The organism is Streptomyces sp. HPF1205 (genome assembly GCF_020400825.1).
Taxonomy (GTDB): domain Bacteria; phylum Actinomycetota; class Actinomycetes; order Streptomycetales; family Streptomycetaceae; genus Actinacidiphila.
On the sequence record NZ_JAINVH010000001.1, the window covers coordinates 115,344 to 173,014 of the forward strand.

At 73.8% G+C, this 57,671-nt stretch carries 45 protein-coding genes, 4 tRNA genes and 2 pseudogenes (2 of these 51 cut by a window edge); 26 read left to right on the plus strand and 25 right to left on the minus strand.

Translation table 11 applies throughout. From position 1 onward, the window contains the following. Nucleotides 1-2,308, plus strand: the 3' portion of a protein-coding gene (locus tag K7G61_RS00485; RefSeq protein WP_225844460.1) for a transglycosylase domain-containing protein. Its footprint begins 68 nt before the window's first position; the window shows 2,308 of its 2,376 coding nt (coding positions 69-2,376); its start codon lies off the left edge, out of view; its stop codon occupies nt 2,306-2,308. Between the two features lie 131 nt (nt 2,309-2,439). Here K7G61_RS00485 and K7G61_RS00490 read toward each other — a convergent pair whose 3' ends face one another. Both K7G61_RS00490 and K7G61_RS00495 read right to left on the minus strand, forming a co-directional pair. Beyond that, entirely contained in the window at nt 2,440-2,742 is a 303-nt protein-coding gene (locus K7G61_RS00490) for a co-chaperone GroES (protein WP_225844805.1), read from the minus strand. A 49-nt stretch (nt 2,743-2,791) separates the two neighbouring features. Continuing rightward, nucleotides 2,792-3,115 (minus strand): DUF3618 domain-containing protein, encoded by a 324-nt coding sequence (locus tag K7G61_RS00495; protein WP_225844461.1) that lies wholly within the window; start codon nt 3,113-3,115, stop codon nt 2,792-2,794. A gap of 97 nt (nt 3,116-3,212) precedes the next feature. On the opposite strand from K7G61_RS00495, the gene bcp reads away from it, so the two are divergent. The 3 genes from bcp to K7G61_RS00510 all read left to right on the plus strand — a co-directional run bounded on the left by bcp (nt 3,213) and on the right by K7G61_RS00510 (nt 4,929). Beyond that, nucleotides 3,213-3,680, plus strand: coding sequence for a thioredoxin-dependent thiol peroxidase (gene bcp / locus K7G61_RS00500; protein WP_225844462.1), 468 nt, complete (start codon nt 3,213-3,215; stop codon nt 3,678-3,680). A 116-nt stretch (nt 3,681-3,796) separates the two neighbouring features. Then, nucleotides 3,797-4,831, plus strand: coding sequence for an HNH endonuclease signature motif containing protein (locus tag K7G61_RS00505; RefSeq protein ID WP_225844463.1), 1,035 nt, complete (start codon nt 3,797-3,799; stop codon nt 4,829-4,831). A 14-nt stretch (nt 4,832-4,845) separates the two neighbouring features. After that, nucleotides 4,846-4,929, plus strand: a tRNA-Leu gene (locus tag K7G61_RS00510). A 74-nt stretch (nt 4,930-5,003) separates the two neighbouring features. Here the strand turns inward: K7G61_RS00510 and K7G61_RS00515 are convergent. After that, nucleotides 5,004-6,137, minus strand: a complete 1,134-nt coding sequence (locus K7G61_RS00515; RefSeq protein WP_225844464.1) for an aminotransferase class V-fold PLP-dependent enzyme — start codon at nt 6,135-6,137, stop codon at nt 5,004-5,006. Between the two features lie 117 nt (nt 6,138-6,254). Between K7G61_RS00515 and K7G61_RS00520 the strand changes: the two genes are divergently transcribed. Together K7G61_RS00520 and K7G61_RS00525 are read left to right on the plus strand one after the other, a co-directional pair. Continuing rightward, nucleotides 6,255-7,748 (plus strand): DUF445 domain-containing protein, encoded by a 1,494-nt coding sequence (locus K7G61_RS00520; RefSeq protein ID WP_374204023.1) that lies wholly within the window; start codon nt 6,255-6,257, stop codon nt 7,746-7,748. A 286-nt stretch (nt 7,749-8,034) separates the two neighbouring features. Continuing rightward, entirely contained in the window at nt 8,035-8,889 is an 855-nt protein-coding gene (locus K7G61_RS00525) for a fumarylacetoacetate hydrolase family protein (RefSeq protein WP_225844465.1), read from the plus strand. Between the two features lie 84 nt (nt 8,890-8,973). Here the strand turns inward: K7G61_RS00525 and K7G61_RS00530 are convergent, their stop codons facing one another. Continuing rightward, nucleotides 8,974-10,077, minus strand: a complete 1,104-nt coding sequence (locus tag K7G61_RS00530) for a Gfo/Idh/MocA family oxidoreductase (RefSeq protein WP_225844466.1) — start codon at nt 10,075-10,077, stop codon at nt 8,974-8,976. Between the two features lie 56 nt (nt 10,078-10,133). On the opposite strand from K7G61_RS00530, the gene K7G61_RS00535 reads away from it, so the two are divergent. The 4 genes from K7G61_RS00535 to K7G61_RS00550 all read left to right on the plus strand — a co-directional run bounded on the left by K7G61_RS00535 (nt 10,134) and on the right by K7G61_RS00550 (nt 13,863). Further along, complete coding sequence (locus tag K7G61_RS00535) at nt 10,134-11,258, plus strand: ROK family transcriptional regulator (protein ID WP_225844467.1); 1,125 nt, start codon at nt 10,134-10,136, stop codon at nt 11,256-11,258. A 108-nt stretch (nt 11,259-11,366) separates the two neighbouring features. After that, the gene (locus K7G61_RS00540; RefSeq protein ID WP_225844468.1) at nt 11,367-12,146 is read left to right on the plus strand and encodes an HAD-IIA family hydrolase; all 780 of its coding nucleotides are present in this window, start codon (nt 11,367-11,369) and stop codon (nt 12,144-12,146) included. Between the two features lie 133 nt (nt 12,147-12,279). Next, nucleotides 12,280-13,185 carry a hypothetical protein gene (locus tag K7G61_RS00545; protein WP_225844469.1) on the plus strand — a complete coding sequence of 302 codons (906 nt, stop codon included), beginning with the start codon at nt 12,280-12,282 and terminating at the stop codon, nt 13,183-13,185. A gap of 3 nt (nt 13,186-13,188) precedes the next feature. Beyond that, complete coding sequence (locus tag K7G61_RS00550) at nt 13,189-13,863, plus strand: class F sortase (protein ID WP_225844470.1); 675 nt, start codon at nt 13,189-13,191, stop codon at nt 13,861-13,863. Between the two features lie 57 nt (nt 13,864-13,920). On the opposite strand, the gene K7G61_RS00555 is transcribed toward K7G61_RS00550, so the two are convergent. Beyond that, nucleotides 13,921-14,649, minus strand: coding sequence for a GAF and ANTAR domain-containing protein (locus tag K7G61_RS00555; RefSeq protein ID WP_225844471.1), 729 nt, complete (start codon nt 14,647-14,649; stop codon nt 13,921-13,923). Nucleotides 14,650-14,955: 306 nt separating this feature from the next. Here K7G61_RS00555 and K7G61_RS00560 point away from each other — a divergent pair, with 306 nt between their 5' ends. Continuing rightward, on the plus strand, nt 14,956-17,988 hold the full coding sequence (locus tag K7G61_RS00560) for an FAD-binding and (Fe-S)-binding domain-containing protein (protein WP_225844472.1): 3,033 nt from the start codon (nt 14,956-14,958) through the stop codon (nt 17,986-17,988). Nucleotides 17,989-17,998: 10 nt separating this feature from the next. Here K7G61_RS00560 and K7G61_RS00565 read toward each other — a convergent pair whose 3' ends face one another. Beyond that, entirely contained in the window at nt 17,999-19,102 is a 1,104-nt protein-coding gene (locus K7G61_RS00565) for a PP2C family protein-serine/threonine phosphatase (RefSeq protein ID WP_225844473.1), read from the minus strand. Nucleotides 19,103-19,398: 296 nt separating this feature from the next. Between K7G61_RS00565 and K7G61_RS00570 the strand changes: the two genes are divergently transcribed. The 3 genes from K7G61_RS00570 (at nt 19,399) to K7G61_RS00580 (ending at nt 21,889) form a co-directional block, all read left to right on the plus strand. Next, nucleotides 19,399-20,820 carry a M1 family metallopeptidase gene (locus K7G61_RS00570; protein ID WP_225844474.1) on the plus strand — a complete coding sequence of 474 codons (1,422 nt, stop codon included), beginning with the start codon at nt 19,399-19,401 and terminating at the stop codon, nt 20,818-20,820. A 102-nt stretch (nt 20,821-20,922) separates the two neighbouring features. Continuing rightward, the gene (locus tag K7G61_RS00575; RefSeq protein ID WP_225844475.1) at nt 20,923-21,732 is read left to right on the plus strand and encodes a pentapeptide repeat-containing protein; all 810 of its coding nucleotides are present in this window, start codon (nt 20,923-20,925) and stop codon (nt 21,730-21,732) included. A gap of 83 nt (nt 21,733-21,815) precedes the next feature. Then, nucleotides 21,816-21,889: transfer RNA gene (locus K7G61_RS00580), tRNA-Lys, on the plus strand. A 444-nt stretch (nt 21,890-22,333) separates the two neighbouring features. Here K7G61_RS00580 and K7G61_RS00585 read toward each other — a convergent pair. Next, nucleotides 22,334-23,089: an IclR family transcriptional regulator gene (locus K7G61_RS00585; protein ID WP_225844476.1), complete on the minus strand. Its 756-nt coding sequence runs from the start codon at nt 23,087-23,089 to the stop codon at nt 22,334-22,336. A gap of 247 nt (nt 23,090-23,336) precedes the next feature. On the opposite strand from K7G61_RS00585, the gene K7G61_RS00590 reads away from it, so the two are divergent. After that, nucleotides 23,337-24,473, plus strand: coding sequence for an LLM class flavin-dependent oxidoreductase (locus K7G61_RS00590; RefSeq protein WP_225844477.1), 1,137 nt, complete (start codon nt 23,337-23,339; stop codon nt 24,471-24,473). 150 nt (nt 24,474-24,623) lie between these two features. Here K7G61_RS00590 and K7G61_RS00595 read toward each other — a convergent pair whose 3' ends face one another. Beyond that, on the minus strand, nt 24,624-26,399 hold the full coding sequence (locus tag K7G61_RS00595) for a bifunctional diguanylate cyclase/phosphodiesterase (RefSeq protein ID WP_225844478.1): 1,776 nt from the start codon (nt 26,397-26,399) through the stop codon (nt 24,624-24,626). A 303-nt stretch (nt 26,400-26,702) separates the two neighbouring features. On the opposite strand from K7G61_RS00595, the gene K7G61_RS00600 reads away from it, so the two are divergent. Both K7G61_RS00600 and K7G61_RS00605 read left to right on the plus strand, forming a co-directional pair. After that, entirely contained in the window at nt 26,703-27,983 is a 1,281-nt protein-coding gene (locus K7G61_RS00600) for a M6 family metalloprotease domain-containing protein (RefSeq protein ID WP_374204013.1), read from the plus strand. A 3-nt stretch (nt 27,984-27,986) separates the two neighbouring features. Then, nucleotides 27,987-29,240 (plus strand): M6 family metalloprotease domain-containing protein, encoded by a 1,254-nt coding sequence (locus K7G61_RS00605; RefSeq protein WP_308190560.1) that lies wholly within the window; start codon nt 27,987-27,989, stop codon nt 29,238-29,240. A gap of 48 nt (nt 29,241-29,288) precedes the next feature. Here K7G61_RS00605 and K7G61_RS00610 read toward each other — a convergent pair whose 3' ends face one another. Beyond that, on the minus strand, nt 29,289-29,717 hold the full coding sequence (locus K7G61_RS00610) for an OsmC family peroxiredoxin (protein ID WP_225844479.1): 429 nt from the start codon (nt 29,715-29,717) through the stop codon (nt 29,289-29,291). A gap of 188 nt (nt 29,718-29,905) precedes the next feature. Here K7G61_RS00610 and K7G61_RS00615 point away from each other — a divergent pair, with 188 nt between their 5' ends. After that, entirely contained in the window at nt 29,906-31,417 is a 1,512-nt protein-coding gene (locus K7G61_RS00615) for an alpha/beta hydrolase (RefSeq protein ID WP_225844480.1), read from the plus strand. A 185-nt stretch (nt 31,418-31,602) separates the two neighbouring features. After that, complete coding sequence (locus K7G61_RS00620) at nt 31,603-32,628, plus strand: helix-turn-helix domain-containing protein (RefSeq protein WP_225844481.1); 1,026 nt, start codon at nt 31,603-31,605, stop codon at nt 32,626-32,628. A 722-nt stretch (nt 32,629-33,350) separates the two neighbouring features. On the opposite strand, the gene K7G61_RS00625 is transcribed toward K7G61_RS00620, so the two are convergent. The 7 genes and pseudogenes from K7G61_RS00625 to K7G61_RS00655 form a co-directional block, all read right to left on the minus strand. After that, nucleotides 33,351-33,424, minus strand: a tRNA-Lys gene (locus K7G61_RS00625). Beyond that, a pseudogene (locus K7G61_RS00630) lies at nt 33,415-34,182 on the minus strand (bifunctional DNA primase/polymerase). Before K7G61_RS00630 ends, K7G61_RS00625 begins: the two are co-directional and overlap by 10 nt. 96 nt (nt 34,183-34,278) lie before the next feature. Then, nucleotides 34,279-34,713, minus strand: a complete 435-nt coding sequence (locus tag K7G61_RS00635) for a hypothetical protein (protein ID WP_308190562.1) — start codon at nt 34,711-34,713, stop codon at nt 34,279-34,281. A 106-nt stretch (nt 34,714-34,819) separates the two neighbouring features. Then, nucleotides 34,820-36,187, minus strand: a complete 1,368-nt coding sequence (locus tag K7G61_RS00640; RefSeq protein WP_225844482.1) for an AAA family ATPase — start codon at nt 36,185-36,187, stop codon at nt 34,820-34,822. Further along, nucleotides 36,184-37,755 carry a hypothetical protein gene (locus K7G61_RS00645; RefSeq protein ID WP_225844483.1) on the minus strand — a complete coding sequence of 524 codons (1,572 nt, stop codon included), beginning with the start codon at nt 37,753-37,755 and terminating at the stop codon, nt 36,184-36,186. Before K7G61_RS00645 ends, K7G61_RS00640 begins: the two co-directional genes overlap by 4 nt. A 55-nt stretch (nt 37,756-37,810) precedes the next feature. Then, on the minus strand, nt 37,811-38,920 hold the full coding sequence (locus K7G61_RS00650; protein WP_225844484.1) for a hypothetical protein: 1,110 nt from the start codon (nt 38,918-38,920) through the stop codon (nt 37,811-37,813). A gap of 21 nt (nt 38,921-38,941) precedes the next feature. After that, nucleotides 38,942-40,006: a phosphatase PAP2 family protein gene (locus K7G61_RS00655; RefSeq protein WP_225844485.1), complete on the minus strand. Its 1,065-nt coding sequence runs from the start codon at nt 40,004-40,006 to the stop codon at nt 38,942-38,944. Between the two features lie 240 nt (nt 40,007-40,246). On the opposite strand from K7G61_RS00655, the gene K7G61_RS00660 reads away from it, so the two are divergent. The 4 genes from K7G61_RS00660 (at nt 40,247) to K7G61_RS00675 (ending at nt 43,234) form a co-directional block, all read left to right on the plus strand. Then, nucleotides 40,247-40,942 carry a TetR/AcrR family transcriptional regulator gene (locus K7G61_RS00660; RefSeq protein WP_225844486.1) on the plus strand — a complete coding sequence of 232 codons (696 nt, stop codon included), beginning with the start codon at nt 40,247-40,249 and terminating at the stop codon, nt 40,940-40,942. 36 nt (nt 40,943-40,978) lie between these two features. Beyond that, nucleotides 40,979-41,569: a histidine phosphatase family protein gene (locus K7G61_RS00665; protein ID WP_225844487.1), complete on the plus strand. Its 591-nt coding sequence runs from the start codon at nt 40,979-40,981 to the stop codon at nt 41,567-41,569. 198 nt (nt 41,570-41,767) lie between these two features. After that, complete coding sequence (locus K7G61_RS37235; protein ID WP_374204014.1) at nt 41,768-42,367, plus strand: hypothetical protein; 600 nt, start codon at nt 41,768-41,770, stop codon at nt 42,365-42,367. A gap of 15 nt (nt 42,368-42,382) precedes the next feature. Then, nucleotides 42,383-43,234: a spermidine synthase gene (locus tag K7G61_RS00675; protein ID WP_225844488.1), complete on the plus strand. Its 852-nt coding sequence runs from the start codon at nt 42,383-42,385 to the stop codon at nt 43,232-43,234. A 120-nt stretch (nt 43,235-43,354) separates the two neighbouring features. Here K7G61_RS00675 and K7G61_RS00680 read toward each other — a convergent pair whose 3' ends face one another. From K7G61_RS00680 to K7G61_RS00695, 4 genes are all read right to left on the minus strand, one after another. After that, nucleotides 43,355-44,827, minus strand: coding sequence for a GH1 family beta-glucosidase (locus K7G61_RS00680; protein ID WP_225844489.1), 1,473 nt, complete (start codon nt 44,825-44,827; stop codon nt 43,355-43,357). Between the two features lie 67 nt (nt 44,828-44,894). Continuing rightward, nucleotides 44,895-45,818, minus strand: a complete 924-nt coding sequence (locus tag K7G61_RS00685; RefSeq protein WP_225844490.1) for a carbohydrate ABC transporter permease — start codon at nt 45,816-45,818, stop codon at nt 44,895-44,897. 4 nt (nt 45,819-45,822) lie between these two features. Then, nucleotides 45,823-46,821 (minus strand): carbohydrate ABC transporter permease, encoded by a 999-nt coding sequence (locus K7G61_RS00690; protein ID WP_225844491.1) that lies wholly within the window; start codon nt 46,819-46,821, stop codon nt 45,823-45,825. A gap of 81 nt (nt 46,822-46,902) precedes the next feature. Beyond that, nucleotides 46,903-48,249 carry an ABC transporter substrate-binding protein gene (locus K7G61_RS00695; protein ID WP_225844492.1) on the minus strand — a complete coding sequence of 449 codons (1,347 nt, stop codon included), beginning with the start codon at nt 48,247-48,249 and terminating at the stop codon, nt 46,903-46,905. A gap of 301 nt (nt 48,250-48,550) precedes the next feature. On the opposite strand from K7G61_RS00695, the gene K7G61_RS00700 reads away from it, so the two are divergent. Then, a complete protein-coding gene (locus K7G61_RS00700) occupies nt 48,551-49,573 on the plus strand; it encodes a LacI family DNA-binding transcriptional regulator (RefSeq protein ID WP_225844811.1) in 1,023 nt (340 codons plus the stop codon). Between the two features lie 85 nt (nt 49,574-49,658). Here the strand turns inward: K7G61_RS00700 and K7G61_RS00705 are convergent, their stop codons facing one another. Next, the gene (locus tag K7G61_RS00705) at nt 49,659-50,798 is read right to left on the minus strand and encodes a glutathione-independent formaldehyde dehydrogenase (protein ID WP_225844493.1); all 1,140 of its coding nucleotides are present in this window, start codon (nt 50,796-50,798) and stop codon (nt 49,659-49,661) included. 162 nt (nt 50,799-50,960) lie between these two features. Between K7G61_RS00705 and K7G61_RS36810 the strand changes: the two genes are divergently transcribed. Continuing rightward, on the plus strand, nt 50,961-51,149 hold the full coding sequence (locus K7G61_RS36810) for a hypothetical protein (protein WP_225844494.1): 189 nt from the start codon (nt 50,961-50,963) through the stop codon (nt 51,147-51,149). A gap of 82 nt (nt 51,150-51,231) precedes the next feature. Here the strand turns inward: K7G61_RS36810 and K7G61_RS00715 are convergent. Both K7G61_RS00715 and K7G61_RS00720 read right to left on the minus strand, forming a co-directional pair. Further along, nucleotides 51,232-52,026: pseudogene (locus K7G61_RS00715) on the minus strand (Fpg/Nei family DNA glycosylase); the annotation flags it as partial. 175 nt (nt 52,027-52,201) lie between these two features. After that, nucleotides 52,202-53,719 (minus strand): cellulose binding domain-containing protein, encoded by a 1,518-nt coding sequence (locus tag K7G61_RS00720; protein WP_225844495.1) that lies wholly within the window; start codon nt 53,717-53,719, stop codon nt 52,202-52,204. 268 nt (nt 53,720-53,987) lie between these two features. On the opposite strand from K7G61_RS00720, the gene K7G61_RS00725 reads away from it, so the two are divergent. Then, complete coding sequence (locus tag K7G61_RS00725) at nt 53,988-56,912, plus strand: glycoside hydrolase family 48 protein (RefSeq protein WP_225844496.1); 2,925 nt, start codon at nt 53,988-53,990, stop codon at nt 56,910-56,912. A 227-nt stretch (nt 56,913-57,139) separates the two neighbouring features. Here the strand turns inward: K7G61_RS00725 and K7G61_RS00730 are convergent. Together K7G61_RS00730 and orn are read right to left on the minus strand one after the other, a co-directional pair. Beyond that, nucleotides 57,140-57,215: transfer RNA gene (locus K7G61_RS00730), tRNA-His, on the minus strand. A gap of 212 nt (nt 57,216-57,427) precedes the next feature. Then, nucleotides 57,428-57,671, minus strand: the end of a protein-coding gene (gene orn, locus K7G61_RS00735) for an oligoribonuclease (RefSeq protein ID WP_225844497.1). It continues 359 nt past the right edge of the window; the window shows 244 of its 603 coding nt (coding positions 360-603); the start codon falls outside the window, past its right edge — the gene reads right to left on this strand; the stop codon is at nt 57,428-57,430.

Sequence of the window (57,671 nt, forward strand, 5' to 3'; positions counted from 1 at the left end):
GAGGGTCGTCACCGGAGCCGTCCTCGGGGTGCTGCTGGTCCTCATCGGAGGCTTCTTCCTCGGCTACGCCCTCGTGTCGATCCCGGACCCGAACGCCGCCGCCGTCGCCCAGAACAACGTCTACCTCTACGCCGACGGCAAGACCGAGATCTCCGTCGACGGAGCCGTCAACCGGCAGAACGTCCCGCTCAGCGCCGTCGCCAAGACCGCCCAGTACGCGGTGCTGTCCGCCGAGGACCGCAACTTCTACCACGAGTCCGCCGTCAGCCCGAAGTCCATGGTGCGCGCCGCCTGGAACACCGCCACCGGCAAGGGCCGGCAGTCCGGCTCGACCATCACCCAGCAGTACGTGAAGAACTACTACCTCAACCAGGCGCAGACCGCCTCGCGCAAGCTGAAGGAGTTCTTCATCGCCATAAAGCTGGACCGCAACGAGACCAAGGACCAGATCCTGGAGGGCTACCTCAACACCAGCTACTACGGCCGCAACGCCTACGGCATAGAAGCGGCCTCCCGGGCCTACTTCGACAAGGACGCCGCCGACCTCACCACCGCCGAGGGCGCGTACCTCGCCACCCTGCTCAACGCCCCCAGCGAGTACGACCTGTCCGCCCACCCGGAGAACGCCCACGCCGCCAAGGCCCGCTGGAACTACGTCCTGGACGGCATGGTCAAGGAAGGCTGGCTCACGCAGTCCCAGCGCGACGCCACCGCCTTCCCGGCCATCGGCCGGCCCAAGCCGGTCGCCAGCAAGGCCGGCCAGCGCGGCTACATCATCGAGGCCGTCAACAAGTACCTCACCGACAACCACATCGTGGACCCCGACGCCCTCAGGAGCGGCGGCTACCGCATCGTCACCACCCTGCGCAAACCCGCCGAGGACGCCTTCGTCAAAGCCGCCCAGGACAACGTCTGGGACAAACTCGGCCGGACCAGGGCCGACGCCTACGTCCGCACCGGTGGCGTCTCCATCGACCCGGCCACCGGCGACGTGATCGCCCTCTACGGCGGCCTGGACTACACCAAGCAGTACGTCAGCAGCGCCACCAACGCCACCTACCAGCCCGGCTCCACGTTCAAGCCGGTGCTGCTCGCCTCCGCGGTGGAACTCGGCTCCCTCACCCAGGACGGCCGGATCATCACCCCCGACACCGTCTACAACGGCGACAACAAACGCCCGGTGCAGGGCCCCGACGGCCCGGTCGGCTACGCCCCGGAGAACGAGGACCAGCACTCCTACGGCGACATCACCGTCACCCGCGCGATGGACAAGTCCGTCAACGCCGTCTTCGCCCAGATGGCGCAGGACATCGGCACCGGCAAGGTGATCGACACCGCCCACGCGCTCGGCATGCCCGACGACGTGGACATCCCCAAGACCCCCGCCATGGCGCTCGGCGCCTTCGGCGCCAGCCCGCTCGACATGGCGCAGGTCTACGCCACCCTCGCCGACCACGGCAGGCGCGTCCCGTACTCCCTGGTCAGCAAGATCACAAAGGACGGCGACAACCTGGAGCTGCCCTCCCGCCACCCGGTCCAGGCGATCCCCCGCCAAGCCGCCGACACCACCACCGCCGTCCTGCGCAGCGTGGTCGACAGCCCCGGCGCCACCGCCACCGCCGCGCAGGCCTCCGGCTGGCCCTCCGCCGCCAAGACCGGCACCGCCGAGAACGACAAGGCCGCCTGGTTCGCCGGCTACACCCCCAAGCTGGCCACCGTGGTCGCCGTCCTCGGCCTCAACCCCGACAACGGCGCCCAGGAATCCCTCAACGGCGCACTCGGCCAGTCCCGGGTCAACGGCGGCGGCCCACCCGGCGAGGTCTGGGCCCAGTACACCGCCGACGCCCTGCGCGGGCAGACCCCGCAGGACTTCGACCTCCAGGCGATGAGCGGCGACCCCTCCCAGACCGGCGACACCGCCACCCCGACCGACACCGGTACGACCCCCGCCACCACCGGCAGCCGGCCCCCGACCACGGCCTCCACGCCGCCCACTTCCCCCGCCACGACCCCGCCGACCACCAGCACCCCGCCCCCCACGACGCCGCCCGCCACCACGCCCCCACCGACCGGCCCCCCGACGATGAACCCCGTGGGCGGCACGACCGGTGCGGCGACCGGCGGGAACGATACGGGTGGCACCACCGGCGGGACGAGCGGCGGCACCACCACCGGGGGCACGGGCGCCGACGGACCGGGCGCGGGCTCGGCCGGCACCGGTTCCGGCACCGCGTCCGGCGGATCCGGGGGGACAACGACGGGCACGGGCTCCGGCGCCCGGCAGGCACGGACGGCGGGCACGCGCTGACCCGGCGCGGGACCGAGAGGTTCGGACGCTCAGGGGCTCAGAGGTTCAGGGGCAGGGGCTCAGGGGCTCAGAGGTCCACAGGCCACAGGTGCAGAGGTTCGCAGGTCCACAGGGTTTACAGGTCCAGAGGATTACAGGTACAGCCCGGTGGAGTCGTCCGTCCCCTGCAGGCGCTCGGCGGCCACCGCGTGCAGGTCGCGCTCGCGCATCAGGACGTACGCCACCCCGCGCACCTCGACCTCGGCCCGGTCCTCCGGGTCGAACAGCACCCGGTCGCCGACCTCGACCGTCCGGACGTTCTGACCCACCGCGACGACCTCGGCCCACGCCAGGCGCTTGCCGACGGCCGCCGTCGCCGGGATCAGGATGCCGCCACCGCTGCGGCGCTCGCCCTCCCCGGACTCCTGCCGCACGAGAACGCGGTCGTGCAGCATCCGGATGGGCAGCTTGTCGTGCTCACTGTTGGGACTCACGGCCACGACGTTACCTGTGCCGCCGCCGCGCCGAGGCTGCGGCCGCCGCACCGACCAGCACCACCGCGGCCACCGCGACCGGCACGATCCGGCCGGCCCGCGGCCTGCCCCCGTCCGTGACGAACTGGGCCCGGACCTGGGTCACCGCGCGGTTCGCCGCCACGTACGCCTGCCCCACCGTACGGTCCAGCGCCGAGACCGCCTTGGCCTTGGTGTCCCGCGCGATCGTCGCCGGGTGCACACGAACCGCCAGCTCGTCGAGCGTCGCCGCGAGCTCCTGCCGCCTGCGGGTGATGTCCGCCTCGATCTGTGCGGGCGTCCTGGCCTCCGCCACCGCATGCCTCCATCGCCTGATTCGGTACCGTTCGGACAGTCTGTCAGTACGACGCGGCCCCCGCCCCGTCGGCACCCCGATTGCCCAGGAGCCACCCATGGCCGAGCGCCTCGCCCCCGGCGACACCGCCCCCGACTTCACCCTGCCCGACGCCGACGGCAAGCCCGTCTCGCTGTCCGACCACCGCGGCCGCAAGGTCATCGTCTACTTCTACCCCTCCGCCATGACCCCCGGCTGCACCAAGCAGGCCTGCGACTTCACCGACAACCTCGATGTCCTGGCCGCCGCCGGCTACGACGTCATCGGCGTCTCCCCGGACAAGCCCGAGAAGCTCGCCAAGTTCCGCGAGAAGGAATCCCTCAAGGTCACCCTGGTCTCCGACCCCGACAGGACCACCCTCACCGCCTACGGCGCCTTCGGCGAGAAGACCAACTACGGCAAGACCTACACCGGCGTCATCCGCTCCACGGTGGTCGTCGACGAAAACGGCACGATCGCCCACGCTTTCTACAACGTCCGCGCCACGGGCCACGTCGCGAAGCTCCTGCGGGATCTGGGGGTGTGACCTTCCCGGCCTCCGTTCGGCGCGTCCGGGCGGCGGTTCGGACCGGTGTGACCTTTTCATCGCCTCGTCGTTGATCCGGGCGGAGGTCGAACGCCAGTCCGACGCGGGGGGATCGCATGCCACGTACGTACGAGCCCGCGCAGGTGGCCCGGGCGGTCGCTGAAGCGACCAGCTGGGCCGAAGCCATGCGCGCCTTGGGGATGATCAACAGCGGCGGGGGCCGCAGGGCGCTCCAGCGCCGCGTCGCCGAGCTGGGCCTGGACACGGGCCATTTCCGGCGCGGACCGTTGCGGGCGTACTCGGACGAGGCACTGGCCGAAGCGGTCAGGGGCGCCAGGACCCTCGTGGACGTCGCCCGGGCGCTCGGCGCGGTTCCGGCCCCGGGCACGCTGTCGCACCTGCGCCGTCGCATATCCGCGGCGGGCATCGACGTCAGCCGTTTCCCCGGACTGAACCGGGCCGTCGCGGACCTGCCGTTCACCCCGGAGGAACTCGCGAGTGCCGCCGCTTCGTCGGACAGCCTCCGGGCGGTGGCGCGTGCCTTGGGCGTGCCCGATGACGGACGCAGGCGAGCGGCACTCGGCCGCAGGCTACGGGAGTGCGGCGTGAGCACCGCCCACTTCCGGCATGCGCGAAAGCCGATCCCCGAGCCGGCGCTGCGGTCCGTGCTGCCCACCGCCGGCAGCTACGCGGACGTCATGCGAGCCCTCGGCCTCCCCGTGAACGATGCCAACCACCGCCGACTGCAGCGGGAGGTCACCCGGCTGGGACTGGACACCACCCACTTCAGGAGGCAAGCCCGCAGGACAGTGCCGCAACCCCGCCCGAGGAGCATTGCCGCGGACGTCCTCGTCGTGCGACCGGCCGGCTCGGCTCGTGTCAACCGGGACCGCCTTCAGCGGGCACTGGCGGAACTGGGCGTCCCCTACCGGTGCGAGGCCTGCGGGAATCCCGGCGAATGGCTGGGCAGGCCGATCACCCTCCAGATCGACCACATCAGCGGGGACTGGCTGGACAACCGGCGGGAGAACCTGCGCTACCTGTGCCCCAACTGCCACGCGCTGACCGCGACCTGGTGCCGTGGCGCCGGGCGGGCACAGCGGGATGCGGCAGCGGGATACCGCCCCCTGCGGGAGGCACCGAGCCGATAGCATGGTCGTGCCCGGCGGCCGTTGCTGAATTGGCATAAGCGCGAGATTTAGGTTCTCGTGGGAGCAATCCCATGTGGGTTCGAGTCCCACCGGCCGCACCTGCCGAAGGCCCGCTCTCCCGGCGAGAGCGGGCCTTCGCATCTCGGGCGGGCCCGGCCGCCCCGGGCGCCCGTCATCGCAGGGACTTCAGCGCCGCGTCGACGCGTTCCACGGCTGAGTGGGGGGTGGAGGCGTGGGCCGAGAGGCGGACCGTGGGGGCGCGGACCGAGGGGGTCACGTCGTGGGCGTGGAGGGCCTTGGCGACGTCGGCGGGGTCGGTGCCGGGGAGGTGGAAGGAGACGATGCCGGCCCGGCGGTCGGGGTCCGTGGGGGAGAGGATCTCGCCGCCGCGGGCGCGGACGGTGTCGATGAGCTGGTCCACCCGCAGGGCGATGTGCGCCTCGATGGCGGGGACGGTCGCGGCCTCGACCAGTTCGAGGGCCGCCGCGAAGGCGGCGGCGGCGACCGGGCTGAGGTTGGTGATGCTCCAGCGCCCGGCTCCGGGCGCGACAGGATGCTCGGTGTCGTCGAAGACGGCCACGTCCGTGACGCCGGTCCAGCCGGTGAGGGTGGGTTCCAGGCGTTCCAGGGCCCGGTCGGACAGGGCGGCGAAGCCGGTGGACCAGCTCGCCCGCAGCCATTTCTGCCCGCCGGTGACGAGCACGTCGGCCGCCGGCCAGGGCAGATCGGCCGCGCCGAAGCCCTGGATGCCGTCCACGACGAGCAGCCGGTCCTCCCCGATCACCTCGCGCAGCCCGGCCAGGTCGGCGCGTGCTCCGGTGCGGAAGTCGACGGCGCTGACGGCGAGGGCGACCACGTCGTCGGTGAGCGCGGCCCGTACCGCGTCGGGGGTGATCAGGCCGCGCGCGTCGGCCCGCAGCCAGCGCGGCACCGCCCGGCCGAGCGCGGCGCTGCGGCGCCAGGGGTAGTGGTTGGCCGGGAAGTCCGCCGCGGGCACCAGGACCGTGCCGGAGGGGATGCCGAAGGCGGCGTGGAACAGCCCGGTGGAGGCGTTGGGGAGCAGCACGGTGTGCGCGGCGTCCGTTCCGGCCAGCCGGGCGGCGGCCGCGCGGGCCCTTTCGTCGGCGCGCATCAGCTCGTCGACCGTGTCCCGGCCGGCCCGCGCCGAGCGGCCCAGCGCCTCGGCGGTCGCGGCCAGCACGTCGCGCGAGGGGGGCCCGTACCGGGCGAAGTCCAGGTAGCCGGCGGGTTCCTCGAAGTGCTCGGCGTATCCGGGCAGTCCCCCGCTCGGGTCGGGCTGGGCCATGCTGTTCCTCCGGCCGGGGGCGGCGCGCCGGCGGCTCCGGGCGACACCGGGAGCCGCCGGGAACCCCTCGTTCGTTCCAAGACTGGCAGTGGCGGTGAGAATACGCGGGTGGAGCGCATGGACGCGGGTGGCGCGGGGCGAACGAACGGTGTGGCAGGTCCGGCGCCGGGACCTGCCGTGACGGGTGCCGACCAGGGGCCGACGGGACGGGTGGGGCGGGTGGAGCGGACGGGGTCGGTGGGGCCCGAGCCTGCCGAGCGCGGCCCGGGGGGCGGTCCCGGCGGCCCGGGGGGTGGTCGCCGCGGGGCCGGCCCGGCCGCCTCCGGCCCCTCCGGACCCCTCGGTACGCGCCCGGGGAGCGCCGAGCTCGACGCCGCCCGGCGCCGCGGCGTGCGGCGGATGAAGCTGATCGCCACCGGTTTCCTGCTCGCCGCGACTGCGGTGTACGTGATCGCCAAGGTGGCGGGCGCGCACGGCGCCGGGCCGTGGGCGGGTTACCTGGCCGCCGCGGCGGAGGCCGGGATGGTGGGCGCGCTGGCCGACTGGTTCGCGGTGACCGCGCTGTTCCGCCGCCCGCTCGGCCTGCCCATCCCGCACACCGCGATCATCCCGACGAAGAAGGACGCGCTCGGTGCGAGCCTGGGCGAGTTCGTCGGCGAGAACTTCCTGTCCGCGGACGTGGTGCGGGCCCGGCTGCGCGCGGTCGGCATCGGCGCGCGGCTCGGCGGCTGGCTGGCCGAGCCGGGCAACACGGACAAGGTCACCGAGCAGGCCGCGGCGGCGCTGCGCGGCGTGCTGACGGTGCTGCGCGACTCCGACGTCCAGGCCGTGGTCGGCGAGGCCATCACCAGGCGGGCCGACGCCCAGGAGATCGCGCCGGGGCTGGGCAAGATGCTGGAGCGGATCGTCGCGGACGGCGGCCACCGGCGGATGGTGGACCTGGTGTGCGTACGGGCGCACGACTGGCTGGTGCTGCACGGCGACTCGGTGATGGAGGCCGTGCAGGGCGGGGCGCCGGGCTGGACGCCGCGGTTCGTGGACCGCAAGGTCGGCGAGCGGGTCTACAAGGAGCTGCTGCGGTTCGTCACGGAGATGCGGGACTCGCCGGGTCATCCGGCGCGCGGCGCGGTGGACCGTTTCCTGCGCGACTTCGCGGTGGAGCTGCAGTCGGACCCCGACACCCGCGCCCGGGTCGAGCGGCTGAAGAAGGACCTGCTGGCGCGGGGCGAGGTGCAGGACCTGATCGCGTCGGCCTGGGGTTCGGTACGGGCCATGGTGGTGGCCGCCGCCGAGGACGAGCGCAGCGAACTGCGCCTGCGGGCCCGCGCCTCGCTGCTGTCGCTGGGCGGCCGGCTGGCCACGGACGCGCGGCTCCAGGGGAAGGTGGACACCTGGCTGGAGGACGCGGCCACGTATCTGGTGACCACGTACCAGGCCGAGATCACCTCGCTGATCAGCGAGACGGTGGCCGGCTGGGACGCCGACCAGACCTCGCGGAAGATCGAGGCGCACGTCGGGCGCGATCTGCAGTTCATCCGGATCAACGGCACGGTGGTGGGCGCGCTCGCGGGCCTGCTCATCTACACGGTGGCCCGCGCGGCGGGCGGCTGAGGCGGCCGGGGACGGCTCGGACGGCTCGGATGGCTGGGACGACTGGGGACGGCTCGGATGGCTGGGACGGCTGAGGCACCTCCCCGTGTGTCCGCGGCCCACGGCCCCGGTGTCCACCTGGCGGGAGGGGGTTGCGCGGGCGGCCCGCGCCCTTGAAAGATCGCACGAGACATCCGATGACCGTCCCTCGGGCCCCGGGCGGCGGCCCCATGCGATGCGCAGGGATACACGAGACCCGCAGGACCCGCAGGACCCGCAAGACGCACAAGACAACGGAGTTGTGACGGTGAAGCTGCTGCGTGTCGGACCCGCCGGGGCGGAGCGCCCGGCCGTGCTGGACCGGGAGGGCGTGGCGCGCGACCTGAGCGGTCTCGTGCCGGACATCGACGGGTCGCTGCTCGCCGACACGTCCCGGCTGGCCGCGGTGGAGGCGGCCCTGACGGCCGGGTCGCTGCCCGCGCTGGACCCGGGGCTGCGGGTCGGACCGCCGCTGGGCCGGATCGGCAAGATCGTCTGCATCGGCCTCAACTACCACGACCACGCCGCCGAGACCGGCGCCACCCCGCCCGCCGAGCCGGTGGTCTTCATGAAGGCCCCCGACACGGTCGTCGGACCCGAGGACACCGTGCTGGTGCCGCGCGGGTCGGCCAAGACCGACTGGGAGATCGAACTCGCCGTGGTGATCGGGCGGGAGCTGCGGTACGCGGCCTCGCACGAGGAGGCGCTGGCCGCCGTGGCGGGCTACGCGATCGCGCACGACGTGTCCGAGCGCGCGTTCCAGATCGAGCGCGGCGGGCAGTGGGACAAGGGCAAGAACTGCGAGACGTTCAACCCGCTGGGGCCCTGGCTGGTCACCGCCGACGAGGTCGCCGACCCGCAGGCGCTGCCGCTGCGGCTGTGGGTCAACGGCGAGCTGAAGCAGGACGGCAGTACGGCCGACCAGATCTTCCCGGTGGCCGAGGTGGTCCGCTACCTCAGCCACTTCATGACGCTCTACCCGGGCGACGTCATCAACACGGGTACGCCCGCCGGGGTGGCGCTGGGCCGGCCCGACCCCAAGCCGTATCTGCGGCCGGGCGACGTGGTGGAGCTGGAGATCGAGGGCCTGGGCCGCCAGCGGCAGGAGTTCGGGTCCGCCTGACGGGGCCGGCCGCAAGGACGCGACCGGCGGGGGCCGCGCCCCTGGGCCCTCCCGGCCGGCGGTCCCCTCCCGGCGGACCGTCGCTCACATCTCGACCGCGCGCCCCGTGGCCGCCGACGTACGGGCGGCTTCCAGGACCTCCAGGCAGGCGACCGCCTCCAGGGCGGTGACGGGCGCAGGTGTGCCGTCGCGCAGGGCGGTGGCCACGCCGGCGTAGAAGGCGGGGTAGTCGCCGGGCAGGGACGGGACGGGCCGGGGTCCGTCGTCGTCGGTGCCGAGGGTGCCCCAGGCGGACTCCGGTACGGCGCCCCAGGAAGAGCCCTCGGCGCCCGCCGTGCCCGGCCGTGAGCCCGCCCGCAGGGCCGCTTCCTGCGGGTCGAGGCCGTGGGTCACGTAGCCGCCGCAGGTGCCCAGGGCGCGCAGGCGCGGGCCGAGGCGGGAGGCGGTGGCGCTCATCCACAGGTGCGAGCGGACCCCGCCGGCGTGGGTGAGGGCGAGGAAGCAGTCGTCGTCAGCGGCTGCCCCGGGGCGGCGGACGTCGGCCTCGGCGTAGACCCGCACGGCCGGGCCGAACAGCGTCAGGGCCTGGTCGACCAGGTGGCTTCCGAGGTCGTAGAGCAGTCCGCCGATCTCCGCCGGGTCGCCCGACTCGCGCCAGCCGCCCTTCAGCCGCGGCCGCCAGCGTTCGAACCGCGACTCGAAGCGGAGCACGTCGCCGAGCCGCCCCTCGGCGAGCAGTGCCCGGAGGGTGCGGAAGTCGCTGTCCCAGCGGCGGTTGTGGAAGACGGTGAGCAGCAGTCCGCGCGCCTCGGCGAGCGCCGCCAGGGCGCGGCCCTCCCGCGCGGTCCCGGCCAGCGGCTTGTCCACGACGACGGGCAGCCCGGCCTCCAGGGCGGCGGTGGCCAGGGGGACGTGGGTGCGGTTGGGGGAGGCGAGCACGACCAGGTCCAGCTCGTCCGCGCGCGCCCACACCTCGTCGGCGCCGGCGGCGAACCGTACCCCCGGGTGCTCGGCCAGCGCCGCCGCGCGGCGCCCGGCGTCCCCGGTGACGACCGTGTCCAGGACCAGGCCGGGCGTCGCGGCGATCAGCGGGGCGTGGAAGAAGGACCCGGCCGGGCCGTATCCGACCAGGGCGACGCGCAGGGGGCCGGGGCCGGGGGTACCGGAGGGGGTGCCGGGAGCGCTCATGCGCGCCACTTTGGCAACAGTGTTGCGAAAGTGCAAGCGCGGGCGACAATGGGCGGGTGAACCCGTCCACCGCAGGCGCCAACCTTCCCGCCCTGCGCAGCCACAACACGGCCCTGGTCCTGACGCTGCTGCGCGAGGCGGCCGGCGCACCGGGCGGCGGCGGGCTCAGCCGGCCGGAGCTGGCCGAGCGCACCGGCCTCACCCCGCAGGCGGTCAGCAAGATCGCCGCCCGGCTGCGGGCCGAGGGACTGGTGGAGGAGGCGGGCAGGCGCGCCTCGACCGGCGGCAAGCCGCGCACCGACCTGCGGCTGGCGGCCGGCTCGCGGTATGCGGCCGGCGCCCACCTCGACGGCGAACGCCTGACCGCCGTCCTCACCGACCTCGCAGGACGTGCCGTCGCCGACCGCACCCTGCCGCTCGACCTGGGCCGCCCGGTGGAGGAGGGGCTGGCCGCGATCGCCGCGGGCCTGCGTACGGTCCTGGCGGCGGCCCCCGCGCCCGTCCTGGGGGTCGGCGTCGGCATGCGCGGCCCCCTCGACCACACCACAGGTGTCCTGCACCGCGTCACAGGGCACCCGCACTGGGCGGGGTGCCCGCTGCGCGCGGAACTGGCCGCCCGGCTCGGCCTGCCGGTGGTGGTCGACAAGAACACGAACGCGGCGGCGCTGGCCGTCCTCGCCCACGGCTCGGCCGGGCCGGCCGGCTCGTCCTTCGCGTACCTGCACCTCGGCACGGGCCTGGGCGCCGGACTCGTGCTCGGCGGCGTCCTCCACCGCGGCGGGCGCACCGGGGCGGGGGAGTTCGGGCACCAGGTGGTGCGGCTCGACGGGCCCGAGTGCCGGTGCGGCAACCGCGGCTGCCTGGAGGCGCTGTGCCTGGCCGCCGCCGGGGCGGGGGACCTGCGGGGCGCGGCCCGGCTGCTCGGCGTGGGTGCCGCGAACCTGGCCGCGCTGCTGGACATCGACCAGGTCGTCCTGGGCGGCGGCACGGTCGCCGCCGACCCCGCCCTGTTCCGCGACGAGGTCGCCGCGGTGCTCTCGCGGTACGGCAGGCCGCTGCCGGTGGCCGTCGGCGGCCCCCGTGCCGTCGCCGAGGGGGCCGCGCTGCTCGCCCTCGCACCGCTGTTCGGCGGATCCGCCGCGCCCGGCGGAACGACGCCCGCCGCGACGCCCGGGCCGTGACGCGCGCCACCGCCCCGACCAGCAGACGAGACGCCCGGGGCGGCGCCGGACGGCCCCGGCTACGCTGGGGCTCCGCACGCGCGTGCCGAGGACAGGAGAAACGATTCCGTGTCGACCCGCAAGCCCATCGAGTCGTGGCTCACCGACATGGACGGAGTGCTCATCCACGAGGGCACTCCCGTCCCGGGGGCCGACGCCTTCCTCAAGGGACTCAAGGAGTCCGGCAAACCGTTCCTCGTACTGACCAACAACTCCATCTACACCCCGCGCGACCTGCACGCGCGCCTGTCCCGCATGGGCCTGGACGTGCCGGTGGCCAACATCTGGACCTCCGCCCTGGCCACCGCGAAGTTCCTGGACGACCAGCGCCCCGGCGGCACCGCCTACGTCATCGGCGAGGCCGGCCTGACCACCGCGCTGCACGACGTCGGTTACGTGCTGACCGACCACGAGCCGGACTACGTCGTCCTCGGCGAGACCCGCACCTACAGCTTCGAGGCGCTCACCAAGGCGATCCGCCTGATCAACGGCGGTGCCCGCTTCCTGTGCACGAACCCGGACGAGACCGGTCCGTCCCCGGAGGGCGTGCTGCCCGCGGCCGGCTCGGTGGCCGCGCTGATCACCAAGGCCACCGGCAAGGCGCCGTACTTCGTCGGCAAGCCCAACCCGCTGATGATGCGTGCCGGGCTCAACGCGATCGGCGCTCACTCCGAGTCCAGCGCCATGATCGGCGACCGGATGGACACCGACGTGCTGGCCGGCCTGGAGTCCGGGATGACGACCTTCCTCGTCCTGACCGGGCTGACGCAGGCCGGGGACATAGACCGCTACCCGTTCCGGCCCTCCCGGGTGGTCGACTCGATCGCCGACCTGGTCGCCGAGATCTGACGGCGTTCACGGTAAGTGTCCGAGCCGTCACCCGGGCGGCGCAGCACCGCGTGCGCCGCGCCGCCGGCCCGGGGATCTTCGTAGACACCGGGCGCGAGTCCGCGCGCCCGGCCGACGCGGAGGTCCTGATCCCATGTTCGGTCCCACACCGCCCGCCCTCGCCGCCGCCGGCGCGGCCGTGGTGCTCGCCGTCGGAGGGCTGACCGCCCTCCCGGTGCCGGCCGCCGCCGCGATCGGCGCCCCGGGGGTGAGCAGGTCCACGACCACCGACAGCCCCGGCGGCGCGTCGGTGTCCTCCGGCGAGGCTCCCACGGCCCCGGCGGCCGGAACCGGCAGCGATACCGGGACCGGCACCGGCACCGGCACCGACGCGGGCACGGACAGCGGCGCCGGTACGGACGCGGCGGGCGATCCGGGCGCCGCCGACCCCGGCTCGGCCGACCCGGGCTCCATCGGGCCCGACGCGGCCGCCGGCTCCTCCACCGGCCAGGGGGCCGGTACGGGCGGCTCCGCGGGATCGGGCACGTCGGGATCCGGTACGTCGGGATCCGGTACGTCGGGCTCGGGATGGCACGGCATGGACGTCACCCCGCGGACGGCCGCGCCCGGCGCGGAGGTCACCGTACGCCTGACCGCCTCCTGCTCGGGCGCCCATGAGGCCAAGGCGAGCGCGGACGTGTTCGTCAGCCCCGTCACCCTGGCCCCGGCGCGGGACGGCAACGGCCTGGAGGGCCAGGCGTTCGTCAAGTCCGACGCGACCCCCGGTTCGTACACCGTCTCCGTCGAGTGCGACGGCGTGGCCGCCTCGGCGACGGCGACCCTCACGATCGGGACGGGCGGCGGCACCACCGGCACGCCCGCCGGCCCGGGGGGCCCGCAGCGCCCGGAACCGGCCGGCGGCGGCGGTACGGCGCAGCTTGCGGCCGGTCCCGCGGTGGCCGGTACGAGTACGGGCGCGCTGCTGGCCACCGGCGGGTTCGCGGCGGCCGGGCTGACCGGGCTGGTCCTGCACCGGCGGCGCGGCGCGAACCGCGGCTGACGGATGTTCGGCCCGGACGACGAGGCCGAGCCGCGGCCGGACAGCAGGACGTGGACGGCCGTCGCGGTGGGCATGCTGCTGCTGGCCGCGTGGCTGACCGGGCACGGGGCGGTCGGGGGCGGCGCGAGGGCGCTGCCGGCCGCGGCCGCCGCCGCGAGGCCGGCCGGCGCGGGCCCCGCCGCCCTGCCCCACCCGGCCCACGCGCCCCTGCCCCCCGCGCGTCCGGTCCGCCTCGACATCCCCTCCATCGGCCTGCACGCCGACCTGGTGGGCCGGGGCCTGCGCGACGGGGCGGTCGACCCGCCGCCGTACGACACCCCCGACGTCGCCGGCTGGTACCGCGACGGCCCCGCGCCCGGGGCGCCGGGCGCCGCCCTCATCGTCGGCCACGTCGACACCGAGACGCGCGCGGCGGTGTTCTACCTGCTGCCCACCGTCCGTACCGGCGCGCGCATCGACGTCACCCGGGCGGATCACACGGTCGCGCGGTTCACCGCGTACGCGGTCACCACCGTCCCCAAGGCCCGCTTCGACCCGGCCCTGGTCTACGGCCACGGCCCCACCGGCCGCCCCGAGCTGCGCCTCATCACCTGCGGCGGGCCCTTCGACCGCGCCACCCGGACCTACTCCGCCAACGTCGTGGTCGCCGCCGCCCTCACCGGCTCCCGCCCCGCCTGACCCGGCCCCGCGAACCGGCCGGCCCGGCCCCGCGAAGCGGCCGGCCCGCCGCGAACGTCACGCCGCCGGGTCGGGGGTCAGGTCGACCGAACGCGACAGCACCTCCCGCGCCAGGTCCGCCAGCCGCATCCGCCGTGCCCGCGCGTGCCGCCGCAGGATGAGGAACGCCTCGTCGACGCCCATGTCCCAGCGCTCGGCGAGCAGCCCCTTGGCCTGCTCGACCAGGACGCGGCTGTCGAGGGCGGACTGGAGCTGCGCGGACAGCAGCTCGTAGCGGTGCCGGGCGCGCCGCTGGAGCACGCCGACCGTGGCGGCGTCGGCGAGGGCTCTGGCCAGGGCGGCGGCGTCCGGCGTGAGCGGCCCCGGCGAGGCCCGGAAGAGGCAGACCGCCCCGATGACCTCCTCCTGGCGCCTCATGGGCACCGCGAAGACCGCCGCGTAGCCGCACTCCAGCGCCTTCCCGGCGAACGCGGCCCACCGCCCGCCGTCCGCCGCCAGGTCCGGCGCCTCCACCGGCTCGCCGCCGCGCAGGCAGTCCAGGCCCGGGCCGGCCCCGAACTCCTGCTCGGCCAGGCCCAGCAGCCGCGCCCGTTCGCAGGAAGCCGCGGCCACCCGCGGCTGCCCACTGCCGTCGGCGAGCAGCAGACCGGCCGCCTCCACTCCCACCAGCTCCACGCACCGGTCGGCCAGCAGCGCCGGCACCCCGGTGGCTTCGCTGTCCTCCTCAAGGGTGTCCGCAAGGGCTACACACGCGGCCAGCAGCCGTGCCCCCGATTCACCGCCCACGGCACCGTCCCCCTCGCTCCGCGCACCCCGCCGTCGGTTCACCCCGAGTATCGCCGCCCCGTGCGGCCGCCGCGGCACCGGCTCGCTCGCCACTTGCCGCAATCCATGTCCGGATCAGTGCCCCGGAACCACGCCCGCAACCCGCCTCCCACGAGCACCGGCAGGCACCAGGAAGGCGCACCGCGAACACACCGCGAAGGCACCACCCGGCTCCCGAGCGGGCGGTGCCGGGCATACGACCGGCCGGGCGGACGCGGCCGGTCCGGCATATCTTGGCAAACGGTGCGATCCCCTCAGGAGGTCCCGATGCCCGTGCGTGAGCCGAAGGCCGGGTCACTGCGGCCGCCGCCCCCGGAGCGGCCCGCCCCGGACCGGGTCGGGGACGAAAGGGCCGGGGGCACCCCGGCAGGACTGCGGGACGGCCTGGCCGCGCTGCTCGGCCCGGACAAGGTGCTCGGCGGCGTCTCCGACCTGGTGAGGTACGCGTCGGACGCGAGCCCGTACCGCTTCGTGCCCCAGGTGGTGGTGGTCCCGCAGAGCGTGCAGGACGTGGTCAGGCTGATGGAGTACGCCAGGCGGGAGCGCCGCAGCCTCGTCTTCCGGGCGGCCGGCACGAGCCTGGCCGGGCAGGCCCAGGGCGAGGACATCCTGGTGGACGTGCGCCGCCACTTCAGCGGGGTCGACGTGGAGGCGGCCGGCACACGCGCCCGCATACTGCCCGGCACCGTGCTGGCCAGGGCGAACGCCGCGCTGGCCCGGTACGGCAGGGTGCTCGGGCCCGACCCCGCGAGCGCCGCGGCGGCCACCGTGGGCGGCGTCCTGGCCACCAACGCCTCGGGGCCGGCGGGCGGACCCGCCCACGACTCGTACCGCACGGTCGTGTCGCTGACGGCCGTGCTGCCGTCCGGGACCGTGCTGGACACCGCCGACCCCGACGCGGACGCGGCGCTGGCGGCCGCCGAGCCCGAACTGTTCCAGGGGCTGCTCGACCTGCGCGACGAGATCGAGGCAGACCCCGCGCTGACCGCCCGTATCCGCGCCAAGCACGCGATCCCGAACGCCGGCGGCTACCGGCTGGACGCCTTCCTCGACGCCGAGACCCCGGCGCAGATCCTGCGCGGGCTGCTGATCGGCTCCCAGGGCACCCTCGGTTTCGTCGCCGAGGCGGTCTACGCGACGCTGCCGCTGCGGCCCGCGGTCACCACGGCCGCGCTGTTCTTCCCCACGCTGCCGGCCGCCGCGGCGGCCGTACCGCTGTTCGCGCAAGGGGGCGCGGCGGCGGTGGAGCTGCTGGACGGCCGCACCCTGCGGGCCTGCGCGAGTGTCGAGGGCGTGCCGCCGCAGTGGGCCGCGCTGCCCGCCGAGTGCGCGGCGCTGCTGGTGGAGTTCCGCGCCGCCGACGAGGTCGAACTGGCCGCGTACGAGCGGGTCGCCCGGCGTCTGTGCGACGACCTGGGCCTGGTGCGGCCGGTGCCCTCGGCGGTCAACGCGTTCACCCGCGACCGCGAGGCGACGGCCGCGCTGTGGCGGGCGGCCCGGCAGGCGTTCGTGGCCGCGCCGGGCGCCGCCCGCCCGCCGGGCACCACGCTGGTCGGCGCGGACTTCGCGGTGCCGCCCGACCGGCTCGCGCACGTCTGCGCGGAACTGGTCGCACTGCAGCGGCGGTACGGTTTCGCCGCCGCGGTCGCCGGCCACGCGGCCCAGGGCGCGCTGCGCTTCCCGCTGGCGTTCGACCCCGCCGACCCGGCGGACACCGAGCGGTACGCCGCCTTCCTGGACGACTTCTGCCGGACCGTCGTCGAGCGCTTCGACGGCTCCCTGACGGCCCGGCACGGCACGGGCCGGGCACTGGCGCCGTACCTGGAGGCGGAGTGGGGCCCGCGGGCGAGCGCCCTGATGTGGCGGGTCAAACGCCTGCTGGACCCAGACGCCGTCCTGGCCCCCCGGGTGGTGCTCGACCAGGACCCGCGCGGCCACCTGCGCGGCCTGAAGACGTTCCCGGCGATCGAGGCGGTCGCCGACTCCTGCGTCGAGTGCGGCCTGTGCGAGCCGGTGTGCCCCAGCCGCGACCTGACCACCTCGCCCCGGCAGCGGATCGTGCTGCGCCGCGAGATGTTCCGCCAGCCGCCCGGCTCCCCGGTCCTGGACCGGCTCCTGGACGCCTACGGGTACGACGCCGTCGACACCTGCGCCGGCGAGTCGCTGTGCCGTACCTCCTGCCCGGCCGGCATCGACACCGGCGCGCTGATGCGGGACTTCCGGGCCGGCCGCCACACCCGCGCGCGCGAACGCGCCGCCACCGCCCTGGCCGGCCACTGGCGCGCCGCCGAGCGCGCCGCCCGGACCGCGGCAGCCGGCGCCGCCGCGGCCGCTCCCGTACGGCGCCGGTCCCCGGCCCGCCTGCTCACCGGGCCGCTACGGGGAGCCGGACGCGGCCGCGGGACGGCGGCCGGAGACGGAGGCACGGGCGGAGCCGCGAGCACGGCCGGGGCCGGGAGCACGGGCGGAAGCGGGGGCGCGAGCGCAACAGGGAGCGGCGGGCCCGCGGACGCCCGGCCGCCGGGCCTTCCCGGGCCCGCGCCCCGGCTGCCGCGCACCGGGCAGCAGGGCGCGGCAGCCGTCTACTTCCCCTCCTGCGCCTGCCGGATCCTCGGGCCGCCCGCGGGCTCCGCCGGGCCGTGGCTGCCCGAGGCGCTGGTCGCCGTCTCCGCGCGCGCCGGACTGCCGGTGTGGATCCCGCCCGACGTCGCCGGCACCTGCTGCGCCGCCCCCTGGTACGAGCAGGGCCTTGACGAGGCCACCGTGGTGATGGCCAACAGGGTCGTGGAGCAGGCGTGGACGTGGACCACCGGGGGACGGCTGCCGGTCGTGGTCGACGCCGCGTCCTGCACGCTGGGCCTGACCCAGCAGGTCGTGCCCTACCTCACCGACGCCAACCGCGAACTGCACGGCGAGCTGACCGTGCTCGACTCCGTGGTGTGGGCCGCGGAGCACCTGCTGCCCCGGCTCACCGTCCGCGACCGCGTGGACTCCGCCGTCCTCCACCCGGCCTGCGCGGCCCGCCACCTGGACGCCGACGGCGCCTTCCTCGCCGTCGCCCGCGCCTGCGCCCGCGAGGTCGTCCTCCCCGACGACGCCGGCTGCTGCGCCCTCACCCCTCGCGCCGTGCGCCACCCCGCCCTGAGCGCCGCGGCCACCCGCCGCGAGGCCGAGGAGGTCGCCGCGCGGGCCTACGACGCCTACCTGTCGGCCGGGCGCCTGTGCGAATGGGGGATGGAACGGGCGACGGGGGAGCCGTACGAGTCGGTGATCGTCGCACTGGAGCGGGCCACCCGCTGAGGCGCGCGGCTCACGGCGCCAGGAAAAGGAGGACCACGTCGTCGGACAGGGAGCCGCCGGCGTGCGCGAGCAGGTCCTCGTAGACGCGGTCGACCGCGGCGTCGAGGTCGTCGGCGCAGCCCGCGACGAGGGGGCCGATGCGGGCGGCCAGCGGGTAGAACCCGCCGTCCGGACCGCCGCGCGCCTCGACGACGCCGTCGGTGCACAGCACCAGGACGTCGCCGGGCAGCAGCGGCACCCGCCAGGGCTTCGGCTTGCCGGGCACCAGCTCCGCCAGGCCGAGCGGCACCCACGGCTCGGCCGGTTCGAGGGTGTCGACCTCGCCGTCGCGGGAGACCCGCAGCGGCGCCACGTGGCCGTAATGGAGCAGCTCGACACCGGCGGGCTCGCCGAACTGGGCGAACAGCGCGGTGACGAAGTCGCCGTCGCCGATCTGCCGGCCGAGGCTGGTGTCGACGCGGGCGGCCACGTCGTCCAGGGCCGCCTCGTCGAACGCGGCCTCGCGGAACGCGCCGAGCACCACCGCCGCCGTCTGCACCGCCCCCAGCCCCTTGCCGCGGACGTCGCCGACGAGGACCCGCACCCCGAAAGGCGTGTCGAGCACCGCGTACAGGTCGCCCCCGATCTGCGCGTCGGTGGCGGCCGACACGTACCGTACGGCCAGCCGTACCGGGCCGACCCGGGAGGCCGGCGGGCGCATCAGCGCGTGCTGGGCCGCCTCGGCGACCGAGGTGATCGCCGTGAACGCCTTCGCACCGGTCTCGCGGCGCCACGCGATGTAGACGCTGAAGATGCTGACGAAGCAGTACGCGAAGACCTGCCCGATCACGACGCTCTGGCCCGCCGGCCCGATGTCGACGACCCCGTCGTACGGCGCCAGCGCCCCCTGCGCCGCGGCGCCCAGGACGCAGACCAGCACGGTCCGCTGCCACGAGACGGTGACGGACGCCAGCGCGGGCGCGGCCACCATGCCGGGCGCGATGAAGTGGTCGCGGCCACCCACCAGATCCGCCGCGACGACGACCGCGATCGCCGCAAGCGGCAGTGACAGGCCCATACGGGCGAGGTAGCTGTTCTCCACCCGCTGGATCGCTCGGAGCCAGAGATTCTTCACACGGTGAACCCATCTGGCCGGGACCGGCCGGTGCGGATCCGCCGGCCGCCGCGGCAGGCCGACCGTCACCAGCGTTCCCGCGATCCCGGGCGATCGCAAGCGCGGGCCCGCCCACCCGGCGTACGCGGGGCGGCCGGGCAAGGGTCGCATTCCGGCCGCCTGTGTTGCGCCGGGTGAATGTTCTGCGACAGCAGGGGGCCACGGGGTGGCTGTGGCGTCCGGCCCTTTCTAGGGTCGGCGTGTACCTGCCACCGATCACCGACGCGGGTCACCGCGTCCCGCACTGGAGGACCCCTGTGCGCAAAAGACTGATCGCGTCCGCCGCCGCCACCACAGCGCTCGGCCTGCTGCTGGCGATCCCGGCGGCCTCGGCCGGCGCGGCCGGAGCGGGCCCGGGCGCCCCTGGCATCGGCGACCCGTACTACCCCACCTACGGCAACGGCGGCTACGACGTCTCCCACTACGACCTCGGCCTCGACTACCAGCCGGCGACCGACACCCTGACGGGCACCGCCGTCCTCACCGCCACCGCCACCCAGGGCCTGACCGGCTTCGACCTGGACTTCGCGCTCACCGTCTCCAAGGTCACCGTCGACGGCCGCCCGGCGCACTTCGCCACCAGCGGCGAGCAGGAACTGGTCGTCACCCCGGCCCGCGTGCTCCCGCGCGGCCACCGCTTCACCGTCGCCGTCACCTACTCCGGCGTGCCCTCCACCGTGAAGCGCTACGGCTTCACCTCCTGGCAGCGCACCCCCGACGGCGCGGTCGCGGCCAACGAGCCCGAGTCGGCCTGGTGGTGGTTCCCCAGCAACGACCACCCGCTGGACAAGGCGACCTACGACGTACGCGTCCGGGTGCCCAGCGGCGAGCAGGCGATCAGCAACGGCCTGCTGGTGGGCCGCCACACAACCGGCGGCCGCACCACATACCACTGGCGGGAGAGCGAGCCGCAGGCCACGTACCTCGCCACACTCGCCGTCGGCCACTTCGACATCACCCACGGCCGCACCCGCACCGGCATCCCGGTCATCAACGCCTACAGCACCGCCCTGGGCGCCAACGCCGCGAACGCCAGGGCCAGCGTCGAGCGCACCGCCGAGATCGTGGACTTCCTCAGCGGGTACTTCGGCCCCTACCCCTTCGAGTCGGCCGGCGGCTACGTGCCCGACGTGCCCACCCACTTCTCGCTGGAGGAGCAGACCCGCGTCTTCTACAGCCCCGCCACCTTCGCCAAGGGCGTCAACACCTCGGTCGTCGCGCACGAACTCGCCCACCAGTGGTACGGGGACGACGTGTCGCTGGCCCGCTGGTCCGACATCTGGCTGAACGAGGGCTTCGCCAGCTACGCCCAGTACCTGTGGGCCGAGCACGAGGGCACGGGCACCCCGCAGGAACTGGCGCGGCAGACGTACGACGCCCACCCGGCCGACGACCCGTTCTGGACGGTGAAGCCGGGCGACCCGGGGCCCGACAAGCAGTTCGACGACGCCGTCTACGACCGGGGCGCCGTCGCCATCCAGGCCCTGCGCGACACCATCGGCGACCACGCCTTCCTCACCCTGCTCAAGGCGTGGCCGGCGCTGCACCGCTACGGCAACGGCACCATCGCCGACTTCCAGCGCCTGGCCGAGCGGCTGTCCGGCAAGGACCTGACGTCGTTCTTCCAGGTCTGGCTCTACACCCCCGCCAAGCCCGCGAGCTTCCCCGCCGGCACCTGACGCCGCGGCCCTGCGGCACCATGGACCGCGGGCGGGCGTCCTCCGGGCGGCCCGCCCGCGGCACCGGCCGCACCCAGCGGTAGTCGAGGAGAGCGACGCACTGTGGACACGACCGGCCTGCGGGCCGACTGCGCGAACTGCTTCGGGCTGTGCTGCGTGGCACTGGCCTTCACCAGGTCGGCGGACTTCGCCGAGGACAAGAAGGCGGGCGACCCCTGCCGCCACCTGTCCGCCGCGCACACCTGCGGCATCCACGCGCGGCTGCGCGAGAGCGGCTACCGGGGCTGCACGGTCTACGACTGCTTCGGCGCCGGCCAGAAGGTGTCAAGGATCACCTTCGGCGGCGCCGACTGGCGGGACGCCCCCGCCGGGCACGGGGCGGCGATGTTCGCCGCCCTGCCGGTGATGCGGCAGCTCCACGAACTGCTGTGGTACCTCACCGAGGCGCTCGCCCTGCGGTCGGCCGCCCCGCTGCACGGCGAGATCGTGCGCCTCAAGACCCGGGTCGAGGCCCTGACCGAGGGCACCCCGGACGACCTGGCCGCCCTCGACGTGGCCGCCGAACGAGCCGTGACCGGCGACCTGCTGGCCCGCGTCAGCGCCACGGTACGCGGGCGCCTCCCCGGCAGACGGCGCGACCGCCGCGGCGCCGACCTGGTCGGCGCCAGGCTGCGGGGCGCGGACCTGCGCGGCGCCGACCTGCGCGGCTCCCTCCTGATCGGCGCCGACCTGCGCGGGGCGGACCTGCGCGAGGCCGATCTGCTGGGCGCGGACCTGCGGGACACCGATCTGCGCGGCGCCGACCTCACCGGGGCGCTCTTCCTCACCCACCCCCAGGTGAACGCCGCCCGCGGCGACGCGGCCACCCGCGTACCCGCCCACCTGACCCGCCCCCCGCACTGGCCCCGCTAGCCCCCGGCGGCCCCTGCCCCCCGCTCCCGCACACCTGGTTTGGGCCACCCCTTTCCATCAGGTACGATCATCCTTGTCAGCAGGCGCCGCTAGCTCAGTTGGTTAGAGCAGCTGACTCTTAATCAGCGGGTCCGGGGTTCGAGTCCCTGGCGGCGCACGAGGGCGATGGGCGAGGTGTGTTCGCGGAAAGCGCGAACCGCTTCGCCCTCGTCGTTTCTGCTCGGCTTCGCCTCGCGCGGCGGGGGCTTCGCCACCCGCACCCCCCCGGCGCACCGCCACCCGCACAGTTCGGCCCACCGCCCCCCGGCGCACCGCACCACCGCACCGTCACCGACCACGCACAGTCACCCCAGCCGGCGTGCGCACCACCGCACCGTCACCCCACCCGGCGCACCGCACCACCGCACCGTCACCGACCACGCACCGTCCGGCTGACCGGGGGAGCACAGGAGGGACGGGGCCACGGGAGGGGCCGCAGGGGTGGGGGTCTGAAATGCTGATGTGTATTTGTGGGCCGCCAGGCCCGTAAATAGACGATTTCAGACCCCCACCCCGGAGGACCCGACCCACCGCACCCCCCGCACCCCCGGCAGGGACACGCTCAAAGGCTCATCGTGAGCAGGACGGGCGCTGCCCGTTCGTTCAGCGTGTCCACGGCCGGGCGCAAGCGGTGCGCCCGGGCGACGGGCATGGACAGCGCGAGGCACGCCACCGTCTTCCCTATCGTCACCGGAATGGCCGCGCAGACCGTACCGACCGCGTACTCCTGCAGGTCGAGGGTGGGGACGCTGGCCGGCTGGCGTTCGAGCTTGGTGAGCAGGACCCGGTCGTCGACCTCGGTGCGCGAGGTGAACCGGGCCGGGCGGTGCCGGGACAGGTGCTCGCGGCGGCCGTCGTGGTCGAGCTGAGCCAGCAGGCACTTGCCGACCGCGCTGGCATGGGCCGCCGAGCGGAAGTCCACCCACTCGTTGACCTTGGGCGCGTCGGGCCCGTCGGCGAAGTCGATGATCCGCACCTCGCCGTCGTCGTACCGGCTGAAGTACACGGCCGCGCCCACCTCGTCGCGCAGATCGGCCAGGATCGCCTTGAGCTTCTCGGCCAGCACGCCGTCCCGGGCGGCCGAACCCAGCAGCACCGTGGATTCGCCTATGACATATCCGCCGCCCGGCACCATTCCCAGATAGCGTTCGCGCCGCAGCATCGCCAGGACCTGGGTGAGATATCCCAGGGGCACGCCGATTTCCCTGGCAAGCTGTTCCGCGGTGACACCGTTCCGGTGCGTGTCCACGGATTCCAGCACGCGCAGCGCGTACTGGACCGCGTACACCGGCCCCAACTGTCGGTGCTCTAGCGCCACGGTAGCCCCCTGCGGGTGTGAGCCGGACCGGTCTCCACGATAGCCCCAATACGCTTTCCGGAAGAGTCGGTTGGCGAGTATTCGACGGCCCCTCAGGCGTATACGCAGGAAGGCGCCACGCTGGCATATGCCAGAGGTATTGCCCCTTCCTTTCCGGGCGGGCATATACGGCGGGGAATAACCGGAAGCGGGCTCCGGTTGCCGCTGCCGGGGAAGAACGCGATCGACGATCAAGGAGGCGCCCGCCGTGGGTGAGCGACGACAGGGCGGCGACAGCGCCGCCGCGCACGGGATCCACGGCAGGGCCCGCGGCAGCGCGCCCGTGCCGCTGTCCGTGCTCGACCTGGCCACGGTCGGCAGCGGGTACACCGCCACCGACGCGCTGCGCACCAGCGTGGAGATCGCCAGGACCGCCGAGACCCGCGGGTACCACCGGATGTGGGTGGCCGAGCACCACTCGATGCCCGGCGTCGCCAGCTCCGCGCCCGCGGTGATCCTGGCCCACCTCGCCGCCCACACCCGCACGCTGCGGCTGGGGTCGGGCGGGGTGATGCTGCCCAACCACGCCCCGCTGGTGATCGCCGAGCAGTTCGGCACCCTGGAGGCGCTCGCGCCGGGCCGGATCGACCTGGGGCTGGGCCGCGCGCCGGGCACCGACGGCGCCACCGCGGCGGCCCTGCGCCGCACCGACTCGCTGCGCGAGGGCGCGGACGACTTCCCGCAGCAGCTCGCCGAGCTGATCCGGTTCCTGGACGACGACTTCCCGGACGCGCACCCGTACTCCCGCATACACGCCGTCCCCGGGCCCGTGCAGGCCGGCGCCCCCGGGGGAGTGCAGTCGCCGGACCGGCCGAGCATCTGGCTGCTGGGCTCGTCCGGGTTCAGCGCGCAGCTCGCCGGGCGGCTGGGGCTGCCGTTCTCCTTCGCGCACCACTTCGCGTCCGCCAACACCGTTCCGGCGCTCGCCCTGTACCGGGACTCCTTCCGCCCCTCGCCGGTGCTCGACGAACCGTACGCCTCGATCGGCGTGTCCGCGCTGGCCGCGGACGACCCGGCCGAGGCCCGCCGCCAGGTGCTGGCCGGCGCCCTGGCGATGCTGCGGCTGCGCACCGGGCGGCCCGGTCTCGTACCCACACCGGAGGAGGCGCAGCGCCACGCGTTCAGCCCGGCGGAGCGCGACTTCGTCGACTCCTGGCTGGCGAACATCGTCCACGGCGACCCGGAGACGGTCCGCGCCGGCTTGGACGCCCTCGTGGCCCGTACCGGCGCCGACGAACTGGTGATCACGGCCAACGCCCACACCCCCGCGGTCCGGCTGCGCTCGTACGAGCTCATCGCCGACGCCTACGGCTTCCCCAAGGACGCGGCGGCGGCCGGGGACTGACACCACCGCCGACCACCGCCAATCACCGCCGACCACCGGCAGCACCGCCGACCACCGGCAGCACCGGCAGCGGGGCGGCCGGAGCCGCTCGCGTCACCCCCGCGAGCGGCTCCGACCGTCGCCGGAAGGGCGCGGGCTCCTCCCGCGGCGTCACGCCAGCAGGCGTGAGATCGCGTCCGCGCCCACCGGGCGGGACCAGTGCCAGCCCTGACCGGTGTCGCACCCGATCCGGCGCAGCCGCTCGGCCTGCTCCGCGCTCTCCACGCACTCCGCGGTCACCGTCAGGCCCAGCCGGTGGGCGAGCTGGACCAGCGCCTCGACGATCGTCTCGTCGGCGGGATTGGGATGCTCGGCCGAGCGGAAGCCCTGGACGAAGGAGCCGTCCAGCTTCAGCGCCGACACCGGCAGCCGGCTCATGTACGCGAGGTTGGAGTAGCCGGTGCCGAAGTCGTCGATGGCGATCCGCACCCCCATCTCGTGCAGGGCGTGCAGCGCCTGCAGCGGGCGGCCCGCCGAGCCCATCAGGGCCGACTCGGTGAGTTCGAGCTGCAGCAGACGCGGCGGCAGGCCCGTCTCGGCGAGGATCGCGGCCACGTCGGCCACCAGGTCGGAGTCCCACACCTGGCGCACTGCCACGTTGACGCTGACCACCAGGGCCGTGCCGGGGTGCGCCCGCTGCCAGGCACGGGCCTGACGGCACGATTCGGCGAGCACCCAGCGGCCGAGCTGGACGATGGAGCCGTCCTCCTCGGCCAGCCCGATGAAACGTCCCGGCGGGAGCCGGCCGAAGTGCGGGTGCTCCCAGCGGACCAGGGCCTCCACCCCGCGCAGCTCGCCGGTGTCGAGGGCGACCAGCGGCTGGTAGTCCAGCACGAACTCGCCGCGCTCGATCGCCTGGCGGAGGGTGCGGGACAGCGCCTGACGGGTCATCCGGTGCTCGTTGCGCTCGGGGTCGAACAGCGTCCAGCGGGCCTTCCCGTCGGCCTTGGCCCAGTACAACGTGGTGTCGGCGGCCTGCATCAGCCCGGTCGGCGAGGTGCCGGCCGCCTCGCGCTCGACCACCCCGATGCTGGCGGAGACCGCGAGCCGGTGCCCGGCCACGTCGAACGGCTGCTGGAACGCCGTCAGCACGGACTCGGCGAGCGCGGTGGCCTGCCCGGTGCCCGTCGACTCGCGCAGCAGCAGGGCGTACTCGTCGCCGCCGAGCCGGGCGACCAGGTGCCCGCCGGGTTGCGCGCAGGCCAGCAGCCGGCCGGCCACGGCGGCCAGCAGCGCGTCCCCGATCCGGTGGCCGAGGGTGTCGTTGACCGCCTTGAAGCCGTCCAGGTCCAGGTAGCACAGGCCGACCCGCCCGCTGCCGGCTCCGGCGCCCGCGGCGGCCTCGCAGGCGGCGGCCAGCCGCTCGAAGAACAGCGCCCGGTTGGGCAGCCGGGTGACCGGGTCGTGCATCGCCAAGTGCCGCAGCTGCTCGCGCAGCGCGTCGCGTTCGCCGACGTCCTCGACGGTGAGCAGCAGCGGGCGGGCGCCGCCGGTACGGGACAAGGTGAGCTCGGCGCGCAGGCTGCTGCCGTCCGGCCGGGTCAGCAGCCGGGTGCAGCGCAGCCGGTCCCGCTTCCCGGCCGCCACCTCGCGGAAGACGGCGCGGGCGTGCGGGTCGCCGGTCAGCCCGAGCAGGGTGTCGGCGTCGAGCGAGCTCATCCGTTCGGGTGAAGTCCCGAGCAGGGTGCCCAGCGCCCCGTTCCCCGCCAGCACCACGCCGTCCGGGGCGATCAGGGCCATGGCGGAGCGCGCGACGGCGAAGGCCGCCCGGTAGTCCCGCAGCTCAGCCTCGCGATCGCGTGACCGCGGGGCACTGCTATGACTCTGCGTGACGACGTGTGCCGTGCTGCCGGGTTCGACGCCGGGGCCGCCCGAGGGTCCGCCCATTGCCCGCTCCCTGTTCGCGCTCGTCTCACTCGCGATCATATGGGCTGGCGGAGTTGGGGATCCAGCGTCGCCGAGGTGATTCGCGGCATGAATGACCGGCGGTGGCCGAATCCGCCGTCCGGGTTCGAGCACCTGCTCGCCGGCCGTACATCGTTACGTACGGTAGTCGGACATGGCCGGTTCCCCCCGTTGCCGCGGGAGACCCCCGCATGGCGCACGCGAACACCGCATCAGGCAGTAAGTCATAGCAATGTAGGGGAAGTGTTGCGAAAGGGTCATTCCGAACCCTCCCCGGAGGTCCAGGTGCGGAGGTCAGGCAACCCGAGCGGCGTCCCGTCGGGTGCGGCGGACTCGATACGCGGCAGGCGCCGGACACTGCGGTCCGCCGCGGCGGCGGTGGCCGGGTTCGCCGGTCTGGTGGCCTGGACGCTGATGACCGGGCCCGCCGCGCACGCCTCGGCCGTCGGCGCCTGCCTGCTGCCGCGCACGTCCGTGCACCACTCGGAGGGCGTGGACGGCTGGGAGAGCGGATACGCCAGGCCGCTGGGCGACGTGAACGCCCTGATGGTCTTCCTGTCCTTCCCCGACGCCCGGCCCGAGCTGACCCCGCAGGAGGTGCTGGCCGATCACTTCCCGGCGACCACCCGGTTCTTCGACCGGGCGTCGTACGGGAGGTTCCGGCTGCACGTCCACGCCGTACAGCGCTGGCTGCGGATGCCCCGCCCGTCCACCGAGTACGTCATCAACCGCGACTGGGACGCCACCGACCGCACCGACTACCTGCGCGACGCGCTGCGCGTGGCCGACCCCGCGGTGGACTTCCGCGGCTACGACGTGGTCTACCTGGTCGCCGACCCCGACGCGCCCGGCGTGGACTCCGACGCCACCAAGGTCGTCAACCTCGCCACGCCGCTGACCGTGGACGGCAACCCGCTGCACCGCCTGGTGACCGTCTTCGAGCGGCACCCGCCCGACCGCAACGTCCTCGCCCACGAGACCGGCCACGTCTTCGACCTGCCCGACCTGTACTACCGCCCGCCGGCCGGCAGCAACGCCGACTGGGACACCCACGTCGGCGACTGGGACCTCATGGGCAGCCAGTTCGGGCTGGCCCCCGAACCGTTCGCCTGGCACAAGTGGAAGCTCGGCTGGATCGGCGCGGACCAGGTCGGCTGCGTCTCGCGCACCGGCGTCACGTACCACGACCTGAGCCCCGACGAGACGCCCGGCGGCACCAAGCTGCTGGTGCTGCGCACCGGCGCCGACGAGGTGCTCGCCGTCGAGGCCCGCACCGCCACCGGCAACGACGCCGCCGCCTGCACCCAGGGCGTGCTCGTCTACCGGGTGCGGTCCGACCGCGAGTCAGGCGACGGCCCGATCGACGTCGTCGACGGCCACCCCGGCACGTCCGCCTGCCCCGCGACCTCCGTCTACCCGCCGCTCGCCGACGCCCCGCTCGGCGTCGGCGACTCCTACGCCCTCCCCGACGGCTCCGCCCAGATCACCGTCACCGGCCGCGCCTCGGACGGCACCTGGACGGTCCGCGTCACCGAACGCGGCCCGGACGCGGCCCGCCGGAGCTGACCGGTGACCGCCCGCGCGGGGCTGCCGCGCTCGCTCCTGCGGGTGGCCGCGGCCGGGACCCTCGGGCTGCTCGCCGTCGGCTCGACCGTGTCGACCGGGCCGCGCGCCGCCTCGCCCAGCGCCTCCCCGCCGCCCGCCGGGCGGCCCTGCGCGCTGCGGGCCGTACCGGGCGTCGCGATGTCCGAGGGCTTCCCCGACCACACGCTCAACGGCCACGGCGACGAGTTCGCCCCCTCCACCGGCCAGGTGCGCGCCCTCACCCTGCTCATCGACTTCCCCGACGCCAAGGCCCCCTACAGCGCCCGCGAGCGCTACGGCGAGTTCTTCCCCGCGGTCCGCCAGTGGTACGCCCGCGCCTCCTACGGCAGGCTCGACTACCGCTCCACGCCGGTCCTGCGCTGGATACGCATGCCGCGGCCCTTCTCCGCCTACGGGATAGGCCGCGGCTACGGATGGGACGCGCACACCGCGATGATGCGCGACCTGCTGGGCGTCGCCGACGCCGGCATCGACTTCCGGGGCTACGACCTGGTCAACATCCTCGTCACCCCCAACGCAGGACCACCCGCCGAGGAGTCCGTGCTGTCGGTCACCTGGACCGGCGCCTCGGCCGCGACCACCGACGAAGGCGCCCGCCTGGACAAGGTCTCCCTGATCTACGGCCACGACCAGTCCGGATTCCGGGTGCTCACCCACGAGAACGGCCACGCCTTCGGCCTGCCCGACCTCTACGCCGCCGACGACTTCCCGCGCACCGACGCGCTGGCCGGGCAGTGGGACAGCATGTCCCTGGACTGGGGCATGCAGGGCGACCTGCTGGCCTGGCACAAGTGGCGGCTCGGCTGGCTCACCGACCGCCAGATCGCCTGCGACACCGGCCGCGGCGGCCGTACGTACACCCTGCGCCCGCTGGAGACACCCGGCGGCCGCAAGGCGGTGGTCGTCCCGTACGACGCCACGCGCGCCTACGTGCTGGAGGCGCGCGAGGCGCTCGGCGACGACCGCGACGCCTGCCGTACGGGGGTGCTGGCCTACCGGGTGCGCACCGACGTCGACTCGGGGCAGGGCCCGGTGACGGTGCTGGACGCCCATCCGCGCACCAGCGCCTGCGACTTCAGCAGCGGCGCCTTCAACTCCCTCAACGACGCGCCCTTCGGCGTCGGCGAGAGCGGCGCGGACCGCGCCGCCGGGCTGTCCTTCACGGTGCTGGGACGCACAGCGGCGGGTGACTGGAGGATCCACGTCACCCGCCGCTGACGGCGCGTGAACGCGCCTGAAGGCGTCCGCGCGCCCGGGGTACCGGCGTCAGTCGAGCAGTTCGGCCTCAAGGGTGATGGTGGTGCCGGTGAGCGCCTTGCTGACCGGGCAGTTGGCCTTGGCGTCCTGCGCCGCGGCCTCGAACGCCTCGGCGGTGATACCCGGCACGCGCGCCTTGACCGACAGCACGATGCCGGTGATGCCCTCACCCGGCTGGAACGTGACGTTCGCCTTCGTCTCCAGCGACTCCGGCGGGGTACCCGCGCCGGCCAGGCCGTGCGAGAGCGCCATCGAGTAGCAGGAGGAGTGGGCCGCGGCGATCAGCTCCTCGGGGCTGGTCTTGCCGTTCGCGGCCTCGGCCCGCGACGGCCAGGACACCTCGTAGGTGCCGACGCCCGAGGTGTCCAGCGAAACGGTACCGGCGCCGCCGATCAGCGGGCCCTTCCACTGGGTCGTCGCGGTGCGGGTCGTTGCCATGATGAAATCCTCCATCTGTTCGTCAAGCAAGGCCGCGGGTGTGGGCCCGCCGCTCCCGTGAACGCTACCTCGCCCGGGTGGCCGCCGCGCGGACACGGGGGCGGTGTGAAAAACACCGCGCCCGGGGTTTGGACGCAGGTCGCGGCCTTGCGGGTGCGGGGCGGTTGCGGCCGTGCTTCCTTGGATGAATGACCGCTGTGCGTCTGGCGCTCGCAGGAGGGCTCGCCGCGGGACTGCTGGCCGCGGGAGCGCAGGCCGTAAGCCCCGTGGCGCACGCCCGGCCCGCGCAGGTCCCCCGGGGACCGGCCGCGGCCCCCGGCGCGCGGGCGGCGCGCGGGCACCAGCCGGACCTGCGCCCGTACTACCGGCAGACCGTCGAATGGGGCGGCTGCCCCGGCCTCCAGCCGCCGACCGCCCGCTGCGGGACGGTGACCGTACCGGTGGACTACGCCGACCCCGACGGGCGGACCGTGCAGCTGGCTGTCAGCCGCATACCCGCCACCGGGCCCGGCCGCCGGCTCGGCTCGCTGCTGGTCAACTTCGGCGGCCCCGGCCTGCCCGGCATCGCCGGACTCGGCCTGCGCGCGGGCGACATGGCCCGGCTCGGCCGCCGCTACGACCTGATCGGCTTCGATCCCCGGGGCACCGGCGCCAGCGCCCCCGTCGACTGCGGCGACCTGTCCCGCGTCACCGGACCCGCCCAACTGGCCCGCGCCTGCGCGGCGGTGTCCGGCTGGCTGCTTCCGTACCTGAGCACCGCCAACACCGCCCGCGACCTCGACGTCGTCCGCGCCGTCCTCGGCGACAGCCGGCTGACCTACCTCGGCTTCAGCTACGGCAGCTCGCTGGGCGCCGTCTACGCGCACGAGTTCCCCAGCCGGGTGGGCCGGATGGTGCTCGACGGGGTGCCCGACCCGACGCTCGACGATGTCGGCACGGCGCTCGCGCAGGCCCGCGCGTTCCAGACCGCGCTGCTGCACTTCGCCGCCGACTGCGCCCGGCGCGGCTGCCCGGTCCCCGGACGCACCGGCGCCCAGGTGGTCGCCGCCATGAACGCCGCCGGGCAGCGCTACGCCCGCCACCCCCTGACCACCGGCCAGGGCGAACTCGACCGGACCGGCTACCTGCAGGGCGTGCGCAACGCCCTGTACTCCCAGGACGACTGGCCCTTCCTGCGCACCGCACTGGCCCGTCTGCGGCACGGCGACGGCGAACTGATGATGCAGATCGCCTGGCCCGGCGGGCCCGGCCAGGCCGTCGGGGACTTCGGCGCCCACCCGCAGGCAGCCGTCCAGACCGCCCGGGTCGCCATCGACTGCCGCGACACCCCCGAGCGCCGCACACCCGCCGGACTGCGCCCGCTGGACGGCCGCTTCGCCGCCGCCTCCCCCGTCTTCGGCCGCGAGATCGAGCAGTCGCTGCTCGCCTGTACGGGATGGCCGCGGGGTACCCCCGACACCCGCGACGTGACCGCCCGCACCGCCCCCCAGGCCCTGCTGGTGAGCACCACGGGCGACCCGGCCACCCCTTACCGGGGAGCGTTCGACATGGCCCGCGCCCTGGGCGACGACAGCCGCGTGCTGACCCGCCGCGGCGAAGGCCACGGCGCCTACTTCGCGCACAGCCCCTGCGTACAGCGCGCCGTCGACGCCTTCTTCCTCGACGGCGCCCTGCCGCCCGCCGGGGCCGCCTGCGACTGAACGGTTCCCGCTGAGCGGATCCTGCTGAGCCGATCCTGCTGAACGGCTCGCCCTCGAAGCCGTGCCCGTTCGGGCGGAATCGGCGTCAACACGCCATCCGATTCCCGGTGGAGCGGTCATCATGGAACCTCCCGGAACATGGGAGAAGCGGGGCGCGCGGGGCACGGCATCCGGAGGTGACGTACGTGATCCAGACGGTCTACCGGAGTGAGGACCACCCCTTATCCGAGCGGTTCGACGCATGGCAGAGCATCACCCATCTCCACCTGCCGATGCTTCTCCACCCCGACGACCCACGGAACTTCACCGCGACCATCAGGCGGGCCGCCGTGGGCGCGGTCAACCTGACCCAGCTCCAGTTCACCCCGCACCGCGCGGTCCGCGACGCGACGATGGTCCGCCGCTCCGACCCCGAGGTCTACGTCCTGGCGCTGTGCGTACGCGGCGGGCTGGTCATGAACCAGCGCCGCACCGACCTCCACCTGAGACCCGGCGACCTGACGCTGTACGACACCTCGCGCCCGTTCAGCTCCGAGGCGGGAGCGATCACGGGCGGCATGACCGAGGCGCTCAACCTCAATATCCCCAAGCAGTTGCTGCCGCTGCCCGCCGACAAGGTCGACTCGCTGCTGGCCACCCGCCTGCCCTCGGACCAGGGCCTGGGCGCGGTGGTGGCCGACACGCTGCGGTCCATCCGCACCCAGGCGCCGTACTGCACCCCCGCCGACGCGGCCCGGCTGGGCACGGTGGCACTCGACCTGGTCACCGCCCTGCTGTCCCGGCACTTCGACGAGGACCAGCCCATCGCGCCGGAGTCACGGCAGGTCGCGCTGCTGACCGCCATCGAGGACTTCATCCAGCGCAACCTCGGCGACCCCGCGCTCACGCCGGCCGCCGTCGCCGACGCCCACCACATCTCCACCCGCTACCTCCACCGGATCTTCGAGCAGCGCGACATCACCGTCGCCGCCCTCATCCGCGCCCGCCGCCTGGACCGCTGCCGGCGTGACCTCGGCGACCCGGGCCTGGCCCACGTACCGATCCGGGCCATCGCGGCCCGCTGGGGCTTCCCGCAGCCGGGTGAGTTCAGCCGCGCGTTCACCAAGGCCTACGGGACACCGCCGAGCGCCTTCCGGCGGGCGGCGTTCGGGCCCCTGTCCGGCGGTGAACGGCCCGCGGTTGTGCGCGCAGTGCCAAGTGCTGTGCGCTGACCGCCATGGAACGGGGCGCCGCCGGGGCCCACACTGAAAGGGCAAGGCAGGCGCGGTTCCCGGAAGCGTCGGCCCCGGCGGCTCAGCCGACGGGGGAGGGGCCGAATGCGACCGGGAACCGGCCGACCGTTTCACGCATACCCGGGGAGACCGGACCGGCTCGGGGTCGGGCCGGTCCCGTCGGGGTGTTTCCGGCGTCCTCTCGGGGAGGGGGCGCCTTTTCCGTTTGCCGGGCCCGGGCCGGGGTTCGGTGGGGGGTGGGTCGGGTCCTCCGGGGTGGGGGTCTGAAATCGTCTATTTACGGGCCTGGCGGCCCACAAATACACATCAGCATTTCAGACCCCCACCCCTGCGGCCCCTCCCGTGGCCCCGTCCGCTCCTGTGCTCCCTGCCGCTCCTGTGCTCCCGGCCCCTCCTGTGCTCCTGCGGTCAGCCGCCGGTCAGCCGGACGGTGCGCTGGGTGGGGTGACGGTGCGGTGGTCCGGGACGGTGCGGTGGTGCGGTGCGCCGGGTGGGGTGACGGTGCGGTGGTGCGCACGCCGGCGCGGTGACTGTGCGGGGGTGCGGTGCGCTGGGGGCGGTGGGCCGAACTGTGCGGGTGGCGGCGCGCCGGGGGGGGGTGCGGGTGGCGAAGCCCCCGCCGCGCGAGGCGAAGCCGAGCAGAAACGACGAGGGCGAAGTGGTTCGCGCTTTCCGCGAACACACTTCGCCCATCGCCCTCGTGCGCCGCCAGGGACTCGAACCCCGGACCCGCTGATTAAGAGTCAGCTGCTCTAACCAACTGAGCTAGCGGCGCCTGCTGACGTCGTAGACATTAGCATCAGGTCCGCGACGAGGGGAAATCGATAGGGCTCAGAGCCCGCCGGGGGCTCTGACCAGGGGCGGAGTGGTCCTGGCGGGGGTGCGGCGGGCGGCCCGGACGCAGGCCCACAGCAGCACGGCCGCGCCCGGCAGCCACGGGCCGCGCTCGCCCGGGAGGCCGCCCCGCGGCGCGACGACCCAGCGGTCCTCGGCATCGGGTGCGCAGCCGCGGGGCGGTGGCACCGTGACCGCGTCCCCGGCGCCGTGGAACAGCAGCGGCGGCACCGCGCGGGCCCACTCCTCCCAGCCCAGCAGGGACGGCAGCCGCTGCGCCGTGCCCGGGGCGGCGAAGACCAGGACCCGGCCGCGCCGCACGGCGACAGGGCCGCGGCCCGGACCCGCCGTCCACAACTGCTCCAGCATCCGGCGGCCGAAGAGCGCCGGCAGGTCCACCACGTCGAACACGGTCCCGCACGGCAGGACGGCGGGCGCCGTCGGCCGGGCCGTCCACCGCGCGGCCACCGTGCGCGGGGACGGATCGGCGGACGCGAGCCACGCGGCTCCCGCCGGGTCGGCGTGCGCGGCGTGCGTCCGCCGCCTGACCTCCCCGAAGACGTCCAGGGCCGCCGCGGGGAACCCGGGGGCCGTGGAGTCCGTGGGTGTCGTGGTTGCCAGGGTGCCGGCCGTTTCGCGGGCGGGGTCGCCCGTCGTCCGCGCGGGGTCCTGCGGGGCGGGCCCATGCCATGCGTCCATGCCGTCTACCTGTACCGATCCGGCGGACGGCGGCCGGGCGTTTCAGTCGAAACCGGGACGCGAGCACGGTCGGGGGAGTACCGTGCGCGCCCCGCGTCAGGGTGTGACGCCGCCGCCCCTGATCAGGCCCTCCCCGTACTCGACCATCCGCCTCGCGTAGTCCTCGGTCCACCCGGCGCGTTCGGCGAGGGCGGCGGCGGTGAGGCGGTCGAAGCGGCGCGGGTCGGCGAGCTGGGCGGCGGCTATCGCCTGGAACTCGGTGGCGCGCTCGGCCGCCGCGCGGAACGCCACGGCCAGCTCGGTGGCCCGGACCAGCAACTCCTGCGGATCGTCCATCGACTCCAGGTCGAAGAAGCGGTCGGTGCCGGCGCCGCTGGGGGCCCCGGGTTCGAACAGCAGCGAGGCGGGGCGTCTGGGCTGGCCGCGGCGGGCCTCGTCCTCGCGCGCCAGCCGTTCCCGTACCTCCTCCGCCGGGGTCGCGGGCTCCTCGTGCGGGTCCTGCGGGTCGTGAGCCGGTCGCGGCTCGGGCATGCGGTTACCTCCGGGAATCGGTCGACGCCTTCCATTGTCCCGCCTGCCCCGTCCGGCGGGCGGCGTCCCGCGGCACATCCGGGACAACCTTGACCCGTGGGTCCCGCTACGGCCGCCAGCTCACCCGGTGCTCGGCCAGGTGGGTCAGCACCGCGTGGTTGGCCTCCCAGCCGTCGGGGAACTTGACGGTGACGCCCAGGCGGACCGGTTCGGAGGACGGGTGCTCGTCGAGGAGTTCCGCGACGCCCGCCCGGCAGACGACCACGCAGGCGTGCCGGTGCCGGGAGGCGAGCACGCACAGCCGGCCGGTCTCCAGGTGGAAGGCCGTCGCGTCCGGGCGCCCGGACAGCGGGTGCAGCACCACGGTGACGTCGAACTCCCGGCCCTGCAGCCGGTTCGCCGTGTCGACGGCCACCCCGCCCGGACCGGCGGCGACGCCCACGGCCGCCAGCGCCCCCCGTACCGCCGCCGCCTGGTCGCGGTGGGCCGTGCCGACCGCGATCCGGTCCGCGGTCAGCGGCGCGGGCAGCGGGTCGGGCGCGGAGTACGTCAGGCCGCCGCGGTCCAGCAGCCGCCGCACGATCAGCGCCACCGTGCGGACCGCCTCGGGATCGGTGCGCGGGGTGTGCCGCGCCGGCAGCTCCAGCAGCCCCCATCCGCTCTCGGCCGCCTCGTCCAGCACCCGGTCCGGGCCGCTGCCGTCGCCGCTCACCCCGAACCGCAGCCGCCGCTCGCCCAGCGCCGTACCGCTGCGGAAGGGCGTGTACGGGTAGAAGGCCCGCGACACCAGGGGCGCCGCCGTCGCCGGGAGCCGCCACGACACGGGCAGCCGGTGCTGCGGCAGCCCCGGGTTGTGCGCGAGCAGCGTGACGACCGCGCTCGCCGAGGGGTCGTAGCTCAGCCCGGCCCACTGCTCGGCGCCGACCACGCTGAACGGGTCGAGCTGCCCGGGGTCGCCCACGAACAGCGCCCGCTCGAACAGCCCGGCCACCCGCAGCAGCGCGTCGGAGCGCATCTGATAGGCCTCGTCCACGATCGCGTACCGCCACGGCTCGGTGTCCTTGACGTACGCCCACTTCGCGGCCGTCGCCAGCACCACCGCGCGGTCGCGCAGGTCCGCCACCGAGGCGGACTTCGCGACCTGCGGGTGCCGGTCGAGCAGCGGGTCGGGCGGGGAGTCGGCGCCGTGCAGCCGGCCGACCGGCAGGTCGGGGTCGGCGGCGGCCAGCCGGTCGGCGAGGTCGTCGACCTGGGCGTTGGTCTGCGCGACGATCATCAGCGACTCGCCCGCGGCGGCCAGTTCGCGGGCCGCGCGCACCACCAGCGTGGACTTCCCGGCGCCGGGCGGCGAGTCCACGACCACCCCGCGGGCGGTGCCGCGCACGGTGCTCTCCAGGATCGCCGCGGTCGCGGCGGCGGCCTCGGCCGCCGGATCGAACCCGTCCGTACGGGCGGCCGGCGCGTGCTGGGTCACAGGTAGTCCTCCGCGGTCACCGGGTCGGGCGGCTCCGGTACGGGCGCGGCGGCGCCGGGCGGGCCGCCGTGCGTCCAGGGCGTGTTCTCGGCCTCGGGCAGCGCGGGGCCGCCGCGCGGTTCGTGCTCGAAGAAGGTGAAGGTCACGGTGTCGCCGGGCGAGGGGACCGAGCCCTCCTTCGGGGTGCGGCCGCTGCCCATGCCGCCGGTGAGCCGGACGGTGACCAGCCAGGCGCCCCGCGGCTGCCCGGGCCCGTCCGCGCTCTCGACCGCCACCAGTTGCGCGCTCTGCGCCGACTTCGCCGTCGGCAGCGCCCGGTACGCCTTCGCGCCCGGCTCGGCCTGCGGCAGGTCGGCAGTCTCCACGGTCACCAGCGGGCGCGGTGTGGGCCGCTTGCTGTCGGAGTACGCCATCTCCACGCCGGTCACGCGGCCGGTGAACGCCTCGCCCGCCAGCCGCCGCTCCGCCATGGCCAGCGGGTCGTCCAGCGCCTCCTGGGCCAGCAGCCTGGCCTGCGCCGCCTCCCGCCCCGCCAGCTTCTGCGCCGCCGTGATCGCGTCGTCCCGCTTGGGCTGCGGGGGCTCGCCCGCCCGGACCCGGTCCCGGTGGCCGGTGAACGACCAGCGGTCCCGCCGCCACCGCTCCTCGGCGTGCGCCGCCTCGGGCAGCGTCCGCAGCAGGTCGATGCCGCGCCACACGTCCTCCCACGTGGGCCGCAGCTGCGACGCCACCAGCTCGCGCACCTCGGCCTCGGCCGCCCGGGCGGCCGCGCCCCCGCCCCGCGCCGCGTCGTAGCGGGCCAGGGCCGGGGCCAGTACCCGGTTGTCGAAGGCCGGGTCGGTGGCCGGGCCCGCCGGCGGGCTGAACAGCAGGCCGTCCGGGCCGCGGCCGGTCTCCGCGCGGGCGGCCGCCGCGGCGCCGTCCATGCCGGGCGGCGGGTCGATCCAGCCGAGCAGGGCGCCCAGGTGCTGGTCCTCCATGGCGGACTGGCCGGTGGTCCAGTGCCGGGTGAGCTGGTCGGTCACGGCCCACAGCAGGGCGCTGCCGGGCGTGCGGGCGCGTTCGGCATAGTGCGTCAGCCAGCGGCCGAGCAGGGGTACGGGGGCGGGCACGGGGTGCGGCGCGTCCGGGTCGTCGGCGGTGCGCAGGAACCGGGTCGAGCGGCCGATCAGCCGTACGTACTCCAGGGTCGTCGAGTTGGGCACCACGATCTGCGGCGCGTCGGCGCACAGCTCGACCGGGTCCCCGGCACGGGCCCGGTCGCCGGCCGGTTCGGCCTCCACCCGGTCCTCGTACTCCGCCAGGCGCGGCAGCAGCACTCCCGCGAGGTCGGCGAAGAAGGCGAACCGCAGGTCCCGGTTCAGCGGCTGCGGCACCACCAGCAGCTCCGGTGCCTCGCGCCGCCACCCCACCATGGCTCCCAGCGGCGCCCCGGCCTCACCCGCGGTCGTCAGCAGCACCAGGACGACGGGTTCCGCGGCGAGCCGCAGGTGCCGCACGGTCGCCGCCGGCACGGCCCGCCCCCGGACCGCGGCCTCCGCCCGGGCCAGGGCCTGCATCACGCTCACACGGGCCTCCCGTTCGTACCGCTCCCGTACCGTCCGCCGGACCCGGTACGCGCCCTCACCGGGCCCCGTCCTTCGCCGCGAGCGCCTCCGCGCGCAGGGTCGCCGCCCGGCGCAGGGCGGCGACCGCCGGATCGGAGGCGTCGCCCTCCTTCCCGGAGGCGGCCGCCAGGACGGCGTCGACCGTCGTCAGGTCGCCCAGGTCGCCGCGCAGCGCCCGGCCGCACGCCTCGATCCGGCCGGCGGCCTGTGCCGCGTTCCGGCAGTGGAAGGAGAGTTCGCACGCGGACAGGCACTCGGGGGCGTACGCGGCGGGAACGGCGTCGACCGCGGCGCGCAGCTGCGCGGGCGGCCTGGTGGGGCCGCGGCCGTCCGGGCCGCGGCCGAGGTCGAACGTGGTGCCGGGCGGGAGGCCCGAGGCGATCTCCTCGATGCGGGTGAGCCGGGCGAGCTGCCGCCGGGTGACCGAGAGCTGGCGCCGGACGTCGACCCAGGAGGCGGTGGGCAGGTTGGAGAAGTCCTTGGGGCACACCAGCAGCACGTCCGTGCGGGTGCGGCCCGCGGCGAGCATGTCGAGCGCGAGGACGTACACCGCGGCCTGCCGCGCCGCCGCGCCGACCTTCACCGCGTCCGCGCCGCCGTCCAGGATCGGGAAGGACTTGATCTCGGCGACCGTCCACTTCCCGTCCGGCCCCACGGCCACCGCGTCGGGCTCCAGGTAGGCGACGGACCCGGCCACCTCCAGGGCGAGCAGCGGGTGGTCCAGCAGCGTCCAGCCGCCGGCCGCGGCCTGCTCGAACGCGAGCCGGGTGCGGGCGGCGCGGCCCTCCGGCCCGGGCGCGGACAGGTCGGGGACCGCGGCGGCCCGCGCCTGCTCCTCGTCCGCGCCGAGCAGCCGCAGCAGTTCGGCACCCCCGTCGGCCTTGACCCGGGTCTCGAAGGCATGCCCGCGCGAGAAGGCGAACCGGGACTGCCCGAACGGCGCCGGCGCCCCCAGCACCTCGGCCACCGCGCCCTTGTCGACCCCGGCGGCGTCCAGCAGGGCGCGCCTGCGGCAGCCGGGGTTGGCGGCGAGCGCGGCCAGCGCCCGCGCGTCCAGGGGGCGGGGGGCGCCGCCGCCGCGCAGTTCGGCCAGCCTGTCCCGCAGCGAGTCGTGCGTAGTACTCACCCGCGAAAGTGTGGCACCCGGCTAGGACATCCTGCCGCGCCCGGCGTGTTCTCCGCGGGCGGCGGCGTCCGGTCCCGGACCGTCCTCGTCGTCGCCGCCGGGCTCGCGCCCGGCCGCGGGTCCCTGCGCGCGCTCCTTCGCGGCCGGGGCGTCCCCGGCGTCCCTGCTGTTCCCGGCGTCCTTCGTGTCCCGCGTGACCTGTACCGGCAGCGTGACGGTCCGCCGCGCGGACTCGCCCGCCGGGACGAGGACGGGCGCCACCCGCGCCCCGGTAAGCGTGCCTTCCCCGGCGGCGGCGGACGCGCCGCGCGCCCCGCGCGCCCTCGCCTGGAGCACGTCCACGACCCGCAGGGAAGGCCGGGCCAGCACGTAGCCGACGCCCATGACGGCCACGCCCGCCGCCACGTCCATCAGGTAGTGGTTGGCCGTGCCCATGACCACGATCGCGGTCGTCACCGGGTACAGCACGCCGAGGACGCGCAGCAGCGGGTTGCGGCCGTAGCGCCACAGCTGGATGCCGCACCACAGCGACCAGCCGACGTGGAGGCTCGGCATGGCCGCGTACTCGTTGGTGAGGTGCCCCATGCCGCGCGGGGCGCTCGCGTCGGTGCCCCACCAGCCCCAGTCGCCGTACTGCGCCATGGTGTCGATGAAGCCGTGGCCGCCGGTCAGCAGCCGGGGCGGGGCGGTGGGCAGCAGGGTGAAGCCGATCAGGCCGATCAGGGTGGAGATCAGCAGCCAGGTGCGGGCCACCCGGTAGTGGGTCGGGCGGCGGCGCCACAGCCACACGAGTATGGACGGCGTGACGATGTAGTGCAGCGAGGCGTACGCGAAGTCGGCGGGGACGCCCAGGAAGGCGTGGTCCGTGAAGAGGGTGTTGAACCAGCGCTCGGGATCCAGGTGCAGGACCTGCTCGAAGTGGAGGATCTTGGCACCGTGCCCGACGGCGTCGTCCACATCGCCCCGCACCAGCAGGCGGGCGCCCGAGTAGAGCGCGTACATGACGGCGATGAGCGGCAGTTCGGTCCACCAGCGCAGCCTGCCCCGGTACGCGGAGGCTCGCGGCGCGGCGGCGGTGATCGTCATACGGACGTCTCTCCAGGTTCTCCGAAAGGCCGCGGGCGGCGGTCATGGACTTGTGTCGTAGGCTTAACCGTACGACGTACGTTATCCCTCCCGTGCACCGCCCCGGAAATCAGGCGGGAGACACCGTTCGTACGGTGTTCAACCGCCCGTTGGCAAGGGTAGGCACCGATGAAGGACGCCGCACCGCCGCCGCGGGTTGCCGCCGCGAGAGGTATGACAGACAGAGAACCCGAGAATCCCATGTCCGTGACCCAGCCGGTGCGCGCGCCCCGGCGCCGCGCCCCCCGCAACTCCCTCAACGCCGACCGCATCCTCGACGCCGCGATCACCCTCCTCGACCGCGACGGCGCCGAGGCGTTCACCATGCGCGCCCTCGCCGGGCAGCTCGGTGTCGCCACCATGGCGGTGTACTCGCACTTCCGCGGCAAGGAGGAGATCAGCGACGCCGCCGCCAAGCGGCTGCTGGACACCATAGAGCTGCCGCCCGGCGGGACCGCCGACCCGGCCGGCGAGCTGCGCGAGGTGTGCCGCCAGGTGTACCGGCTGTTCACCGAGCACCCCTCGGCGCTGCAGCTGCTGACCGCGCGCCCGGTGCGCGGGGACGAGGCCATCGCCGTCATCGACCGGATGCTCGCGCTGCTGCGCCGGGCCGGCCTGTCCGGGCCCGACGCGGCCTGCGCCCACGTGGCGCTCATGCAGTACACCGTGGGCGCCGCGCTGTGGAACATCCGGCGGCGGCGCGCCGTGTGCGAGGAGGGGCTGGGCGAGCGGGTGCGGACCGGGCTCGACTCGCTCCCTCCCGACCGCTACCCCACGCTCGTCCAGCTCGCGCCCGAGCTGGGCCGCGCGCACGACAACGCGACGGCGCAGTACGAGGCCGGGCTGGACGCGATGCTGCGGGGGGTGCTGGCGGGCCCCCGGGGGGACGGGGCGTAGCTTGGCCCTTCGCATCCCCTGACGAAAGGTCCCGCATTGGCCGCCCGCATCATCCTGGTCCGGCACGGGCAGACGCAGTGGTCGCTGTCCGGCCGCCACACCGGTCTGACCGACGTCCCGCTCACCGACGAGGGGCGGCGCACCGCGCTGCTGCTGGGCGCCCGGCTGGCCCGCGCGCCGTGGGCGGACCTGGCCGAAGCCGAGGTGCGCACCTCGCCGCTGTGCCGCGCGGCCGAGACGGCGGCGCTCGCCGGCTTCGGCCGCGCCAAGGAGTGGGACGCGCTGGTGGAGTGGGACTACGGCGACTTCGAGGGGCTGACCCCGGCGCAGATCGAGGCGCGGCGGCCGGGCGGCAGCATCTGGCGGGACGGCGTGCCGGGCGGCGAGTCCCCCGCCGCGCTCGCCGCGCGCGCGGACGAGGTGGTCGCCTGGGCCCGCTCGGCGCCCCGCGACGTCATGGTCTTCGCGCACGGGCACATCCTGCGCACCCTGGGGGCGCGCTGGCTCGGCCTCGACGTGTCCTTCGGCGCGTCCCTGCGGCTGGACCCGTGCTCGCTGTCGGTCCTCGGCTGGGCCTACGGGGAGCCCGCTCTGGAACGGTGGAACGACACGGGGCACCTGGGGTAGTCGGGACAGGTGGGGAACCCGGGGCGGGCGGGGTCGTACTGATGCGACCAGATGCCCGCCGCCGCCGCGAAACGCCACACAACGCCACCCCTCGGGGCGGGGCGCGGGCGTAGCCGTCCGCGGGGTCGGGGCGTTGTAGTGGACGTGGTGCCGGTCACCGCGTGGCACCGCACTTCGCCGACATGAGGAGGCAACCCCGTGAGGCAGCGCACAGGTTCGCATACGTCGGAGCCGACGCCCGAGGGCAGCGCGTCGCCGCCGGACTGCGACATGGTGACCGTGCCGGCCCGTCAGGGCCTGGAGGCGGCCGACCTGCTCCGGCTGAGCCACGGCGGGGTCGGCCCGGTGCTGCACGACCGCACCGGCGACAGCCTCGCCTTCCTCGTACCGCCCGGCACCGCCGAGGCCTGGGACGTGCCCGGCAGCGAATGCACCCACCCCGGCGGCCAACCGCCCGCCCCGCACGCGGGCTGGCTGGTCCCCCCGCGCACCGACATCGCCGTGACCGATCCGGCGGTGCTGCGCGCCGCTCTGGGCGCGGCCGCGCGGACACTGCGGCTGGCGGACGGGATCGGGTGTGCCGGCGGGCGGGAGACGCCGGGGTGTACGACCGGGCGGGAGGGGGCCGCCGCGGGCGGTTCCGGGCCGGACGGGATCGGGGCGGGCGGCTCGATGCCGGTCGGCTCGGGGACGGGGGGCTCGGGGACGGGCGGCTCGATGCCGGTCGGTTCCGGGCCGGACGCCGGCGGCGGCAAGGAGCGGCGGGCCGCCGCACCCGGGGATGCGGACCCGCGATGAAGCGATAATCGGACCATGGCCAGAAACCGCCGCAGCCCGGAGCCGCGCACCGTCCCCGTGGCCGGCGGGACCGCCGCGCTCGTACCCGATCCGGACCGCCCGCGGGCCTGGACGCTGACGGTCGACGGGGCGCCCCAGTCCCATGTCGACCTGGACGACCCGGGCCACCTGGACTTCCCCTACCAGCGGCGGCTCGGCCACCTCGTCGACCTGGCGGCCCCGGCCGGCAGACCGGTCACCGCGGTGCACCTGGGCGGCGGCGCGCTCACCCTGGCCCGCTACCTCGCGCACACCCGGCCCCGCTCCACCCAGCAGGTGGTCGAGGTGGACGCGGCACTGACCTCGCTGGTCCGCGAGGAACTGCCCTGGGAGCGGGGATGGCGGATCAAGGTCAGGACCGGGGACGCCCGCGAGGCGCTGGGGAAACTGCCCGACGGCTGGGCGGACCTGGTGATAGCGGACGTCTTCAGCGGCGCCCGCACCCCCGCGCACCTGACGACCGCGGAATTCCTGGCCGCGGTACGGCGGGTGCTGGCGCCCGGCGGCGTCTACGCGGCGAACCTCACCGACGGCGGCCCGCTGTCCTTCCTGCGCGGCCAGGTGGCCACGCTGCGGGCCGCGTTCGCGGAGACCGCCCTGGTAGCGGAGCCCGCGGTGCTGCGGGGGAAACGGTTCGGCAACGCCGTGCTGTACGCCGCCGACGGCCCCCTGCCGCTGTCCGACCTCGCCCGCCGGGCCGCCACCGACCCGGCCGCCGCCCGGCTCGAACACGGGCGCGCCCTCGCCGACTTCGCGGCGGGGGCGCGCGTGGTCACCGACGCGGACGCCACGTCCTCACCGGCGCCCCCGCCGCGCACCTTCGGCTGACCGCCGGGGCGGCTGACCGCCGGGCGCTGATCGCCGGGGAGTTCCCGGGGTGCGGGAGGGGAAAAAAGTGCGGTGCGGTTGCGGCAGCACCCTCAAACCGCCGCAACCGCACCCGTGCCTTCAGGACTTCCCGTCCTCCTCCGGTAGGTCCTGAAGGACGTTGTCGCGCGCGACGCCCGCGTACCACTGCGCGCTGCGCTTGGGGATCCGGCGCTGCGTGGCGAAGTCCACGTACACCGTGCCGAACCGCTTGCTGTAGCCGTAGGCCCACTCGAAGTTGTCCATGAGCGACCACAGGAAGTACCCGCGCACGTCCGCGCCGTCGCCGATCGCCCGGTGGACGGCCGACAGGTGGCTGTGGACGTAGGCGATGCGCTGCGGGTCGTTGACGGTGCCCTCGGGGGAGACGTAGTCGTCGTACGCGGCGCCGTTCTCGGTCACCATCAGGGCCAGGTCGGGGTGCTCCCGGGTCAGCCGCATCAGCAGGTCGTACAGGCCCGACGCGTCGACCGCCCACCGCATCGCGGTGGTCTCGCCGGGCGGCAGGTGGAAGGCGACGTGCTCGGAGCCGGGCCAGGGGGAGTGGTCGCCCCCGCCGTGGCCGTCGTTGCGCGGCACCTCCACGCCGTCCTGGCGGACGCGGCCGTCGGAGACCAGCGTGGGCGTGTAGTAGTTGACGCCCAGCAGGTCGATCGGGCGGGAGATCTCCGCGAGGTCGCCGTCCTTGACCAGCGCGTTCCAGTCGACCACGTGGGAGGTGTCGGCCATCAGGTCGGCGGGGTACTCCCCATCGAAGAGCGGGCCGAGGAAGACCCGGTTGCCGACGGCGTCGATCCGGCGGGCGGCGTCCAGGTCGGCCGCGGACTCGCTCAGCGGGCGGATCTGGTGGAGGTTGAGGGTGATCGAGGTCTGCGCGGTAGCGGGGAGAGCGGAGCGCAGAGCCCCGATCGCCCGGCCATGGGCGAGGTTCAGGTGGTGAGCGGCCTTGAGGGCCGACTCCGGGTCGGTGCGGCCGGGGGCGTGCACACCGGAGCCGTAGCCCAGGTACGCCGAGCACCACGGCTCGTTGAGCGTGGTCCAGAACGGGACCCGGTCGCCGAGCGCGCCGGCCACGATCTCCGCGTAGTCGGCGAACCGCTCGGCGGTGTCCCGTACCGTCCAGCCGCCGCTGTCCTCCAGCTCCTGCGGCAGGTCCCAGTGGTACAGGGTGACCAGCGGGGTGATGCCGCGCTCCATGAGCTCGTCGGTCAGCTTGCGGTAGAAGTCCAGTCCGCGCTGCACGGCCGGTCCGCGTCCGGTGGGCTGCACCCGGGACCAGGAGACGGAGAAACGATACGCCCCCAGGTTGAGGTCACTCATGAGGGCGACATCGTCCCGGTACCGGTGGTAATGGTCGGCCGCGATGTCGCCGGTGTCCCCGTTCAGCACCCGGCCGGGGGTATGGCTGAACGTGTCCCAGATCGATGGGGTGCGGCCGTCCTCGGCTGCGGCACCCTCGATCTGGTAGGCGGCGGTCGCCGCCCCCCAGAGGAACCCGGGTGGAAAACGGAGCGAGCGCGAGGTTTCTGCACTCTCGGACTGGACGGCTGTCACAAGGACTCCAACTCATGCATCAGGAAGGCAACAGGGGCATGCGGGGATACGGTGCCGGGCCGGCGGGTCAGCTCTTGACGGCTCCCGCGGTGATCCCGCCGACGATCTGCTTGCCGAGCACAACGAACACCAGCAGCAGCGGCAGGGTGGCGACGAGGCAGCCGGTGACCACGATCGCGTGGTCCACGGCGTGGTTGCCGTTGCCGAGTCCGGCCAGGGCGACCTGGACCGTCGGGTTCTGCTGGCTGAGCGCGATGAAGGGCCAGAAGAAGTCGTTCCAGGACTGCACGAACACGAGCATCCCGAGCACCGCCATGGCCGGCCGGGCGATGGGGAACACCACGCTCCAGATGATCCGCAGGCTGTTCGCCCCGTCCACCCGGGCCGCCTCGATCAGTTCGATGGGCAGTGCCTCGGACAGGAACTGCCGCATGAAGAACACGCCGAACGCGGCCACCAGCGACGGCAGGATCACCGCCTGGATGTGCCCGACCCAGTGCACGTTGGTGATGATCTGGTACAGCGGGATGACGCTCAGCTGGGGCGGGATGGTCATGGTCGCCACCACGACGGTCAGCAGCGCGTTGCGGCCCTTGAACTCCAGCTTGGCGAAGGCGAACCCGGCCAGCGTCGCGAACAGCACCGTGCTCAGGGCGACGGTTCCGGCCACGATCGTGGAGTTGATCAGGGCCTTGGTCATGTCGACCTGGTCCCAGACGATCTTCAGGTTGTCGATCAGGTGGCTGCCGGGCAGCAGCGGGGTGGGCGGGGTGACGATCTCGGTGTCCGTCCGGGACGCCGCGACCACCGTCCAGTACAGCGGGAACAGCGACAGCAGGGCCGCGAAGGACAGGATGATGTACGCGATCGGGCCCGCGTTCTGCTGCTTGCCGGCACCGTCGGCGCCGAACCTGCGCCGGCCGCGGCGCTTGCCCGCCGCGGAGTGCCGGGGGCCGGGCACCGCCCGGGAGGTGTCGGTGAGTTGTGCCATGGGGTCAGCCCCCTACCTTCCGGCGGTTGAGCCGCATCACGAACAACTGGATCGCACCGATGAGCAGCAGGATGAGCAGCATCACCCAGGCCACGGCGGACGCCTGGCCGAGCTCGTTGTTGTTCCAGCCCTTCTCGTACATGTAGAGGCTCAGCGTCTGGTACTGGTGGGCCGATCCACCGCTCACGCCGACGCCGCCGCCGTAGAGCAGCGGTTCACCGAACAGCTGGGTGGCGCCGATGGTCGACACGATGATGGTGAAGAAGATGGTCGGCCGGATGGACGGGATGGTGACGCTGAGGAACTGGCGCCAGCGGGAGGCGCCGTCCAGCGCCGCCGCCTCGTACAGGTCGCCCGGCACCGCCTGCATGGCGGCCAGGTAGATCAGGGCGTTGTAGCCGGTCCAGCGCCAGGTGACGATCGCCGAGATGGCGATCTGCGCCGGCCACTTGGAGCTCTCCCAGTCGATGTGGTGCACCCCGACGTGGCCCAGCAGCTGGTTGGCGATGCCGTAGTCGGGGTTGAACAGCTGTACGAAGACCAGGGACGCGGCGGCGATCGAGGTCGCGTACGGGGCGAGGATGGCGACGCGGAAGAAGCCGCGGGCGCGCATCTTGTAGTTGAGCAGGTGGGCCAGGCCCAGCGCCATCATGAGCTGCGGGACGGTGGAGATCACGCCCAGCGTGAAGGTGTTGCGCAGCGCGTTCCAGAAGAAGGTGCTGTCCCACAGCCGGGTGTAGTTCTTGAAACCCACCCAGTGCGAAGGGGCGCCCAGTTCGGCCTGGTGCAGGGAGATCCAGCCGGTGTAGATCAGCGGGAACAGCCCGAAGGCCGCGAAGATCAGGAAGAAGGGCGCGATGTAGGCGTAGGGGGACGCCTTGGTGTCGAACCTGTAGAGCTTGGTTCGCCAGCTCGGGGGAGGTCCGGGGTCCGGCGGGGAGGTGGGGGCGGTACTGGCCTTCGGCGGGTAGCCATCGGCAGTAGCCCTTACGGAGGTGGCCACGAGGGCGTCCTTCCGGTCGGGGTGTACGGACCGCCCGGCAGGTGGGAGTCACTGCCGGGCGGTCCCGCAGGTGGCGGTGTGCTAGTCGGAGATCTTGTCCTTGACCAGGGCCTTCACGTTCGCCCAGGCCTTGTCCTTCGACGTGCCGTGCTGCTCCATGTCGAGGATGCCGTTGTCGGTGATGAACGTCTTGACCTGGCCGTCATTCGGGCCGATCGGCGCGGGCTGCACGCCGGCGGCGGCACCGGCGAAGATCTTGCCGACGGGGGTGCCGGGGAAGTAGTCGTTCGTGGCGTTCAGCACTGCCGGGTCGTTCAGGCCCGCCTTGGTGGACGGCAGGTTGCCGAACTTCTGGAAGACCTTGACCTGCTGCGCGGGAGCGGTCAGCCACTCCGCCAGCGCCTCGGCCTCCTTGACGTGCTTGCCGCTGGCGGGCACGGACAGGAACGAACCGCCCCAGTTGCCGGCCTGCGGCGGAGCGGCGATGTCCCACTTGCCCTTCAGCGCCGGGCCGGAGTTGGTGGAGACGATGCCGACCATCCAGCTCGGGCACGCCACGGTGGCGAACTTCGACGTCTTGAAGGCCGCGTTCCAGCTGTTGTCGCTGTTGAACTGACGCAGCTTGGCCGTCAGGCCCTCCTGCACCGCCTCGGTCGACAGGTCCCAGGCGGTCTGCACGCCGGCGCTGGTGTCGTAGACCAGCTTGCCGCTGGCGTCGCTGTACTGCGTGGGCTGGCTGGCCAGCACCGCGTTGAACAGGCCGCTGCCGGAGTCGGTGAACGCCACGCCGTGCGGGGCCTTCTGCTTGAACTGCTTGCCGACGTCGACGAACTTCTGCCAGTCGCCGGCCCACAGGCGCGCGACCGCGTCACGGTCGGAGGGCAGGCCGGCCTGCTGGAACATGTCCTTGCGGTAGCAGATGGCGGTCGGGCCGATGTCCGTGCCCAGGCCGATCACCTTGCCGTCCGACGTGGTGGCCTGCTTCTCCTTGTAGCTCACCCAGTCGTTGACGTTGACGCCGGAGACCTTGCTGAAGTCCACCAGCTTGCTCGCGATGTTGGGCTGGATCGCCTCGGCGATGTAGCCGACCTCGATCGCCTGGATGTCGTCGAGGCCGCTGTTCTGCGAGAGGTGGAGCTTGAGGGTGTCCCAGTACTGCTGACCGTCGGAGGTGGCGTCCTCGACCACAGTGATGTTGGGGTGCAGCTTGTGGTACTCGGCGTACAGCTTGGCGCCGGTCTTGTCGTCGTAGCCGAACGACCCGAAGTCACCGACGTGCAGGGTGATCTTCTCGTTGGAGCTGCCGCTGCTGCCGTTGTCCTTCTTGTCGTTGCTGCTGCTACTGCAGCCTGTGATCAGGACCGCGCAGGTCGCGAGACCCGCGACCGCGATGACAGCGGTCTTGCGGGTTCTGCCGGAAATGCGCATTCCACTCTCCTTGTCAGGGTGGGTCATGAGCGTGGGGGTGTTGCGAAAGTTCCCCGGGAAGGTGCGGTGTGGGAGCGCTCCCACTTAGGCTTTCCGGAACATTCACGCCTCGGAGGGGTCAGTGTCAAGATGTGAAGTCCATTTCGTTGCCGGAACGTGTCCGGCGGCGACGGGCGATCAACTCTTGAACAAAGGCAACCTCCGAGGCCGGATGCTGTGGGAGCGCTCTCACGCGGCTCTCACCGACGGTCCAGCCGAGCGCTAAGGTGGCGCGAAGTGAAGTCAGGAGGCGGCAGTGGCCATGAACGGTCGGCACAGCGGGCGGCCCACCTTGGAGGAGGTGGCCGTACGCGCCGGAGTCGGACGCGGTACGGTCTCGCGTGTCATCAACGGGTCCCCCCGCGTCAGCGACCGGGCCAAGGCCGCGGTCGAGGCGGCCATCGCCGAACTCGGCTACGTTCCCAACCGGGCGGCCCGGGCGCTGGCCGGCAACCGCACCGACGCGATCGCCCTGGTCATCCCGGAGCCGGAGACCCGGCTGTTCGCCGAGCCGTACTTCTCCGACATCATCCGGGGCATCGGCGCGGAGCTGGCCGACACCGACATGCAGCTCCTGCTCACACTGATCCGCACGCCCAAGGAGCGGGCCCGCTTCGCCCAGTACCTGTCCGCCCACCGGGTGGACGGCGTGCTGCTGGTGTCCGTCCACGAGGACGACCCGCTGCCCGACCTGCTGGAGCAGCTCGACATGCCCGCCGTGCTCAACGGCCGCCGCTCCGACCTGGAGTCGGTGAGCTACGTGGACGCCGACAACGTCGGCGGCGCGCGGGCGGCCGTCGCGCACCTGCTGGACCGGGGCCGCCGCCAGGTCGCCACGATCACCGGCCCGCCCGACATGTACGTGGCCCGCTGCCGCCTCGACGGCTACCGGCAGGCCGTCCGGGACGCCGGCCTCGTCCCCCGCGAGAGCCTCGTCGCGCACGCCGACTTCACCGAGGAGGGCGGCCGGCGGGCCATGCGCGAACTGCTCGACCGCGAGCCCGGCATCGACGCCGTCTTCGCCGCCTCCGACCTGATGGCCGCCGGCGCCCGCGCGGTGCTGCGCGAGTACGGCCGCCGCGTGCCGGGCGACGTCGCCCTGGTCGGCTTCGAGGACTCCGCCATCGCCCGCCACATGGACCCCGCCCTCTCCTCCGTGCGCCAGCCCACCGAGGAGATGGGCCGCACCATGGCCCGCGTCCTGCTGGAGGAGATCGCCGAACGCGCCTCGGTGCGGCGGCACGTGGTCCTCGCGACCGAGCTGGTCCAGCGCGACTCGGTGTAATGCGGCCCGGGCGTGCCGGTGCCCGCGTCCGCCGGGCGGACGCGGGCACCGGCGCCGCAGCGTGGGCGGCGAGCCCGGGGCGTACTCACGTGCCCGGGTGCAGCACCACCTTGGTGTAGCCCTCGATCCGCTTGTCGAACTTGTCGTACGCGGACGGTGCCTGCTCCAGCGGCAGCTCGTGGGAGACCACGAAGCCCGGCTTCGCGCGGCCCTCGATGATCATGTCGCGCAGCCGCCGGTTGTAGCGCTTGACGTTGCACTGGCCGGTGCCCAGCCGCAGGCCCTTCTCGAAGAGGCGGCCGATCGCGACGCCGAGCATGCCCTGCTTGGCCTGTTCGTCGGGGCCGCCCGGGTCGCGCGGCACGTAAAGGCCGGGTATGCCGAGCGCGCCGGTCGGCCGTACCGTCTCGATCAGCGAGTTGAGCACGGTGGCCGGCTCCTCGCGGTCGGCCGACTGGGCCTGGGCCTGGTAGCCCACGGCGTCGACGCCCTTGTCCGTGCCCTCGCCGCCGGTCCGGTCCTTGATCTGCCGCACCGGGTCGCCCTGGGAGAAGTCGATCGGGACCGCCCCGATCTCGCGTGCCTTGGCCAGCCGCTCGGCCACCCGGTCCACCACGAACACCTGCTTGGCGCCGCGCAGCAGCGCCGAGTACGCGGCCATCAGCCCGACCGGGCCGCCCCCGTACACCGCGACGCTGTCGCCCGGCGAGACCCCGGCCAGTTCGCAGCCGTGGTAGCCGGTCGGGAAGATGTCGGCGAGCAGAATGAAATCGGTCTCGTGCTCGGTGCCCTCCGGCAGCTTCAGGCAGTTGAAGTCGGCGTAGGGTACCCGCAGATACTCGGCCTGGCCACCGGGCCACGGCCCCATCGACACATATCCGTAGGCACCGCCGGCGAATCCCGGATTCACCGTGAGGCAGAATCCCGTGTAGCCGTCCACGCAGTTCTTGCAGAATCCGCAGGCGACGTTGAAGGGCATCACCACGCGGTCACCCTTCTTCAGCGAGGTGACCCCCTGCCCGGTCTCCTCGATGATCCCCATGTTCTCGTGGCCGAAGACGATGCCGGGCTCGGCGCCCGTCCGCCCCTCGTACATGTGCAGGTCGGAACCGCAGATCGCGGTGGACGTGACACGGACGACGACGTCGTTCGGATGCTGGAGGGCGGGTTTCCCGACGTCCTCGACACTCACCTCGAACGGTCCCTTGTAGACGACGGCCCTCATCCTGTCCTCCGATCTTCGTTCGCCCCCACGTGACCCACTTCTCATGCTCCACCCGGGTTATTTTCCCGACAACTCGGATAGGCTGGCGCGACACCTTCAACCTTCATCCTTTTATCGCCGCCCCGGCCCCGGCCCCGTGTTCTCGTGAACGAGGTGAATGACGTGACATCCCGCCGCGGAACCCTTCTCGTCCCGGTGCCCGGCCTTTCCGGCACGGTTTATCCGCCGGGTACGCCGGTCGCCGTCACCGGCCGCGGCTCCAGCGTGGACGCGTTCGTCGAGGGCGACTGGCTGCCGCTGTCGTGGTGGGAGTTCGCGGAGGGTGTGCAGGAGGCCGCCCCGGAGGCGTGAGGAGCCGGCGCGGCTGTCTCCCGTCCTTCCCGCCCGGCCCGAGGGCGCCGTCCCGCCCGTCCTTCCCGTCCGGCTGGCAGTGCGGGCACCACATCGTGTGCCGCCCGGCGATGCGCCCGCCGCGCAGCGCGGTCCCGCAGCGCGGGCAGTCCGGCTCGGGCCGGTCCCGGTGGCCGGTCAGCCAGCCCGGGCGGTCGGGGACCCGGCCGGCCCGCGCCGCCGAGCGCAGCACCCGGCGCATCTCGCCGTGCATCCGGTGGCCCTCGCGGGCGGTCACCTCGCGGGCCGGGCGCGCGGGGTTCACACGGGCCCGCCACAGGATCTCGTCGGCCAGCAGGTTGCCCAGCCCGGCGACGGCCGACTGGTCGATCAGGACGGCCTTGACCCGCCCGCGCCGCCCCGCCAGCACGTCCTCGAACTCGTCCTCGCCGACGCTCATGGCGTCGGGCCCGAGCCGCGCCAGCGTCCGCTCGGCCGTCTCCTCGTCGACCAGCCGGATGCCCTGCAGCTTGCGCTGGTCGCGGTAGCGCAGCTCGCTCCCGTCCTCCATGACGAGGACCACCCGGTCGTGCGGATGCCGCTCCCGCCCGGCCGGGCAGGTCAGCAGGCCGCCGGTCATCCCGAAGTGCAGCATCACGACCCGGACCCCACCGACGCCCGCCTCCCGGTCCCGGCCGTCCTGGGCGGTCGGCGCGACCAGCCACTTGCCGTGGCGGTACGGGTGCCCGAGGCGGCGCCCCTTCAGCCGCCGGGCGAAGGCCCGGGCCGTGATCCCGCGCAGCACCCCGGCGTCCGCCACGTCGACACGCGCGATCCGCCGCCCGGCCACGCCGTCCAGTGTCCGGCGGAACCCCTCGACATCGGGCAGTTCCGGCATACGCGAAGCCTTGCCCGTCACGCGCCGGCCATGCGGCCGGCCGCCGGCTCCTCCCGTACTTCCCCGTACGCCCGTCCTCCCCGTACCGGGTGGCGTCCCGCGTGCCGGACATGGTGAGGGGCGGCCCCGTGCACGCCATCCATGCACGGGACCGCCCCGCTCGTGGGGCCGGACGTCAGCCCAGCGCCGCCAGGTGGTCCCGCAGCCCGATCCCGTAGGAGGTCGGGGTGCCGTCGTAGGCGGAGATCAGGGACGGCCCGGAGGAGCAGTCCCAGGTGTTCCAGGTCCAGCCGAGGTAGGACAGGTCATGGGCGTCCAGCCACGCCATGTACTGGTCGATGAAGGAGTGCCCGCAGTCGCTCTCGCCGAGTTCCGTGGACACCAGCGGGACCCGCGCGGCGACCGGCGCCAGTTGGGAGTCCCAGCAGGACGCCGAGGAACAGGAGTTGAAATTGTATACGTGTACGACCGCGCCCAGGTTGCCGGCCGGGTCGGTCGGCTCGTGCGTCAGCCAGCCGGTCAGGTCGTTGGAGTACGCGACGCCGCCGAGCAGGATGACGTTCCGCGCCCCCGTACCGCGCACCGCGTCGACCAGCGACTGCATGCCGGCCACCCGGTAGCCGATGCCCGGGCAGGTGCCGCCGTCGCGCCAGCAGGTCCACGCCTGGTCGGCGGTGGCGGCGGCCCGGTCCGGGAAGGGCTCGTTGAACATCTCGAAGACCACGGACGGCTCGGACTTGAAGGTGCTCGCCACGCTCTTCCAGAACGGGATCGCGTACTGGGCGTCCGGCATCGGCTTCTGGCAGGTCGCGTTCACGTCCGGGCAGCCCGTCGAATTGCCGGTGTAGGTGCCGTGCGTCCAGTGCAGTTCGAGGATCGGCGTGATGCCGTGCGCGACCAGGCGGTCGACGAAGCCGCTGATCGCGGAGACGTAGTTGGCTCCCGCGTCGGCCGCCGGCACGTAGGACAGCCCCTCCCAGCAGTCCTCGTTGAGCGGGACGCGGACCGCGTTGACGCCCTTCCAGCTCCGGATGGCGTTGATGGCGGTGTCGTCCACCGGCCCGTCGAAGATGCCGCGCCCCTGCGCGCACATGAACTCCGAGCCCGAGCGGTTCACGCCGTGCAGCACCACCTGCTTGCCGGTGGAGTCCACCAGCCGGTTGCCCGACACGTGCAGCTCGGGCGGGGCGCTGTCACCGCCGCCCGGCGGTGTCGTGGGGGGCGTGGTGGGCGGTGTCGTCGGGGGTGTGGTCGGCGGGGTGGTCCCGTCGGTGTTGCAGAGGGTGCCGTTGAGCGCGAACGAGGTCGGCGCCGGGTTGCTGCCGGACCAATCGGCCAGGAAGCCCGCGCTGACACTGGCGCCGGTGGCCAGCGCGCCGTTGTAGGACATGCTGCTCGCGGTGACGGTCGTCCCCGACTGCGTCCAGGTGCCGTTCCAGCCCTGGGCGACCTTCTGGCCGCCGGGGAAGTCGAAGGTCAGCTTCCAACTCGTTGTGGGGGCCGCGTTGTTGGTGACGACCACGTTCCCCTGGAATCCGCCGTCCCACTGGTTGGCGACCGAGTAGACGACCGCGCAGGCGGGAGCCGCGCCCGACGCGGAACCCGCGGCCAGGGTCGGCACAAGGGCGGCCGCGGCCGCCGCGGTCGTCACCGCGGCAACCGATACCGCCGCGGCGCGCGTTGGTCGTCGCATGTGCGAATCCTCGGTGTGGGGGAGAGGACGGGTGTGGACGCGCTCCCACTGGTCCGCGGCGAACCTTAGCGCCAAGTGGGCCGTACCGGTAGGGGTGATGTAAAGAGGTCTAACAGTGGGTCCGGCAACGCCCTCGTGAACACGGGGTTTCCCTTCGACTCTTGACACCCCATCGTCAAGCAACCGATGGTGGGAGCGCTCCCACTGGTCCAGCTCCACATCATCCCCCCACATCCCCCCACACCGAACCGCGAGGAGGACGTCTCGCATGCCCAGAGGAAGACCGTTCAGGAAGCGGACACGGAGGCTGGCGACGGCACTTGCCGCGGCCCTCGCGATCCCGCTCGCCATGACGGCGGCCGGCGGCGGCTCCGTGGCGCACGCTGACACCCTGCAGTGCAGCGTGGACTACTCGACCAACGACTGGGGCTCCGGCTTCACCGCCAACGCCAAGATCACCAACCTGGGCTCCTCCGCGATCGACGGATGGACGCTCACGTACTCGTACACCGGCAACCAGACGCTCCAGAGCGGCTGGAACGGCACCTGGTCGCAGTCCGGGAAGAACGTCACTGTCAAGTCGCTCGACTGGAACAAGACAATCGCGGCGGGCGGCAACGTCACCACGAGTGCCAATTTCAACTACAGCGGCAGCAACACCGCTCCGACCAGTTTCTCCGTGAACGGTACGGTCTGCGGGGGCGCTCATCAGCCGCCGCTGCCGGTCCTGACCAGCCCGGCGGCGGGCGCCACGTACTCGGCGGGAGCCACGATCCCGCTGGCCGCCACCGCCGTCGCCGCGGACAGCGCGACGATCACCAAGGTGGAGTTCTACAGCAACGACACCTTGCTGGCCACGGACACCACGGCCCCGTACTCCTTCGACTGGCCGGCCGTCGCCGCGGGTGACTACTCGGTCTACGCCAAGGCGTACGACAGCCTGGGCGCCTCGGCCGAGTCGACCCCGGTGGGCATCCACGTCGCCTCAGGACCCTCGCTGGTCGTCTCGCCCTCCACCTTGACGGTGCAGCAGGGCAAGACCGGCACCTTCGGGGTGAAGCTGTCCAGCGCGCCCAGCGGCAACGTGACGGTGGCGGTGGCCCGCAAGTCGGGCAACACCGGACTGTCCGTGTCGGGCGGGGCCGTACTGACCTTCACCTCGTCGAACTGGAGCACCGCGCAGAACGTCACCCTCGCGGCCGACTCCTCCGGCACCGGCGCGGCCACCTTCTCGGTGAACGCCACCGGCTACTCCGAGGTGGACGTCACGGCCACCGAGATCGGCGCGGCGAGCGACTACGACCAGCGCTTCCTGACCCTGTACAACAAGATCACCGACCCGGCCAACGGCTACTTCTCCAAGGACGGCATCCCCTACCACTCGGTGGAGACGCTGATCGTGGAGGCGCCGGACTACGGGCACGAGACGACGTCCGAGGCGTACTCGTACATGATCTGGCTGCAGGCGATGTACGGCCAGGTCAGCGGTGACTGGAGCAAGTTCAACGCGGCGTGGGCGACCATGGAGAAGTACATGATCCCCCAGCACGCCGACCAGCCGACGAACAGCTTCTACAACGCGAGCAAGCCGGCCACCTACGCGCCGGAGCACCCGCTGCCGTCGGACTACCCGTCGAAGCTCGACTCCAGCGTGCCGGTGGGCGTCGACCCGATCGCGGCCGAACTGAAGGCCGCCTACGGGACCGACGACATCTACGGCATGCACTGGCTGGAGGACGTCGACAACATCTACGGCTACGGTGACACGCCCGGCGGCGGCTGCGAGACCGGCTCCGGCAGCGGCCCGTCGTACATCAACACCTTCCAGCGCGGCTCGCAGGAGTCGGTGTGGGAGACCGTGCCGCAGCCGACCTGCGACGCCTTCAAGTTCGGCGGCACCAACGGCTACCTGGACCTGTTCACCGGGGACTCCAGCTACTCCAAGCAGTGGAAGTACACCGACGCACCCGACGCCGACGCGCGCGCGATCCAGGCCGCCTACTGGGCGGACACCTGGGCCAAGGCGCAGGGCAAGGAGTCGGACGTGTCCGCCACCGTCGCCAAGGCCGGCAAGATGGGCGACTACCTGCGGTACTCCTTCTTCGACAAGTACTTCAAGAAGATCGGGAACTGCACCAGCCCGACGTCCTGCGCGGCGGGCACCGGCAAGGACAGCGAGCACTACCTGCTGTCCTGGTACTACGCCTGGGGCGGCTCGTCCGCCACTTCCGGCGGCTGGGCCTGGCGCATCGGTGACAGCGCCGCGCACTTCGGCTACCAGAACCCGCTGGCCGCCTACGCCCTGACCACCGACCCGGCGATGGCGCCGAAGTCGGCCACGGGCAAGACGGACTGGACCACGAGCCTGCAGCGCCAGCTGGAGTTCTACCAGTGGCTGCAGTCCAGCGAGGGCGCCATCGCCGGCGGTGCCACCAACAGCTGGGACGGCGCGTACGCGCAGCCCCCGTCCGGTGACTCCACCTTCTACGGCATGGCGTACGACTGGGAGCCCGTCTACCACGACCCGCCGTCGAACCAGTGGTTCGGCATGCAGACGTGGTCGATGGAGCGCCTGGCCGAGTACTACCAGCAGACCGGGAACGCCACCGCGAAGGCCATCCTGGCCAAGTGGGTGAAGTGGGCCATCTCGCAGACCACCATCAACGCGGACGGCACCTTCCAGATCCCGTCCGACCTGCAGTGGACCGGTCAGCCCGACACCTGGAACCCGTCCAGCCCCGGCACCAACGCCGGCCTGCACGTGACGGTCTCCGCGTACGGCACCGACCTGGGCGTCGCGGCCTCCCTGGCCAAGACGCTGGCCTACTACGCCGCCAAGTCCGGTGACACCGCGGCGCAGAGCACGGCCAAGGCGCTGCTGGACGGCATGTGGAAGAACTACCAGGACCCGCTGGGCATCGCGACGCCCGAGACGCGCAAGGACTACAGCCGGTTCAACGACCCGGTCTACGTCCCGTCCACGTTCAACGGCACGATGCCCGACGGCGACAAGATCAACTCCAGCTCGACCTTCCTGGAGCTGCGCTCCTGGTACAAGAACGACCCCAACTGGTCCAAGGTGCAGGCCTACCTGAACGGCGGCACGGTGCCGTCCTTCACGTACCACCGCTTCTGGGCCCAGGCGGACATCGCGATGGCGATGGGGGCGTACGCGCTCCTGTTCAACTCGTGAGCCGCTGACCGACCCCCGGGTGCGGGGGCGGCGGGAGATGACCCGGGCGTCCTGACAGGCCCCGGCCCGCCGGCCCCGTCACCCGGACCGGCACCGGGGCCCGCCCCTCACGGAGAGTGCGGGGGGCGGGCCCGTGGTGCGTTTCCGCGTGGACACCCGCCCGCTCTTCCCGGGGCGCGGAGACGACGAAGGCCCGCCCTGCTTCCGCAGGCCGGGCCTTGATCCTTTGGGGTGAGTGACGGGACTCGAACCCGCGACATCCTGGACCACAACCAGGTGCTCTACCAGCTGAGCTACACCCACCATCAGCGACGCTTTCCCGCCCGCAGGGGCCGTGGTGGCGTCGCCTGGAAAAGTGTACAGGGTGGGGAGGGGTGGTCGCGCCCGGCTTTACGGGGCGGCGGCCGGGCGTCGGCGGAGAGCCGCCGGGGAGCGCACAGGGAGCCGCCGGGGAGCTGCCGGGGAGCTGCCGGGGAGCCGGCAGGACGGTCCGGGGCGGCGGCGGGACGGGCCGTTCAGCCGGCCGGCAGGACGTGCTTGGCGGCGATCGCGCGGGCGGTGTCGGTGTCCGGGCCGGGGGAGGGGACGAAGACCGCCTCGCGGTAGTAGCGCAGCTCCGCGATGGACTCGCGGATGTCGGCCAGGGCCCGGTGGTTGCCGTTCTTCTCCGGGCTGTTGTAGTACGCCCGCGGGTACCAGCGCCGGGCCAGCTCCTTGATCGAGGACACGTCCACGATCCGGTAGTGCAGGTGCTGCTCC

Bases quoted from the DNA above. Each gene is read 5' to 3' on its own strand.
- K7G61_RS00550 (WP_225844470.1), top strand. From the start codon at position 13,189: ATGTTCGGCCCGGACGACGAGGCCGAGCCGCGGCCGGACAGCAGGACG.
- K7G61_RS00720 (WP_225844495.1), bottom strand. From the start codon at position 53,719: ATGCGACGACCAACGCGCGCCGCGGCGGTATCGGTTGCCGCGGTGACG.
- K7G61_RS00595 (WP_225844478.1), bottom strand. From the start codon at position 26,399: ATGGGCGGACCCTCGGGCGGCCCCGGCGTCGAACCCGGCAGCACGGCA.
- K7G61_RS00655 (WP_225844485.1), bottom strand. From the start codon at position 40,006: ATGACGATCACCGCCGCCGCGCCGCGAGCCTCCGCGTACCGGGGCAGG.
- K7G61_RS00520 (WP_374204023.1), top strand. From the start codon at position 6,255: ATGGACGCGGGTGGCGCGGGGCGAACGAACGGTGTGGCAGGTCCGGCG.
- K7G61_RS00725 (WP_225844496.1), top strand. From the start codon at position 53,988: ATGCCCAGAGGAAGACCGTTCAGGAAGCGGACACGGAGGCTGGCGACG.
- K7G61_RS00705 (WP_225844493.1), bottom strand. From the start codon at position 50,798: ATGAGGGCCGTCGTCTACAAGGGACCGTTCGAGGTGAGTGTCGAGGAC.
- K7G61_RS00615 (WP_225844480.1), top strand. From the start codon at position 29,906: ATGACCGCTGTGCGTCTGGCGCTCGCAGGAGGGCTCGCCGCGGGACTG.
- K7G61_RS00490 (WP_225844805.1), bottom strand. From the start codon at position 2,742: ATGCTGCACGACCGCGTTCTCGTGCGGCAGGAGTCCGGGGAGGGCGAG.
- K7G61_RS00530 (WP_225844466.1), bottom strand. From the start codon at position 10,077: ATGAGCGCTCCCGGCACCCCCTCCGGTACCCCCGGCCCCGGCCCCCTG.
- K7G61_RS00515 (WP_225844464.1), bottom strand. From the start codon at position 6,137: ATGGCCCAGCCCGACCCGAGCGGGGGACTGCCCGGATACGCCGAGCAC.
- K7G61_RS00675 (WP_225844488.1), top strand. From the start codon at position 42,383: ATGGCCAGAAACCGCCGCAGCCCGGAGCCGCGCACCGTCCCCGTGGCC.
- K7G61_RS00610 (WP_225844479.1), bottom strand. From the start codon at position 29,717: ATGGCAACGACCCGCACCGCGACGACCCAGTGGAAGGGCCCGCTGATC.
- K7G61_RS00660 (WP_225844486.1), top strand. From the start codon at position 40,247: ATGTCCGTGACCCAGCCGGTGCGCGCGCCCCGGCGCCGCGCCCCCCGC.
- K7G61_RS00505 (WP_225844463.1), top strand. From the start codon at position 3,797: ATGCCACGTACGTACGAGCCCGCGCAGGTGGCCCGGGCGGTCGCTGAA.
- K7G61_RS00560 (WP_225844472.1), top strand. From the start codon at position 14,956: ATGCCCGTGCGTGAGCCGAAGGCCGGGTCACTGCGGCCGCCGCCCCCG.
- K7G61_RS00685 (WP_225844490.1), bottom strand. From the start codon at position 45,818: ATGGCACAACTCACCGACACCTCCCGGGCGGTGCCCGGCCCCCGGCAC.
- K7G61_RS00635 (WP_308190562.1), bottom strand. From the start codon at position 34,713: ATGCCCGAGCCGCGACCGGCTCACGACCCGCAGGACCCGCACGAGGAG.
- K7G61_RS00695 (WP_225844492.1), bottom strand. From the start codon at position 48,249: ATGCGCATTTCCGGCAGAACCCGCAAGACCGCTGTCATCGCGGTCGCG.
- K7G61_RS00700 (WP_225844811.1), top strand. From the start codon at position 48,551: ATGAACGGTCGGCACAGCGGGCGGCCCACCTTGGAGGAGGTGGCCGTA.
- bcp (WP_225844462.1), top strand. From the start codon at position 3,213: ATGGCCGAGCGCCTCGCCCCCGGCGACACCGCCCCCGACTTCACCCTG.
- K7G61_RS00545 (WP_225844469.1), top strand. From the start codon at position 12,280: ATGTTCGGTCCCACACCGCCCGCCCTCGCCGCCGCCGGCGCGGCCGTG.